The following is a 57,671-nucleotide window of genomic DNA, read 5'->3' as shown; positions in this document are numbered from 1 at the left end:
ATAAACGAGATATTTTTATAGGTGCTGCAATGAGCGGTATTTTATTATTATCTGCATGTGGTAATTCTGATAATCTTGTTACATCGAAATCAGGAAATTTGACACAAGAAGAATTTAATAAAAAGTTAAAAGAAACAGCAGGAAAACCTGTTTTACAACAAGTAATGTTAGACATGATATTATTAGATAAATATAAAGTTTCAGATGATGAAGCAAAGAAAAAAGTTGAAGAATTAAAAAAACAAATGGGCGATAATTTTAAATCCTATTTAACACAAGCTGGTGCTAAAGATGAAGATGATCTTAAAACAAAAATAAAAACGCAAATAGCCTTTGAAAAAGCTGTTAAAGCTTCAGTTACGGAAAAGGAAATGAAAGATTACTATAAACCAAAATTAAAGGCAAGTCATATTTTAGTAAAAGATGAAAAAACAGCGAAAGAAATAAAAGAAAAATTAAATAATGGAGAAGATTTTGCAGCATTAGCAAAACAATATTCAGAAGATCCTGGTTCAAAAGAAAAAGGTGGAGAATTACCTGAGTTTGGTCCAGGTGAAATGGATTCTAAATTTGAAGAAGCTGCTTATAAATTAGAAGCTGGACAAGTAAGTGATCCAATAAAATCTTCTTATGGTTACCATATTATTAAATTAACAGAGAAAAAAGAGTTAAAACCTTTTGATCAAGAAAAAGATAATATTCGTAAGGAACTAGAACAGAAGCGTTCACAAGATCAACAATGGCAACAACAATTCTTTAAAGAATTATTCAAGAAAGCAGATATAAAAATAACAGATAAGGATTTAAAAGATACTTTTAAAGAATTTGAAAAATAAAGCTATGTACAAAAAAATAACCCCTAAGGGTTATTTTTTTGTACATAGCTTTAAACTAATGAAATAAAATCTACTTACTTGCCTTAAAAATAAGTAGGGGTGTTCATTTCATTTTTATTATATCATCTTATATCTTAATTATTTCTTTTTATAAAAACTAACTATGTTATTGTCATATTTATGTTAAATAGAGATTCTTGCCAGATTACTATCAATCTAAAATTATGAAGTCCCCCCATTATGGGAATTTTATATTTTCGCCGCTAAAGGACAAATAAAAAAGGTCCTTAACAATTTATTAAGGACTGCGAAATAACACCGCAATTTGGGTGGGAACCCAATCAGTTTGTAGAAAATAAATCGCGATTATGATAGCAATTGTATTCCTAAAAGCAATGTTTTAAATGAATTTTAGCATATCTGTAACTATATTAGTATCAACAAAATGTGGATTGGATTACAAAAGAGCGGTTTTGAATATCGTTAGAATTTATAAATGTTAATATGAAAAATTTGTAATAATGCACCATTATTCTCTATTTACCTATACTTATATTTTTTATAATTTATTACAATATAGATATTGATTAAAAGTATTTTACACGAAATATATGATTGAGATTTTTAGAGGAAGAGTGGATCTTTATTTATTAATTCACATAATTTTCAAACATTAAAACCCTGGATATTAATATTTGTTATATAATAGAATCAAGCCGTAATCAATATGGTTTCCCCGTTATAAATAATGAGATAATTTGTGTGTTCCGTGTATTCGCTTTAAAGCAAAAAGAACTTGTAGTGATTTCTACCAGTTCTTTTTGCTTTTCTTATTGTATTAGAAAAAAGCCCTTTAAATATAGCAGAAACATTAATAAAGTATATATCTCTAATTTACTAACTAAAATTTTGTGATGCAATTAATGGAGTAGAAGCTATGAAGAAACATGATATTGAGTATCTTTCATTTTATAAACTTGCCAAACAGTATGAAGAAGTAAAAAAAGGGAAACCTAACATATAATTTATGATGATTCAGGGGGTACCAAATGGAGCATAGAACAAAAGTAACAATTGGGGATTATGTTCAATTTTTATATCGTAAAAATCCTAATTTACAATTAACCGGATATGTAGTGAGTGTTCTACAGAATACAATTGTTGTTGATATTACAGAGATAATGGGAAGTGAAATAGATGATTTTAGGCAAGTAGTAAAACATGGTTGCTATAATAAAGTGGTTCATAAGCAAATCAAAAATAATGTTTCATAAAAATTGCGCCTAGATATATCTAGGCGCAATTTTTATGGTGAGTAGTTCAATTATCTATATTGCTTTATATAAATGAATTTTCCAAGCGGATGTGTTTGATGTAAATATTTTTTCAAGAGATAAATTGTTTTCTGCTGCATTTTCAATTGGAACAGCAGAAAATATGTAACGACCATCCATTTTTTTGAAGTGTCCTATATTTAGTTCTGCATTTCTTAAGCGTTTGTTTGATTTTTTTGTAAACATATAGTGTTTTCCAAGTTCATCGGTGAAAATATAACAGCGGCCACCCCATTCGTCAAAATACGTACGAATCGTTTTATTCTTCGCTAGTTCCTTCTCGATTATTTTTCGAAATTCATATTTATATGATAGAGGATAAAAATTATTATATGTATCAAGTGTGTAGAATCCATTGTACTGAGCAATAGCAGGATGTAAACCAATACTAGCGACACGGTACTGTTCCAAAGGTAAATCGATATACTCTTTTATCTCCTGGAATTGTTCTTCTGCAAAAAATTCCTTTACTGAAGGTTTATTTTGAAAAATAAGTTCTTCATTAAAAAAGCTTAACAAAATAATTTGAGCTACCACAAAGCCTGTTACAGCGTGTCTCCATATTTTCCCTTGTAACCATAAAACTTTTAATCCAAGAGCGAATAAAACATAGATAACTAACGGGCGTAAAAAATGATAACGTGCAAAATTAAATGTATCTAAAATGTGAAAACGTTTTGTTAATGGAAGCCAACCTTTATAAAACCAAAAAGCATACCAAATTGACAACGCTATGTTAAACCAAAATAAAAAAACAAAGACTTTTTCTTGCTTCCATTGTTTCTTAGTAATGATAAAATACAACGCAATAAGTATGACAGGTAAAATAACAAATGTATGGACTGTCATGACATGGGTATGTCCGAAAAGGAAATTTTTCAATGTGAGGCGGAGAGACCGCCATAACGATAATCTTGCATGAAAATATTCATCTCTACTGTTAGGTGCAGTAGATAAAAAGAAGGAAGATACTAAGCGATATTCTACAATCATGTAAATGAGCGTCATATAAATAATTGAAAAAAGAAAACGAAAGTTCCATTCTTTTTTTATTACTAAGTCCACTAACCAAAGGACTCCCATTCCGCTTAAAAAAAAGAAAAAACCTAAAACAATACTCGAATATAGAGGAATAAGAGTGAGTACGAAATAGTTCTTCCACGACCTTTCTCCTTTTCGAATATTTAAAAATGCCCAAAGTGCAAGAGGCATTCCGAGAGTACTAAGCATTCCTGAAGGCCAGAAAGGAGTAAGAGCAAAAGCTAATGAAACTCCTACTGCAATGACCCTCCATTCCTCTCTAGGTAAAAAATGTTGTTTTAAAAGAACATACATCCCTATAAATGCAACCACTCTTGTAATCGTTTGACTCAATGCATACGCAACCATATTTGGAAAAAAAGCATACAACCAAACGATACCACTAAATTCCGTACTAAATGCGTTTCTTGACAATTGATTGTTTATCACCTGTGGAATTGTAGCATCAATCGGACCTATTATCTCTCCGCTCCTTGCCAAAACCTTATACCAGGACAAATTGGAATCAAGATTATCATGAACGCGAATATGCGCATTTTCTCCAAGAATAAATAAAGGAGACAAATAAAGAATGAGTATGATTGCTGCAAAAACAAGTAACTTTAGTTCTTTGTTATTCTGGTTTAAAAACATTGAATGCACCTCAAGAAATTTTAAAAAAGCTTATTTATAAAATTTCCCAAACGACAGAAATTATCCCAGGGTTAATAAGGGGTTGTGATTTTTTGTAACTAAGAAACTTTTTGTATAAACTTAAGTGTGAAAGAGGGGGGATAACGGATGTAAATGCTTTTATTTTTTAATTTTGATTAGTTTTATAAAAAAGAAAAGCTTTAACAGTTAAGTGGTTCAAAGACTAGATTACAGTCATTATTTAATCTAAATAAAGAAAAGAATTATGGCGGTGAAATGCACATGCTACAATTCTTTTTAGTATATCTAAGATCTATTTATTTTCTCCTTATTGTATAAAGCTATATCCTCTTCTATATTCACAGTCTCTTTTACAACATAAATTGGTCGATTTTTACTTTCGTCATAAATACGAGCGATATATTGACCGACAATACCAAGACCAAGCAGTTGCACACCACTGAAGAATGTGATAGCAACCATAAGAGAAGCCCATCCAGTTTGGATGTCTTGTCCAATAATTTTAACAATAACTGAGTATATTAAAACTACAATAGAAATTAATACAGAGATTAAACCTAAAGTCATAACCATTCTTAGTGGCTTTGTAGAAAATGCAATAATACCATCTGAGGCAAATTTCATCATTTTCTTTAATGGATACTTTGTTTCACCCGCAAAACGTTCATTTCTTGCATATTCAATATATGTTTGGCGGAATCCAATCCAAGACATCATTCCACGTACGAAACGATTTCGTTCAGTCATTTGTTTGAATACATTTGCTACTTTACAATCAATAAGACGGAAGTCACCTGTGTCTTTAGGAATATTAATATCAGACATGAAATTTAAGAAGCGGTAGAAATATTTAGCTGTTACAAGTTTAAACCAAGTTTCACCATCACGCCGTTTTCTTTTCGCGTAAACAACCTCATAACCTTCTTCCCATTTTGCGATAAGTTCTGGAATGACTTCAGGTGGATCCTGTAAATCAGCATCAATGATGACGATAGCATCACCTTTAGCAACATCAATTCCTGCTGTTACAGCTATTTGATGTCCAAAATTCCGAGCAAAGTTTATTATTTTAGCACGAGAATCTTCGGCTGAAATACCTTTTAAAATTTCCATCGTCCGATCGGTACTACCATCATTTACAAAGATAAATTCATAATTAATATTATTTTGTAGCATAACAGATTTTAAACAATTATAGCATTCTTGTGCTACTTCTTCTTCAAAATACATAGGAACGATAATTGAAATAAGTTTCTCCAAGCTTTTATCCTCCTTGTAGTAGGGATTGGTTGAATTATTGCAAATGATTTTGTTTGTTGAATGTCCAAAGTTTATGAAGAGAAAAATTCATTATCATGCCAACACTGATAGAAAAAAGTTGTGAGATAAACTTATTGATAAAAAGTTTATCAACTAATATGAATAAGATAATTGTGTTAAAAATTAATACAATTAAATTTACAGTTAGGAATTTCAAAAATAATGATATATCTTTATTTTTGAATTCAAAAACCCAATTTTTATTCCAATAATAACTGTTAATAACACCAATTAAATAAGCAAAGCAGTTAGCGGTAAGGTAATTTATACCAAATTTAGCCAAAGCTATGTAGCTAATAATTGTGATAAGTGTATTTAATATTCCTATCAAGATAAACTTTAAAAAATTCTTCATAATGTAGTATCCTCATTTTTATAAAAGATATAAAAATATAAAATGATAATTTGCAGTTTTTTGTATAAATCAATGATTACTTTAAGGATGTATTAGGGATTACCATTTCAAAAAAGAAGATTGTACGTTTAGACATAAATGAACCGGTTCCCTGTAAGATAAAGAACCGGCTATCTATTTACTGTTGTTTTGATGGGATTTTTGTCTTGTAATGGTGATGATTATTAGTTTGGTTACCATGTCTCTTTTGGTTGTTAGGTGTAATTTCATCAGCAAATTCCATATTTGCTAAGTTTACTTTGGATGGAATAAATGATCTGGTTTTATTTTGCAAACCTTGGAACATATGTTTTGCAGGTTTAATCATATTTGAATTACGTGTTGCTAATACCCCTAAAACTGTTCCTAATCCTAGTAAAGAAGCCCAAATCCATCCTTTATTGTTCTTCTTTTTATTTCCGAATAACTCAAGCATTTGTTGAATTATTTTTCCAGAATTCAATGATGACATCAAGAAGTTAAGAATATTCATTTTTGTCCCCCCTGTAAAAAATCGTAAAAAGAAACACTAGGTTCAATTCCACATAATTTATGATGCGATATTTTATAGAAATTTATGATGCCAACTTATACTAATAATTCTTTATTTTTAAACCGGCCCCACTAATGTTACCTAATTGTTTTTTATCAAAATATGCACAATGGTTCTATGAAAAATTCAAAAATGAAATGAAAAGCTATGTATTATTGGGTTGGGATTTTATACATTCTTTTTAATATCCGGTTATGTAATGTTGAAAGGGTGAGTAACGTAAGGATCGAACCTACTAAGGTAAGTGACATATCCCATTGTGCATCCCATATATCACCTTGCATACCTAAAAAGTCTTTTGCCCCTTTTCCTCCCTTTGCTATTTTAAAAGCTAACCATTCGATGATTTCGTATAATGCAGCAATAGCAAGTGAAATACTTATACTAATCGTAACTAACCAAGGGCCTTCAGTTAGTTGGGTTTTCCGTAATAAGATTTCTCTTATCACAATGGTAAACAAGCCTTTTATCAAATGTCCAAATCGATCGTAGTGATTTCGTTTTAAATCAAAAACATCTTGTATCCAATTAAAAAGAGGCACCTCTGAGTATGTGTAATGTCCACCGATAAACATTATAATGGATAATATTGTAATGATCATATAAGAGAGTGTGGTGAGACGAAACTTATTATACATTGCAATTATAATGAATAGACCGAAAATGGCAGGAATAGCCTCTGCTGCCCATGTTGAGTATTTTGCAGGATTAATAACAGACCATATACAAACGGCCATAACAACCAATAATAAGAATAAGTGAATCAATGGAAGTTTGTTTCTTATCACTTTTTTCACTCCTATTGAAAGTTTTTTACTTAAAGTATTTGAAAAAACACAATTCGTATACAGAGTACTTAGAATTGTTCACCTTAGTTTATACTTATAAACGGCTTTTTTAATGAGCAGAATAATAAGAAAGGACCTGCATACTACATATTTCTCTTTCGGGAGGGAATAACATGTATATAACATTTCAAAAATAAAGGAGAACATCTGCATGAATTACAAAATATTTAGGGCTATCAATCGTCTAGCGGGTCGTAATTCAACTTTGGATACATGTATGATATTTATTTCACAAAAGACTCGATTCTTGTACATTTTTTTATTAGCCTTAATGTGGTTTAGAGACAATTCCTACAAAAAAATTATTTTATTTGCTGGTGTATCAGTTGGGTTCTCATTATGTATAAACCGTTTCATCCAGCTGTTTTATTTTAAGCCTCGTCTGTTTGTTATACATCGTGTGCGTTTACTTATCCCATCAAAAAATAATTCTTCATTTCCTAGTAAACATACAGCCTTAGCATTTGCCTTATCGACCTCTGTCTTACTTCGCGAACGCTTATTTGGCTCAATTATGTGGTTTTTAGCAATTTTGACAGGTTTCTCACGTATTTGGCTAGGACATCATTATCCATTTGATATAATAGGAAGTGCTTTTATAGGAATCTTAATCAGTATGGCTATTGATAATACTACATATGTATTTAATTCATTTGTTACCTGGATTATAAGTGTATATAGAAAAACAATTTTTGTGAACTAGAGACACTCTGCTTACGACACCTTTGATAAATCATAGTACATAATCTTGCATATTTTTTACTAAAGCAACTTTTACTCGAGGTATGTTTTGCGGTAAACTACAGGCATTTAGTTAATCACTTGAAGAAAATATTTATTTGCTTTTATGTCTAATGTTTTATCTGTAGGTTTGTTATGTGGTTACAATGGAGTTGATGAAGATGAGCCAAATCCGACGGAAGAACCTTTCGAAGAAATTCGCGAAAACAATAATCACTAATAGCCTAATATAGGAGTTATCAGTAACATACTGTTATCAAACAGCTTAATTGGAGTAGAGCAATATGAAGAGTGATTAAATGGAATAGAACAAGCAAAAGACACCTCTTACTATCATATTTAATTAAATATGATAGTAAGAGGTGTTTTAGTTATAAATAGTAGTATTTCAAAACTCGTGTACTTTTTGTTCTTTCTAACGATCATCATTCTATCATGCTATTTGATAATAAGTGTCTTGATTGTACAACAAAAATTTTAATATAGAACGCTACATGTCTTTCATTGTTTAAAGATGCTTGTTCATAAGTAATTTCCTTAATTTTTATAATATTACTTGGACATTTCGATAATAGACGTGGAATGAAAGGATGATAAGCATGAAGTGGCTTATGATGGGGATCGAGATTCTGTTATTGATTATTTTATTTATATTGTTTTTGAAAATATCTTTAAAAGTATGGGAGAGATAGTAAAAAAGTTGTAAGAGACTCATTCTGTACTTAAAAAAATCTAAAAAAAGTGAAAATCAATCAATGGAGATGGCATTCACAAATTGGCACAGGGGACGCAGCTAGTACTGGAATTGTAACTGGTTTTGTGTAGTCAATAAAAGGAATGATTGTCGGCGTTGCTGGAGAATATATGCATATTATTGATATACCAGAGCTTGAAATTACACCTGTATTTCAAGGAAAGGTTTTACATCTAGGTGTGAATTAACAGCGTCATTTCATATTTATCGTTCAATAATAACTGTATTTATGTTACTTATATTCATGAAAAAACAACAATCTGTTAGAACAGAAGAATCAGTTCAAACATAATGAGTGACAATAAAAAAGTAAAAGTTACTTATTTCTTTCATCCTCAGCAACTTTTTAAATGTCTTTTACATTTAGTAATTATGAAAAGACTACATTTGAAAATGAAAGAGCGTTTTTCAAGGTGTTCTCTGCAAAAAATGAATATTGAAAAAGAATATCACATGAATATTTCGTATCTGCAATAAAAAGTGAACAAAAACGTTAGTTTGTACTTATTAAATGGTGGTGTTTATTTAAATAATAAAGCGGCTAGTTCAATGAACTAGCTGCTTTATTGTTCAACAAGAATGATACCCACAACACGTTGTAACTTAAAGTTACAGCTATAGTATGAGCAGAAACAAAAATGTTATACAAGAAAGTTAAATAAAAACTTTATTAAGCACAACAAAGCAGCTAGTTAATAAAACTAACTGCTCGTTGCACAAAAGAAACGCTGCGCTTACAGAAATAATTTGTAACTGATTGTTACAAAAATAGTGTATACGAGATTAAAAATGTTATGCAAGGTTATAACAAAAGCACATCTTACAAAATATTAAGTAAAGTATTAATTCGTGTACAAAAAGGAAATGAAAAATGAAGATTCTTTATTAGAGGGGGATTATATGAATTTTATATGGGAATCATTTATTTTAATTTTGAGTGGCATTCTTTTATTACGAGTAGCAGGTAGAAAGTCTATTTCTCAGATGACATTAGCACAAACTGTAGTGATGATTTCTATTGGTACAATTATTGTACAACCTATTGTAGAAAAAAGTGTATTAAAGGCTATTGTAAGTGCACTTATATTTGTCATTTCAGTAGTTATTATAGAATATCTCCAATTAAAATCTAATGCATTTGAGAAGTTTATTACTGGCAAATCTAAAATAGTGATTGAAAACGGTATTTTAAATGTTTCTAACTTGAAGAAAATACGTTTAACAGTAGATCAATTAGAAATGAGACTACGTAATCAAGGGATTTCAAGAATTGGAGATGTAAAAACAGCAACGTTAGAACCCAATGGTCAATTAGGATATGAATTAAAAGAAGATTCTAAGCCATTAACAGTAGGAGACTTAAAAAGATTAATTCAACCTCAATTTTTAAATCAAAATATACTATCGAATAATCCAACAGATTTACAAGCTAAAAATAATAATTCAAGTATATTTCAAGAAATTGATGTTCAACCTGATTTGAAACATCATGATTTGAAGTGAGAAATAAAAAAGAGCAGCTAGCGAAAGCTAACTGCTCTCAAAAACACTGTAACAAAGGACTACTTTTGGGAAAGAATACTGAACTTTATTCAAAGAAATGAAAAGTTGAACTACTTAATAAAGTTCATGTAAATACTAGTTCCAACTATTCCAATTAAAAAGGTAATCCCAATTATAAAGAAAAGAGTTTTAAGTATCGTAAAAGTTAATTTTATCTTATTCACTCCTGTTAAGAAATTTCTAAAATAGAGCAGTCAGCAAAAACGAATTAGGCTCACCATACATGCTCATCAAGCTAAGTTTGGCTTTTCTATGAAATTTTGTTTATATTCCCTATATGCTTGTAATTTTATTTATTTAAAAAATGATATCTACCTATAATATACCCATTTTAAAGGTAAATAGTGTATCAAGATTTTTTTAGTATGTGTGAACGAAAATTCAATTTGTTAAATATTTTATGTTTTATTATAAAAAACTCTTTGTCGAGGTGACACTTCATATGGATCATATTGGGCAAATTACCATAGAACTTGTGGTTGGCTTTTTTGTACTATTAATTGCTGCTAAATTATTAGGAAAAACACAAATTTCTCAACTTACCCGCTTTGATTTTATTTCTGCGATTGTTCTCGGTAGTCTTGTAGGAAATACTGTATACGATTCAAAAGTGAAGGTAGGTTCCATTCTATATGCAGTATTTGTGTGGGTCGTACTCATCTATACGATAGAAATGGTAACGCAAAAAAGGAGAAGAACGCGAAATGTTTTTGAAGGGAGACCTCCCATTATCATACGAAATGGATATATCGACAGAGAACAATTAAGAGCGAATCATTTGGATATAAACCAGCTACAACAAATGTTGCGACAGCAAAAAGATATTTTTTCTATTCGAGAAGTTGAGTATATGATATTAGAACCGAATGGAAAAATAGGTGTCCTAAAAAAACTAAGTTTACATCTCCTACAATAAAAGATTTAAGTTTAAAACCAAAAACTGTATACCTACCAATTTCATTAATCAGTGACGGGAAAGTTGTTAAGGATAATTTAAAACAAGCAGGATTTGATGAAAATTGGCCTCATCTATACCGATTTTTTCTTCATATACTTCTGTTTTCAAGCGTATTCGTATTTTAGATTCAACTGCATTTCAATTCCCTGATCCCTTTTCATTCGTTTATCCAGGTGCAGGAGGATGCAGCCATACAGAGGGGGTGAAGATTCAGCTTGAGTATGATCTATTAAGTGGAAAGTTCCTACATATTCATACAGGTCCAGGTAAACAACATGATCGAACCTACGGTTCTCTGTGTGTCCCAACTGTAACGGCAAATGATTTATGTATCCGAGATTTAGGGTATTTTCATTTGAAAGATTTTCAGCATATACAAGATAACAAGGCTTACTATATCTCTCATATCAAGTCGAATACACGTATTTATCAAAAAAATCCCACCCCTGATTATTTTCAAGATGGAAGAATCAAGAAAGGTACAGAATATATACAAGATAGATATGGAAGTCTTAATGAACTCTCTTCAGCCAGGACAAACATGTGAAATACCCGATGCTTATGTAGGAATGACTGATAAAGTGCCAACTCGTGTAATTGTTCATCGACTAACAAAAGCACAACAACAAAAACGATTACAAGATAAAACTGTAAGAGAAAAAAAGAAAGGAATGAAGTATTCTTCGTGTAGTAAACGACTCAGTGGTATCAATGTATATATGAAAAACACCTCTACAGATATTGTCCCGATGGGGCAAGTACATGATTGGTATTCTTTACGTTGGCAAATCGAAATTTTATTTAAAACGTGGAAATCATTCTTTCACATTCATCATTGTAAAAAGATAAAACGAGAACGATTGGAATGCCATTTGTATGGGCAACTGATTGCCATTCTACTCTGCTCTTCTACCATGTTTCAAATGCGGCAATTACTGCTTATGAAAAAGAAACGAGAACTGAGTGAATATAAGGCCATATATATGATTAAAGATTACTTTCTTCTTCTATTCCAAGCTATACAGAAAGACGCCCAAGAGCTATCAAAGATTCTAATCCGCCTGTTCAACCTTCTACAGCAAAACGGGCGGAAATCTCATCGATATGAGAAAAAAACAGTCTTTGATATATTAGGTGTCGTTTACAATTGTACCATGTCTGATAATCAAGCCGCTTAATTCAAAAAAGTGAAACCCGTCAGGGTTTATTTCGTATGCAAATCTTTAAGTTACCTACACTTACCCTTTAGAAAAAAGAAAAAATTTCGCCTAAAATTGACTTTGCATAAGCTTAGCTTGATAGCGATGGGTTCCTGCCAGCATTTCGGGAAAAATATGTCAAGAAAATAAGTAATAAAAAGCTAATTCTATTTTACTCATAAGACAGAATTAGCTTTTATATATAGTGCTTTACTATACTACGTTTAAAAAATGTATGTTTGATTACTAATCACACATTAATCTTAAATAGATCTATGTTCGCTCGCTAATTAAAAAACATAGAATTGAATCACTTTGTTAAATAAAGTTAATATCTTTTTTAGAAGAGTTTTCAATATTTCCGTAAGCAATTTATACTCTTTTACTTTCTGCCACTCAAAATCATTGCATTTCCTAATACTTTTTTATTCAATAAGAGCTTTGGTAATTCCATTTCTTTAGCAAGCTTGCAGCTATTCAATTTACAGATATCGAGATTCTCTAGGTCATTTAACAACTCTTCTGTATCCCCAAATATTTTTTCATCCATAAATAAATCTAAGAAGATAAATTCGCCACCAGGTTTTAATACCCTTAAAGCCTCTTTAGAGTATCTAATACAAGAGAAACATCCTGTGTCTTACCTATTTTATAACTTATAACTTCTAATTTCATTGTTAAACCATCTATAATATATATAAAATAAAGAGTCTTATTGCCGAACATCACATACGTGATATCCGTGAACCATTTTTCATTAGGCTTGGTAGCGATGTGTTGCTATCCCAATCTCTCATTTTTTCATAACCTATTCGTATATAGGAGAATTGGTAACACACTTCTACATAGACTAATATAGAGGTAAAAACTTTTTTCATCCAAGGAATGAGTGTATTTTGTTTGGAGGTAATAATATGTTCGATAAACCAAATGAGAAAAAGAAATGGCAGGGAATTCAGGCTGCCGCCTTTGAACCTAATCTCGTGGGGCCAACACTTGCATCTATTCCTCCCATTACTTTTCCAACAGGAGCAACTGGACCTAGGGGAACAACTGGACCAACAGGAGCAACTGGACCTAGGGGAACAACTGGACCTGCAGGAACAACTGGACCTACGGGAGCAACTGGACCTAGGGGAACAACTGGATCTACGGGAACAACTGGACCTACAGGAACAACTGGATCTACGGGAATGACTGGATCTACGGGAACGACTGGACTTACAGGAGCAACTGGACCTACAGGAACAACTGGATCTACGGGAACGACTGGACTTACAGGAGCAACTGGACCTAGGGGAACAACTGGACCTACGGGAGCAACTGGACCTAGGGGAACAACTGGATCTACGGGAACAACTGGACCTACAGGAACAACTGGATCTACGGGAACAACTGGATCTACGGGAACGACTGGATCTACGGGAACAACTGGACCTACGGGAGCAACTGGACTTACAGGAGCAACTGGACCTACGGGAGCAACTGGTATTACAGTTTTAACAGGAGTTGGAGTTCCAACATGCGACATTGGAGATTTGGGTGATATTTACATTGACCTATCCACGGGGAGCACGTATTATAAGCTCTCTCAGCCAGTTCCTCCGATGGTCAGAGCTATTCCAGCTCCTACCGGAAACACAATACTTGTTGGGGCAACGCAGATCTATACTACGATTGATGCAGCTTTAGCTGTGGCTAATAATGGTGATAGATTATTACTTGATGCCGAAACCTTTTTAATTACATCCACTATTGCTGTCAATAAATCAGTAACAATTGAGGGGCAAGGAATAGGGGCGACTACTGTTGTCACTGCCTTGAATACTGTAATCTCTATGTTTAATGTTACAGTATCTAATGTTGTTTTCCGAAATATGTCTATCGTCCAAGATTTCCCATCTGTTTTAGGAGTTGAGTCTGTTATTTCAATTAATAATTTGTCAGCAACAGGAATATATATTGATAGTTGTGAAATTTCAGTATGTGAACTTGGTATCGCTATTGTAGCAACTGAGTTTCAAATAACAAATTGCAACTTTACCTATGCGCCCGCTGCATCACCTAACAATGGATACTTCTATATCATTATTTCCTCTACTTCAGGACAAAGTATTATTGACAGTAATACTTTTGTGTCTGATTCAGGTGACACACGATGCAGATTTATTATTATCACTAATATAACTGTTAATTTTGGAACATTACAAGGGAACTTAATAGTAAGCAATAATAATCAAGATAATTCTTCTCCTTTTACATTGAGACATCTATTAGTAATTGAAGAATTTGTTGGTACAAATTTTGGGTTGTTTCTTCTAAGCAATACAACAGTTAATGAGGGAAATGTACCTGTCTTACTGTTTAATGCTAATTTTAATATTTTTAAGTTTATTGAAGTTATTGGAAATAGTGTTCAAAATACCGCTGGAAAAGGAATTGTCGGTATTGACTCGAGTTCTACGGGTCAAACACCTATTTTCAGTTCGAGTAATACAATTGCAAACCAATTTTTCACTGCAGGATGGGCCTCTGCAACCGTACCATTTAGCTTTATTGTGGGATATAATACAACAGTAATCTCAGAGGCACCTAATCTTCCGTTAACTAATTGTTATTGGCTTATGTTGATTTAATAACGTATAGATGTAATTTAGAAGTGTAATATGTTACTATGCCCCAAAACAAGAACACTCAAATATTTGAATAACATTGTAGAGCAAGACCATCACTTTATTAAGAAACGTGTACATTCTATATTAAGAATCAAGTTTTTTCACACAGCTATATCTTTGCAGAAGTAGGTGACATGTTTGGGTTTTTATAAAGTATAAGAAACCGTTAGAAGAAGTAGAGATTGAATAGGGATGTAATTTCTAAAAAATAATATCACTACCTCTGGGAACACAACTTTATTGGATTTTCTTGCAAAGTCTTTATGTATATATTAATAAAAAAAGAATGCACACAAATTAAAATGTGCATTCTTTTTTTTATAATAAAGCTTAGTTAATAACTAACTGTATTCTTATTGCTATAACTATAACTTTCTTCCATAGCTAATGCCTCTGCTTTAGTAACATGAACGGTACCAAATGGGTGATTTGGAGGAGCATATAACGAGTAAAGTTTTAACGGAATATTACCTGTATTAGTTACATTATGCCATGTTCCTGCAGGTATCATTATTGCAAAATCATCATAGGCATTTCTCTTAAAGTTTAAATTATCTTTACTCTTGCCTATTTGAACAATCCTCTGACCTTGTTCAATACGTAAAAATTGATCAACATTAGGATGTATTTCCAAACCGATCTCTTCGCCAACATTGATACTCATTAAGGTAACTTGTAAATGTTTACCTGTCCATAAAGCAGTACGATACTTATTGTTTTGTTGCTTCATTATCCATTAATTTTTTTAATAGTATTAAGTAATACTTAAATTAAAAAATTCATCTTATCGAAAAGGCGGTTATGAATTCAATATGTCTTCAAGAGGGGGATTAGTGTGTAAGTTAAAAGAATGGGTTCATTCTTATCAAAAGTTACCGACTGACAAAGAAATATTAAAAGATCCCAATATACCAGCGTTATCAACTTATATAAGACATTTATTTTGGAAGTTGAAATAAATCTTTAAAACAAGCAGGATTTCAACCAAGAAAAAAGGATAAGTGAAGAAATGAAAGCAAGCAGTTTCAATAAACTGCCTGCTTTGCCCACTTGTTATGAAAAGTTATCCATTTATATGAGCTTTTTAAAGGCTCAGGTGTAGTATAAACATACTAATGTATATTATGTGAAATAAAAGAAGCAATTTATTTGAGAAAAGGTTAGTTTTTGTAACATTATCAAGCTTTTTTAGAAACAAAATAAATTTAGGATGTATTAGATATTTTGCGTATGAAATCATTGTTAATTTCTAATAATAAGATTGAATCATGGCAACTAACAGTATAGCTAATGTGATGGAGAAAATAATTAGGGTTAATTACGGAATTAATTCCCACAACTACATTACCATCTGAATGAATTGGAATATTAAATAAAAAAAATTTAAGCTAATGATTCAAGTAAGAAGCATACAGAGTATTTCTGTACATAGTTTTACAAAAAGTTAAGATTGAAGGAGGCGTTATATCAATGAGAACTTTACAGCGAATTGCCTTAGCTTTAGTTATTATTGGCGCTATTAATTGGGGACTAATTGGTTTCTTTAAGTTTGATTTAGTAGGAGCCATATTTGGTGGACAAAATGCCTTTTTGGCAAGAGTAATCTTTGCTCTTGTTGGAATAAGTGGGCTAATGTGCTTAACGCAGTTGTTTCAACCAATGAAGAGTACTAATCAAGAGACGAATCGTAAAGAATATGGAAAACCTAATTATAGTACTGAATTTGGTGAGGAAACACATACAACAAATATAAATAAATCTTCTACGGACATTTATAAGAATAACCGCAATACATTAGATGAAGATTAATACAATTTTTTCAAAGTCATGTATCCTACATGGCTTTGAATTTTTTTATTTTGAATACTTACTTGGAATACCAGCTTTCGTATAACTAGGGAAAAGTAGTTTTTCTTATAGGATGATCCTAATTTTCTTCGTTATATTCTTTCATAATATTTTAAAACTTATTTTTCTTAATTCTAACATTTCTATAAACGTACCAGCATTTATTTCTTCGCCCACTCATTCTGGAATTCCCTCATCATATTCCAACATCTTGTGTAACTGGCGTTATTCATTTATTTATATTTTTACTAATTTATTATAATATCAGCATAGATTTAACATGGTTTATATAACATTGATAAGTTTGATTTTTAGGGATAAGTTTAATTTTGTGAATTCATAAAATTTTTAAAAATAGACTTCTGCATGTTAATATTTTTTTATATAATGGAATCAAGCCATATGTAAGATGGGTTACCTGTAAGAAGTAATGAGATAGTTTGGTTCACCTTTTATACATTATCTGAAAAGGAACTTGTATTGATTTCTACAAGTTCCTTTTGTTTTTCTTATTGTATTTAGAATGAAAATTTTAAAGATATAGAGGCGATGAAAAAATATGATATTAAGTGTTTTTCATTTCATAGACTTGCTAAATAGTATGAAGAGGTAAAAAAAGGGCAATCTAAAGGATAATTAATTATGATTTAGGGGGTACCAAATGGAGTATAAAACAAAGGTAACAATCGGGGATTACGTTCAATTTTAATATCGTAAAATTATAATTTTAGATTGAATGGATATGAGGTAAGTGTTCTACAGAATACAATTGTTGTAGATATTACAGATATGATGGGCATTGAAGTAGATGATGCTAGGCAAGTTATAAAACACGTTTAGTATAATAAAGTGGATTAAAGGCAAATGAAAAATAATGTTTCATAAAAAATGCTCCTAGATTAATCTAGGAGCATTTTTTATGATGAGTTTACTGGATTCCTTAAGATGAAAAATACTAGTTGTTAGGTACAACATAATCATTTAGAAAAAGCACCATCAAGATTCACCATATGATCCTTAGTTGCGTTTAATCCTGTTTAAACGTTCGATGTGGATCCTAATCACTACAACAGCCCTAATATAATTTCTTTATTGATTCGCTCAAAAATTTGAGTTGCTTTTTCATATTCTTTTTCTTCAAGATACATGACAAACTCTTTCATTAAACTAAGCATTTCCTCTTCGTATGGCTTACGCTTCATATATTTAAGTTCTACAGAACCTAAGAGTTTCTTTTCTTGTATATCCTGTATCACTTGCATAATTGTTTTGTTTTCAGCCGGAGATAATAATAATTCATGTACTTTCCATAAAACTTTATGAAATTCTTTTACATCCCCATTCTCTAAAGCCGTTGGTAGACTTATGAGACATTGTTTTAAATTAGCTATATCAAATCTTGTATCATTTTTAATCACTTTTTCAATGGATAGTTTAAAAAACAGTAAACGGATTTCCAAAAACTCAATAATGTTCTCGAATGAAGATATTGTTTTTGCTACAGTTATCCCACAATGACTTTGGTGGTTTAGAAATCCTTCTGATGTTAAACGAGAGAGGGCATTGCGAATTGGCGTTCTACTCATATTTAACTCTTTTTCTAATCTAGATTCTGTTAAGCGTAGTCCTTCTTCATATGTGCCATCTATAATTTTACTTTTGATTTTCATATATGCTATTTGTTCTCTTGTTTTTTTCATATATTTTTCCTTTCTTTTACTTACAATCGCTCTTATTACATGAAAAATACATAATGTATACAATAATTTAGTTTATCATATAATATATCTATTTATAAATGATTAACTATAAAAAGGATATAATGTAGTGTATTGGTTTCTAATCCATAATATTCTTTTTATATAATGTCACAAAGATGCTGAAATAAAAGTACAAATTGTATACAATTTTGATATAATGTTTTTTATCAAAAGGTTTTACCTATCGTTTTATTCTATATATTTTGAAAGATAATATAGGGTATACGTAACATAGGTACTGTGAAAATAAATAATCTTTTGTATACAATTACAAATATGCAGCAGGAGGTGAGAATACATCTGATTTTAAAATAGGAATCCTCATTTTTTTCATGACTATCATACTAAAAAGGATGGAAATCATATAATGATGAAAATAAAACAACCAAGGCCTAAAGGGGTATGGAAAAAAAGAATGTTTATATCTCTGCTTATTGTAGTTGGATTAATTGTTACAGGAGTTAGTTATTGGAACCTTTCCCCTACTCCAAAAGCATTTCTTATAAAAAAAGCGTTTGAAGGTGGAATGTTTGTTGAATCTGATAATTATAAAAATGCTCTGAAAGAAACAAATATATTAAAAGATATTAATTATAATTCTAAATTTCCTGATGGTACATTAGACATTGTTTATCCAAAAAATCATACTGAAAAATCACCTGTTATTTTTTGGGTGCATGGAGGTGGTTTTGTAGGTGGGGATAAATCCGATATCACTGGTTATGCAGTCGAATTAGCTGCTCGTGGTTATACAGTAATAAATATTAATTATGCTCTCGCACCTAAAAGGCAATACCCTACACCAGTTATTCAACTTGGAGAGGCTTACGAATATATAAAAGAAAATACAAAGAAGTATAATATAAAACTAGATCATATTTATTTTGCAGGTGATTCCGCCGGAGCACAAATATCTGGACAATTTGTTAATATCCAAACATCTCCCGATTATTCGAAATTAAGTGAAATTCCCTCCCTTGTTGATCCTTCAACAATTAAAGGAGTATTGTTATTTTGCGGTCCATATAATATGCCCGCATTAGCTAAAATGGAAACGACTAAAGAAGTGCAAGATTTTATGCGTACTACTGGTTGGGCTTACTTTGGGAAAAAGGATTTCGAAACATTACCGGAAATAGAAATTGCTTCAATCTTTAAACATGTTACAAAAAATTATCCACCAACCTTTATTACAGATGGAAATACTGCATCATTCGAAGATCAAGGTAAAGCATTAGCGTCTGCGTTACAGAGTAAAGGAGTATATGTAGATAAACTCTTTTTTGATAAAAATATTTCCGGTGAGTTAGCACATGAATTCCAATTTAAAATGAACACACCAGCAGGTCAAGAAGTTTTTAGCGAAGCACTTGAGTTTTTAAATACAACCAAATGATATCTCTTACAATGGTTTTACTGTCATTTAGTAAGCGATTATTAAAGTCAATATATTTGCATTTCATGATGATATATAATTTTCCATTGAATAGTTTTCTACACTACTAAACAAAGGCCGATTCCCTTGAAGTGCCCCCGAAAGTTAGACAGGTCGTTTCATTAGGCAGCCTCTAGGGTATAAGCCCGGTATTGTACCGGGCTCATACCTTTTAATTTTGCCTTAATTCTTTTATAATTATAGTATTCTATATACTTTGCTAATTCTTGTTTGAAATGTGTTATACTTTCAAATTCTTTTCGATACGTAAATTCCGATTTCATGTTACCGAAGAAATTTTCAATAACGGCATTGTCATAACAGTTTCCTTTGCGAGACATACTTTGAGTTATGCCACAATTCTTAAGAGAATGCCGGTATTGTTTCATTTGATAGTGCCAACCTTGATCAGAGTGAATGAGGAGTTTATCCGGATTGTTTGCACATACGTTCTAACTTATATAACATTTGTTACTTATATAGCAGTACTAGCATTTTTATAATTGCTTATCTCACTACTTTTTTACGTTTTATCTGTATAGGGGAATTGCCCAAACTTAGCAACTTAAGAATTTTATAACACCTCAAGCTGAAAAGTTTATGTATTTTTGACAGAAGACAGCTTATTTTTTCGTTTTGGGGTGGATTTTTATTTTTTAGGGTGCTACCTCTTAGAGGATACTTCATAACCTTAGCTTAATAGCGATGGGTACTGCTCCTTTATGAAGATTTTTGCAGTTATACATTAAATCATAACAATGGCCATTATACATTCGCTGAAAGATTATCAGTACATTTACTATTTTAGGTTAGTTGCATTCGAATGAATGTTCCAATCCTGTGAACTTTCAAGCTTGAATTAGTTAGATAATAGCTATTATCTAATTAATTCATTATTCCAAATGGAAATAAATCAACAATTATTATCTGAATTAGTTTCCCTCAAAGATTCAAACAAGATTGTGATTGCTGTCTGTTACAATTTTAACTTAGTTATCACGTATAATAACCAAGAATATTTTGATGGTAGTATGAATGCTGTTTGAGGAATAAACAGAAAAAACAATTATGAAGTGAAAGTAATTTGAGCATGTATATCATATGCATTTAGATCTGGGGTGTTGTTTAATAAAAGTATTTACGTCATCTTACGCATAAATATTAGAATATTTGTAAAGTTGAAAAAATGACGAATCCATATACACCATAATAATAAAACCCTAGGAGTTGGAGGATTTCGAAAAATTCCTAATATCATCATTAAAACTAAGAAACCTGAATTCTATATTTTTATAGATTCAGGTTATTTTATTTCTTTAGAAACCTTTGGTAGTTACATATTTGCGTATACATCGATAGTTATTAAGTCAGTGAAAGACACCCATTAGAGTGCATATGTTACAAAAAAATCTCCTTTATTTTACTGAGGACTCAATGTTTTTTTGAAATTAAGTTTCTGAATAAAATTAAAAATATTGAAATTAAGTTTCAATAATGCTATTCTATATTTGTAATTAAGAAAACGTTTTCTTGAAATGATATAAATAAAAAAGGGTGGTATATATGTTAGAAAATTTAACAACAGAAGCTCGTAATGATAAAACCATGAACTTAGATGAGATGTCGATAATAGAATTTCTTACAATCATGAATGAAGAGGATGCAAAAGTAGCTGACAGAGTGAAGTTGGAACTCCCACAAATTGCAACAGCAGTCAAAGCGATTGTAGAAGCAAAAAGAAAAGGGGGCCGCTTAATCTATCTTGGTGCTGGAACAAGTGGTCGCATTGGTTTGCTAGATGCAGTTGAATGTCCGCCAACTTTTGGAACAGGCCCTGAAGAAGTAGTTGGATTAATTGCTGGTGGTGAGAAAGCTTTTATCAAAGCGGTAGAAGGTGCAGAAGACAGCAAAGAATTAGGAATTCAGGATTTAAAGAACATTCATCTAAAAAATACAGATGTTGTAGTTGGAATTGCTGCTAGTGGACGTACTCCCTATGTAATTGGCGGTTTAGAATACGCGAACTCTATTGGGGCGCAAACAGTAGCTGTAAGTTGTAATAAAGATTCCTCAATTGGAAAAGAGGCAAAAATTAAGATTGAGGTTAATAATGGACCAGAGGTATTAACTGGGTCTACTCGATTGAAATCTGGTACTTCTCAAAAATTAATTTGTAACATGCTGTCAACAGCATCCATGGTTGGATTAGGGAAAGTATATGGGAATTTAATGGTGGATGTACAATTAACAAACGAAAAGCTCGTAGAACGTGCAAAACGTATTGTAATGGAAGCTACATCCTGTGACTATGAAACAGCGGAGTTGTATTTATCCAAGGCTGATAATAAGCCAAAGGTTGCAATTGTAATGATTTTAGCAGGTTTTACAAAAGAAGAGGCTATACAGCGATTAGAAGACACTCAGGGTTTTATTCGTCAAGCAGTTAAATAGTCGAAACAAGCGAGGTGTTTATCATGAGTAAATATAGTAATATAGCACTAGAAATATTAGAAGCCATTGGTGGAAGTAATAATGTATTATCTTATACAAATTGTATGACACGTCTTCGAATCACACCGGTAAATCGGGATCAAATTAATGAAGAAGCTGTAAAAAAAGTTAACGGAGTTCTTGGAGTTGTTGATGATGAGACCTATCAAATTATTCTTGGGCCAGGTGTTGTTACAAAAGTAGCAGAGCAATTCAGCGTTGTTGTAGCGCAAGGGAAGGAAAAGTCAATTAGTTCGACAACATCTTCTGCTGAAGATTTACAAGCAAAAGGTGCCAAAATGAAGGCTGAACAAAAGAAAAAGAATAATACACCTTTCAAATCTTTTCTAAGAAAAATCGGAAATATCTTTATTCCTTTAATTCCAGCTTTTGTTGGAGCAGGCTTAATTGCTGGTATTGCATCCATTTTATCAAATAATATTACGGCGGGCAATTTGGATAGTACCACATGGCAGCAGTATGTAACCATTTTTAATGTCATTAAAAATGCGATATTTAGTTACTTAGTTATTTATGTAGGAATTAATGCTGCAAAAGAATTTGGAGCAACTCCAGCTCTAGGTGGAGTCATTGGTGGGGTGACTCTTTTAACAGGAGTGACATCAAACCTTCCAATAAACAACATATTCAACGGTGAACCATTATCACCAGGGCAAGGTGGGGTACTTGGTGTTCTATTAGCTGTTTGGATATTATCAATTGTCGAAAAACAATTACGTAAATTTGTTCCAGATGCAGTAGACATTATTGTTACACCAACAATTGTATTGTTAATCGTGGGATTGATTACAATTTTCTTGATTATGCCACTTGCTGGTTTTATATCAAATAATTTAATTGGTGCAATTAATTGGGTATTGGTACATGGTAGTGTATTCTCAGGGTTTGTGCTTGGAGCGGCATTTTTACCACTTGTTATGTTAGGTCTACATCAAGTATTAATACCAATTCATATTGAAATGATTAATTCAACAGGTGCAACACAATTACTTCCCATTCTTTCAATGGCAGGTGCTGGACAAGTTGGGGCAGCGATTGCATTATGGGTTCGATGTAAAAAGAATACTGTATTAACAAATATGATAAAAGGTGCACTTCCAGTTGGCGTCCTTGGGATTGGTGAACCACTTATTTACGGTGTAACATTACCACTAGGACGTCCGTTTATTACCGCTTGTATTGGTGGAGGTATCGGAGGGGCAGTTATAGGTTTATTAGGGCAAGTTGGAGCAATTGCAATTGGACCATCTGGTATGGCCTTAGTTCCATTAATTGCAAACGGAGCATGGTTGAACTATGTTATTGGTCTATTCGCTGGGTATGCTGCTGGATTTATTCTCACATATTTCTTTGGTGTACCAAAAGAAGCAATGGTAGAACAAGAATAATAGTATGAGATTTATTGGAAGTACGACTACCCTTTTGGATAGTCGTACTTTTTTCTTTCTAAAACAGTAGACGCCTTCCTCATAAACGAGAAGGTGTGACATACCAACTTTAGATAGGTGATGAATGTCAATAGGCGTAAATGTAAGTTTTTTGTATACTATAGATATCTGATAAGATTTAAGTATAAAAATTTGTTCTCGTTACATTTACAAAAAATCATAAAATAGTAAGTAAATCAAGTGAGTGTAATAAGTGAATTTTTTATAGAAGAAATAAAATGATAGAATTAAATAAAAAATGGAAAGAAGTTGGAATGATTGACGGTAAATAGTATTCGAACACAAATAGAATTGGTTTTAGATGAACTCCCTGTCTCTGAGAAAAAGATAGCACAGTATATTCTTTCTCACACAAAAGAGGTAACTCAAATGACAATACATCAATTAGCAAAAGATGCAGAAGCAAGTAGTGCAGCTGTTGTTCGTTTTTGTCGGTCATTAGGGGTAACGGGTTTTCCAGACTTGAAAGCACGTTTATATGCTGAAGTAAAGCATATACATCATGTCGGATATTTTGATATTGAACCTAATGAAAAAGTACAATCGGTAATTGATAAAACATTATCTAACACAGTACAAACACTTCATGATACAGTGGGGCAATTAGAAACGAAATCTATTGAAAAAGCAGTCGCATTACTAAAGGATGCAGAAGTTATTTATATTTATGGAGTAGGTGCATCTTTTCTTATTGCAGAGGATGTAGCACAAAAATGGATTCGTTTAGGTAAAAAAGCTTATGCAATTTCCGATCGACATTTGTTAGCAGTCGCAATGGCTACTCAATCAGAAAATGCATTATTTTGGGGGATTTCTTATAGTGGGGAAACAAGTGATGTAATGGAACTAATGAAAGTAGCCAAAGGATTAGAATTAAAAACAATTAGTCTTTCTCGTTTAGGAACCAGTCCAATTTCTGAGTTAGCAGACGTATCTTTATTTACAGCTCGCGCACCTGAGGCGAAAATTCGCAGTGCAGCAACTAGTTCTCGATTTGCTCAACTATTAGTAATTGATGTTATTTTCTTTGCTTACTCATCATCTCAATATGAATTGACAGTAAAACAATTAGAAAAGACAAAACACACGATACAGCAACTAAATGAATAAAAGTATTTTTTGTAGGAAAGCCTGAAGTTAGACACGTAAGGAACGGAGAAAATTTTAAAATACAAATAAAGCAAAGGGAATCTAAAAGTTTATGGAAAAAATGTTTGTATTTCTTTTAATAGTTTTCGTATTAGTTCTCGCTGGAATTATCTATTGGAATATTTCTCCAATTCCAAAGGCGTTTTTAATCAAAAAAGCTTTTGAAGGTGGAATGTTTGAACCATCTACTAATTATGAAAATTCCCTAAAAGAAACAATAATTGTTAAGGATATAAATTATAATTCTAAATTTCCAGATGGAAATTTAGATCTTATCTATCCAAAAAATCATACAGAAGCAACTCCTGTGATTTTTTGGGTACATGGAGGTGGATTTGTCGGGGGGGATAAATCAGATATTACAGGCTATGCGGTAGAACTGGCAGCTCATGGTTATACAGTAGTAAATATAAATTATGCTCTTGCTCCTAAAAAACAATATCCTACACCAGTACTACAATTAGGTGAAGCTTATGAATATATAAAAGCAAATACCCAAAAATATGACTTGAAATTAAATCGTGTATATTTTGCAGGAGATTCTGCTGGAGCACAAATATCTGGTCAGTTTGTAAATGTTCAAACATCTATAGAATATGCGAAGTTAACTAAAATTACCCCTGTTGTTGAACTTACAACAATAAAGGGTGTATTGTTATTTTGTGGTCCATACAGTATGTCTGAATTAGCTAAAATAGAATCAACTAAAGAAATACAAGAATTTATGCGTACTGCTGGTTGGGCGTATTTAGGTGAAAAAAATTGGGAAGGTTTAAACGAAACGAAAATAGCCTCAATTTTAGATAATGTTACCAAAAATTATCCACCAACTTTTATAACAGATGGTAATACTGCATCATTTGAAAATCAAGGGAAAGCATTAGTTTCTGCTTTACAAAGTGAAGGCGTAGTAGTAGTAGAAAGTCTTTTCTTTGATAAAAATGTTTCTGGTGAGTTAGGACATGAATTTCAATTTAAAATGAATACTTCAGCAGGTGAAGATACTTTTAACAAGGTTCTTGGATTTTTAAGTAAAACTAACTAGTACATATATGATTAATATAAAGATAAAGCCCACTCTATTTTTAAAATAGAGTGGGCTTTTATTATAAATCATTCTTTGAGACTAATTGCATAGTCTTTCATTTTTGCTGTGCTACAAGTGAAAGTGCTACTTAAATACTTTAACTTGTAATTGTGCCTGTATCTATTATTTTAACATTTGTTCTAACATTTATTTCTGCCTTTGATAAAACATGTAACCAGTCTTTTTTTACCTTTTTCCATTCTTGATATTGGAAAGCTTTAGCATATAAAGCAAGACCTAACGGATCAATTTGGTTTTTTTGTATGTCCTTTAGCATGCTTTGTAATTTATTATCTAGCTCTTGTTTAATTTCTTGCTCTAGTTTAATTATGTTTTTCTTATCATCCAAGCGATTCGTAATTAGATTTTCATTGGTTTTTTCGATTAATGCTACATTCATGTTAACATGTATATTAAAGATAAACTTCCCTTTTTTAAAATTAACATTTATCTTTCTTTTTGCATCTTGTATAAGAATAGAGGCGTTAGGTTTTTGATTTGATTTTTTAGGAGAAAGAGTTAAGTGTAATATCATCCTACCAGTTTTTTTTGATTTATTTATAAGATTGAAGAACTTCACATCCTTTTTAGAAATTTTAGTTAAGTATCTTCCATACTGATCTAAAAATGCAATTCCTACAGTATCAATTTCATCATTCTTTTTCTTAATTATAGGCATTGATTGTGTTAGCCCCTCTTCATTTTTTTCTCGCATTAGTTGTTCAATTGTAGGAGAAACAGCTTGATTGTTTTGAACAGAAGAGTTTATTATTTTATGGATATAAGAGGGAAGAGCAGGTTTATCAATTCTTTTAACTTTAAAGAAATCTTCTGCTAATCCATCAATGAGTATTACCTTAGCATTAATGTTCGAATAAGGATCTCGATAAGAAGAATCGAGTTGCCTTATCCAATTTGCTTCTTGTGCCATATTTTTTCCAATTAAAATGATTTCAGCTTTAGATGACGTGACAAATCCTGTTAACTTTGTATCAATTTTACTTATTCCGTTATATACAGTTGATGCTTGAACCCAATGTTCTACAGTATCCTTTTGTTTATTAGGATGAAAGATAGGGATACTTGTACCTATCCGTATTTTCCCATTAGAGGTTTTATCTAAGGCAATTAAGAGAATTAAGGAGGCTTTTTCTAAGGGGACCCTCTCATTACAACCGATTAGATACACACAACAAATTGCAATAAATATGCTTTTCCGAATCATAACTCTTCCCTCCTATGAAACCAACTAAAAAGAATGCTGTAAAAGTAAAAGAAGATTGGTAACAGAACAAAGAAAATAAAATTAAAAATATCCATACAAAAATATATGGATTTTAGCTCAATTACACCAGGGTTAATAAGTATAAAAACAATAACTATTAGTAAGACACAACTAACAGGAAGCAATTTACTAGTTATTTTATGTGTTAAATTTTTTAAGGAGTGTAAGCTGAAAAATAAATACGGATAGATTGTGGTAGAAAACACTATTAAATAGTAGGCAATATATATAATCTCTAACCTTTCTAAGAAAGAAAACTGAATCCCTTTTAATAGATGAAATACAGGCCAAATGACTGTTTTTATACCTTCAGGACTAAAGTATATATAGGAAAGAATGGTAACATATAAATAAAAGAACATCGTTCCCGTATTAGCTATGATGATTCCTTTTATTGCCTTATGTTTTTGTTTTAAAAATGGATATATAAAGTAGGCAATTTCTAATCCAGCATAAGGAGTAATGGTTTCTTTTACGGCTTGTACAACTGGATATAGGCCGTCTTTTAAGATTGGTAAAAGGTGTAGCGGGTAAAAATTTTGTTTTAATGAAAAAATGAGAAATATTGGCATCCAAGCTGTAAAGAAATAAACCACCATAGAATAATTAACGACAGCTCTAATGCCACTTGTTACTAAAATAATAAAAGGAATCAGTAATAATATGACAATTTGATAAGATGGGGTAGAAGGAAAAATCCATACTTTTACAATTTCAGTTGCTTTTAATATAGTGTTAAATCCAGCAAAAAATAAATAAAAAATATATAGAAGAAAAAATATACTTCCGAACCATTTTCCAAAATACATTGTAAGAATCTGTAGAAAGTTCTTATCAGGGTTTTTTTGTAATACTAAAATAATGATTATCCCAATGATAGAAGTAATTATCCACCCTAAGATAATAGAAATCCACCCATCAGTGCCAGCGGTATTGGCAAGTGGACTGGGCATAATTAGCATACCTGATGCAAGTTGCAGTGAATGGATGAAAACAATATACTCAAATAGATTTAAGTTACGAAATTTTACATTTTCCATATGAACCACCTTCTTTTAATGTTATCTTTGCCGCTTTTTTTGTTTGGGTTGCCCTGTACTAGAGCGGTTAGTAAGCATAGAGTTGGGAAAGCGCACAAAAGAGTCTTTTAAATTTTGTAAACCAAAAGGTGCAATAGGCAGACCATATGGTGTACCATATGAAGTTATTGTAGAAAAATGAGCTAATAAAATCATTAACCCACTTACTATACCTACAATCCCATAACAGTAAGCAATTAACATCATGGGAAAACGAATAAGACGAATACAGCTTGATAATTCATAGTTAGAAACGATAAAAGATGCAATGGCAGTGATAGATACAATAATAACCATAACATTGCTGACAAGTCCTGCTTGAACAGCTGCCTGTCCAATTACAATCCCACCAACAATCCCAATAGTTTGTCCAATAGGTTGTGGAAGACGTATTCCAGCTTCTCGAAGCATTTCTAATGTGATCTCCATAATGAAAGCTTCTAATAAGGGCGGAAAAGGAACTTTAATTCTTGAAGATGCAATAGAAGTGTATAAATCTAAAGGAATAGTTTCAAAGTGAAATGAAACCATTGCTATATATAATGCCGGTAAAAATACAGCTATAATAAACCCTAAAAATCTTAATAAGCGAAAAAAAGATGCAATGAGCCAGTGCATATTATAATCATCAGGTGTTTGAAAGAAACCAATCAAATTCATTGGAACAATCATTACACTAGGAGATCTATCAATCAACACTGCTATTTTTCCATCAAGAATATGCTGAGAAATGGAATCAGGACGTTCACTTAAATATGATTGAGGAAAGGGAGTCCAATTTTGATCTTTTGTAAAGTTAGATAATTCTCCAATACTTATAATTGTATCAGTTTTAATTTTCGTAATCCGGTTTTCAACCTCTTGTACTACTTCTTCGTTGGCTACATCCTCTAAGTAAATTATGTATACAGAAGTAGTAGCACGCTCTCCAATTGTTAATTTATTAATTTTTAACTCAGTCGAAGGAATATATCTGCGAATTAAGCCTATATTTTTAGAGGCATTTTCAATAAATCCATCATGAGAGCCCTTAATTGTAACTTCTGAGACAGGTTCTTGAATTGATCTTTCTGCCCAGCCTTTTGTATTTATAAGGAGAGCTTTTTTTTCTCCCTCCATGAATAGTACACATTGTCCTTCAAGTATCCCCTTTTTAATTTCATTCCATGTATATACTGTTTTAGAATAGGTAGCAATTACATTAAAATTAAATACTTGTTTGTCATCAGTTATTTCTTGTAATAGTGGTGTAATAACATGTTCTTTCAATGCAATCCCGTCTGTAAGACCTTCAAAATAATAAAGTGAAACGCTGGTTTTAGTTTTTAAATGTAAAGGATGTTCAATTAAATCCGCACAAATATCAAAAATTTCTTCCATTGTATTCTTAACTTCTTGTAAGGTGTTTATTTTTATGGTTTCAACAATTTCATTTTTTTCATTTAAGGACATAATTCAAACCTTCTTTATTTATAGAAATAGGGTATCTTTATTATTCTTATATAATCACATTTTATTCATAACATTAGTTTATTTTCAGAAAGAGAAATAATTGATAATAAAACTAGTTTTTATAAACTTTATGAGCGTAACTGTAGTAAATATTAATATAGGATAATGGTTTTGGGAAATGAAGTAATTTGTATATTAATAATAGAGGTTAAGTGGTAAATATTTGAGAGGTGTCAATTTAAGTCCTTAATACATTTATTGATTATGATAAGAACATTTTGGGGATGTATTATGTTTAATGGAAAATCTTCAAAGGATTTCATAATGGATGAATATTTAAGTGGTGCTGGAGTAAATCCAAGTGTAATTGGCCCCACTTTACCACCAATTCCATCATTTACTTTACCAACAGGACCAACAGGACCAACAGGACCAACAGGGCCAACAGGACCAACAGGGTCAACAGGACCAACAGGACCAACAGGACCAACAGGACCAACAGGGCCAACAGGGCCAACAGGACCAACAGGACCAACAGGACCAACAGGACCAACAGGGCCAACAGGACCAACAGGGCCAACAGGACCAACAGGGTCAACAGGACCAACAGGGCCAACAGGACCAACAGGGTCAACAGGACCAACAGGACCAACAGGACCAACAGGGCCAACAGGGCCAACAGGACCAACAGGGCCAACAGGGCCAACAGGGCCAACAGGGCCAACAGGACCAACAGGGCCAACAGGGCCATTGGCCACTAATATTAATGCTTTTATAGTGAATTTTACTACTACAGCTCTTATCCCCCAAGGTACCGGAATACCATTAGATGCTAATTTAATATTGACATCAGGGATAACACATATACCAGGTTCTAGTGTTATAAATTTAGATGCTGGTACGTATTTGGTTGAATATAATACTGTGTCACAAGCTCCAACAGCTAATTTTGTATCTACTAGAGCTCTTCTTAATGGTTCTACTATTGCTGGGGCTAGTGTTGTTAGTCCACAAGTAGCTCCTGGGACATTTCAATCTTTAAGTACAGGATTTATTGTTATAGCACCTGATCCAGTTAATACTTTAGAAATTGCTGCTGATTCGCAAGGAGGAAATATCTATAATTCTCAGTTTGCAAGTATTCCAAATGTATCTGTAAGAATTGTAAAAATAAGTTAAGGATATTTAGGGTAAATCAAATTGAAGAAACGAAAGGCAAAATTCTATGTATTGAAAGAGAGTTTGGAATAGGTAATACATGGTTGGTAATGGCAGTACTGTCTATTGTGATTTTATTGCCGTTGCTTATTTTAGTTAATAAAGTTTTATTGAAAATAAAAAATGAACAGAGGATATAAAAATAGATTATTCATTCAAAAAAGAAGAGATGATCCCCCCTTGAATATGAATTTCTTTACACTTTTGAGTGAAATTTTACTTTGATTTAAAAAACATTTGTAATAAATTTCTCAATATAGATATACTTTTTAATTATGGTTTTAATATTAATAATTAAGGAAAAATAAATTATAATATAAATATGATGGTTATCCTTTTGTTTACTCCTTGTGCTAAAGATAAGATCTTGTTCCCTGATCTTATCTTTTTATTTTTTGATTTTAGATACAAAAAAGGAATCTTTAAGAGCTTAAAACTCCCCTGTCACTAGGAAAGAAAGAGGAAAAACTTCAAAATCCGGTCTCTACGCAGCAGATTAAAGTAGTAAAAATTGCTTGGAGTAAAACGTTTGGACCGGGATTAGAAGTACTAGAACATATAAAACAAAGAGAACTAAATGCGTTATTTATTAAGATACATGTGAAGCAATGTAAGATACAAAGAGGACGTAAGGAATTTTTTCGGGAATAATATAGTTATGAAAATATAAGCACTTGAAGGGAGCCCTTGTGTATCTAAAACATTGGCGAAACAAATAGGTGATGTTAGGATGTAGAAAACGCTCACTAAAAAAGGAGAAGTGATTATGCCAGAAGCTTTTTATATGAATATTGATGATTACGAGAGACCTGCAGATATATTGCGGATGCTTGGACATCCTCTGCGTTTGATGATAGTTCGAGAATTAATTTCGAAAGGTCCATTAAATGTATCCGAGTTACAGAAGTTACTACGTGTTCCACAATCTACAATGTCACAGCAATTAATAAAGTTAAAACAGTTTAATATGGTTTCCTATGAGCGAAAAGGAAATGAGATTTATTATATAGTAAGTGACGAAAAAGTGATTGAGAGTATGAAGGAATTAGAATGTTTGCAACAGTGGACGTAAGAAGACGTGAAAAATCTCTTTATTTCTATAGGTTGAGATTAAATTTTTATAGTATATATAGTTTTAAAATAACGAAAAGTAGATAATTTGGGACGAATTGTAATACCAAAAGAAACAAGAAAAAAATTCACAGGTGGATACAGTGGATGCGCTAGAAATTATTGTAGAAAAAGATTCGTTTATTCTACAAAAAGATACAGCTCATGGTACTTGTCCTATCACAGAAGAAATACTTCAAAGAATGTAAAACTAGTAGGTGGAAAGCTACCGCTAATTCAAAACGGCGCAAAATAACTGTTAGCTGAACTAGAACAATACAAAGTGACTGTATGAGAAGAATAGGGGGAGAACACAATGGAAAAGAAATTACAATCATTTCAAAAGGATAGAGGTAAGAACATACTATTTTCACAGGAACACTTATTACAAGAAGCGTTTCAAAAGAGTAAGGATATCACTTTAATTCTGATAAAAGGACTACATATAAAAGGAATAATAAGAGGATATGATACTTTTTCTATTTTAATAGAATATGAGGGGAAGCAACAGCTTGTATATAAACATGCAATCTCCACGATTCGATTCTAAAGCCCACGGACAGGGCGTTCACACATTTACAGGTACCTGACACCTTTAGAAAAATAACTAGGAATATAACTTTTATGTTATAATTTAATACTCATCCAATATTTATACTATGCAACGACGTCTAAAACAGTAACTGAAAACCCCATCCCTATTCTATATAGATATGGGTTTTTCTACTTCTGATTTATCAAATAAAACAAAACATGAAGCGGAGAGAATGGTACTATGTATCCTAAGTTTTTTGATAAAATGGCCTTTTCAAAAGAGCATAAAGATTTATTAATTCAGTTGTATAATAAAGAAATTACAAGAAATGAGTATAATCGTGTATTAAACAATTTATATGAGACAAAGCATAAGATAAATGAAAATAAGAACCGAGATAAAGTGCTGGGTTCTGTTACAAAGTGTTTTTAACAAATAAAAGGTTGATATAATTTAATCTGTACCTTTTGTAAAGGACATTTTAAAAAAGGTTAGGCCACATCAAGAAGATGATTTCTGTATCCTGGTCTTACCCCTGTCAAGTAGACAGTAATAGATTAGGTGTCTTTTCATTAAGCAGCCTTAGTTCCAAATTCAATAGGACTAAGGTTGTTTAATCTTTTTTGAAATCTTTTGTTATTGTAATAGCCCATATATCTTTTAGTAGCCTTAAAAACTTCTGCTTTTTCATGAAACGTATGTCTATAAAAGCATTCTGCCTTAAAATGACTAAAAAAACTCTCTATACATGCATTATCGTAACAATTTCCCTTCCTAGACATACTCACAGTTATTTTGTGCTTTTTAAGTAATTGGTTATATTTTTTTGACGTATACTGATAACCTCGGTCGCTATGTAATACTGTTTCGTGGACTTTTCTTTTTCTTAAGGCTTTATTGACTGTGTCTGTAACTAATTTTAAATTGTTGTATTCGCTCATTTGGTAGGCCACAACTTCGTTATTGTAAAGGTCTAGTATCACGGAAAGATATATGCGCTTATTGTTAAAGGTAAGATAGGTTATATCTGTAACCCATTTTTCATTTGGTCTTGTAGTTGAAAACTCTCTGTTTAACAGATTTTCCGACACGACGCATTGTTCTTTTAAACCAAAATGCCTCCACTTTTTCTTTCGAATCTTAGCTTGTATCCCCATTTTCCTCATTAAACGATATACTCTTTTGTGATTTACCTGTAAACCATAATACTTTTTGAGCCATATACAAATTCTTCGGTAACCATAGCTTCCATTTATATCTGGATCTCGTTCGCATTCTACTATTTTAGACATGATAAATTGATCCTCTTTCATCTTTTCAGAGGGATCGTTGATTCTTTTTTCCACTTATAATATCCACTTCTTGAAACACCTGCAATTTCACAAAGCAATACAATTGAAAAGTTCTGTTTTAAGGTATGAATGACTTCGTATTCTACTGATTTACTTTTGTTGACCTCATCTCCTTTTTCGTAGCTAATAGCTTTTTTAAGTATGCGTTTTCCGCTTCTAATCGTTGTATTCTAGCGTCTTGACTGACTTCATTTGTTTGTTTAGATCTTCCACGTTTTTCTTGTAGGCCCAGAATCCCCTCATTTTCATATTTTTTAATCCATCTATCTATAACTGAATATGTAACTCCCAATTCCTTTCCAATTAATTTGCTTCCAATTCCTCTATGTGAGTACAATTCAATAGCTTTCATTTTAAAATCAATTGAAAAAGTTCTTCTAATTTTCCCCATAAAAAATCCCCTCCATAATAAACAGTAAAGTAACTTTCTTTCAACTGTCTACTATAAGGGGATCATATCATCCAACAGGAGTCATCTTTTTTAAATTCCATTGATATCTATAGTGATTATAGTACATCAAATATTTCTTAATCTCTTGTTTTTATTCATTAAAGGACGCGCAAGGTTTTATATGAGCTTTATCTTTCAGATGACCAAAAAAACGATTCTTGTGGGGCGTTATCCCAACAGTTTCCTCTTCTTGACATGGATTGTCCAAGGTTTAGCTTTTTGATTAGCTTTTGATAGGTAGGGCTTGTGTCGTGGGTTCCTTGATCTGAATGAATATAAGCACCTTCAGTCAATCGAATCCGCGGATTCCTTTTTCATTTTCCTCAATAAAAATATGCTTAAATTTTTCTGTATAAGTGATACCTTTCTGACTTATAAATTTTACGTATAGGTTATTTGACAGAATCTGAATTTCTCTTTCGGTAAATAGCTTTTTTGTCATTTTCAACATTCTCCGATCCAAATTTTCCTTTAATTATACAAGAAATACCCAATAGAATAGACTTTTTTCAAGAGTATATTCTTATAATTTTTATAAATTATTATAGTGTAAATATTGATTTGAAGTTGATTAATTAAAATGGTGTGTCCACTGCTTTTTTATTTAACAAAAAAAGAATCTGTAAACCTGCAGATTCTCCTGATAAATATTTATATAATAAAATATTTTAATTTAAAAATGGGTTCAAGTAAATAAAAAGGACCCATTGGAGTTTGGGTCCTTTTAGAAGTGATGATGTTTTCTCGGCTTAGGAACTGAGAAAATACAAAAATATAATACATCGAGATTTAGAGAATTTCAATACCTAAATTAAAAATTACCGTGGGTGGATGAACATGGATAATGGCTATCGTGGAGAGGTTGGAATTTTGGTAGGTAACATTGAAAGACCAATAAGTTTAAATATGAAAGCTCATGTAATTGAAAAAGGTACATGCATCACTCAAGGCGTCATAGCGTCAGTCGTAACAGCACATTTTGTTGAGGTGAACGAGCTATTGGCTATTGAAGGAATTGTTGGTGGATTTGGATCTAGGGGGAACAAAGTAAGACAAAATTTGAATTTTATTAAAAAAAGACACTGCTTCCAGTGTCCCGACTTACTATGAGGAAACTTAAATAGGTGAATTTAAGTTTCTCTATAATATATGAAACTGCAATTAGAAAATCACTTATTTTTTAAAGGAGTTAATGGGTATTTGTACGTACTGAAGTCTTTATTAAAAATATCTTGTGCTAATTGGATAGTTTCATGATTATAAAAACTATCGTATGTTGGGAGGCGTGGGAATAAAGGGTCGGTAATACCGGCATCTGCAAAAGTACCTTTAAAAACCGCATTGTCCTTCTGATGATGCCATGATTTGGTTAGTATGTGTATGGGAGAAGTTTTTAGTTGATATATTTGTTCTAGGCGTACAATTTCGTTAGAGAAATTTTCAAGGTAGATATACTCTGTAACAAACTCCTCTTCACCTGGTACATATTGCTGTATTAAATGTGGATCTACTTGTTCTAAATCTGTCATTTGCTCTTTTAAATAATAGAGAAAGATTTTAAATGAAATAGGCTTATTACAATTATTAGTACCATAATAAAAGCTTTGAATAGGCTTCCATGCAGGGTTTTCTATGTAAGGAGGAGCGATGAGTGAAAAGAATGAACTTACAGCTCTTGTATATGGATTTCTAACTAGTTTATAAGTATCTTTTTTCTTTGTATATAAAGCCGCAGCAAGTTCAATAAAGTAGTCCGAGGAGTTTATATATATATCATTTTCGTAATGATGGATGAAAGAATTATATTTTATGGCCGGTTTAAATAAATTAATTTAATAAAAAAACCAATGTGCAAGGGAGGTGCAACCACTTTTTTGACTCCAAAATAAAATTAAAGGGCAGTTAGGATTATAGTGGGGAACGCGTCCATAATTAATAATATTTGAAATAGACATAGTTAGCCTCCATTTAGTTATGTCAATTATTTTAGTTTATGAATAAAGAGCTTGGCATATGAACAAGAGAAGTAGAATAGCTAGTTTAAAATAATAAAATTTTGAAATAAAAAGGTTATTTTATTATATTAATGCAAAAAGAGTACATATCGGATATGTACTCTTGAAAAGAGGAAGTGTTTATAAGTGGTGAAACACTATACTACAACATATGCTTGTCTCATTTAAAAGTGCAAGGAATATAACAAAATAGTTTATTAGATTAGTAAATAAAAAAAGCACCTGATTAGGGTGCTCCGCCAAAAATTATGAATAACAATCCATAAATAATATATGTGACTTTTGCCTAATGGTGATAATTTTTAAAGAAAAACTAAAAGTACTGCAAAGATATAATTATAAAAAGAATATAGCATACCAAAGAGGTATTAATATAATCCATCCAATAGTAAGAGCGGTGTATTTTAAGGTTTTTATGATTAGTCCTTTTAGATATAGAATGCACAAGGATGGGAATTTAATTGATTTTCCAACAAAAATCTTATTGTATGAGAAAAAATAAAAGAACCCATTTTTAATAAATGGATTCTTCCCTCAAGGTGTGCAAGAAATTCAAGGTAACTTGACCAGAGTAACCAGTGGAATTCCTTGTGGTAATACTGTATGCAAAGGAACCAATAATGTTAATGAATTTCAAACAAGATCATTATTTAATTAAAAAATCGTGTGCAAAAAATGTACACGATTATATAAAAACTATGTCTTGTATGCTCTTTGCATTTTATGTTTATTGTATGTAAAGAGTGATACATCTAAATAAATTAAAAGTGCTCTTTGACAAGAACTAATGTTGAAAAAGAATACCCAAGGTATTGTATGTATGTTTCTAGGTGGGTGTAATTAAAAATAAAATCTTTATTTTAAATAAAAAGAGCGCTAATCGTAAGCGCTCCTTATAACTTATTATAACGACAGTGACGAACTCACATTATATAGAAAGGCACTATTATTGTATGTCATAGTATGAGGTTAGTGAATGGATTTAGATAAAATCTTTATTTAAAAATTAAAGAGTGGTTTTTAAGGGGCTCTCTGGCTAAGAGTCATTTTAAGTTTTTATGGTGAAGTATTTACGCAATAATTTTGTTTAAGACCAAGATAATTTCTCATTAATAATACCGATTTGTTTCAGTAGACATGGCAATCGCTTTGGTTTCATGAACTGTACCATAGGGATGCTCTGGAGGTGCATAAATAGCGTAAATTTTAAGTGGTGTATTCCCCGTATTGATTACATTATGCCATTTTCCAGCAGGTATCATAATTGCATAATCATCATAGACCATTTCTTGAAAATCTAATTTATCTTTGTTATCCCCCATTTGAACGAGTCCTTGGCCCTCTTCAATACGTATGAATTGATCAGTTGTAGGGTGTACTTCTAAACCTATGTCATCTCCAACATTAATACTCATTAGAGTTACTTGTAAGTTTTTCCCTGTCCAGATAGCGGTGCGGTAAGTATTGTTTTGTTTAGTGGCTTGGTTAATATTCAATACAAATGGTCTAGCTCCATAATCGGTTAATCTAATATTTTCACAATAAGGATTCCGGTTGTAGTCCCAAGCAATATTGTTGTAACTGTAGTAATAAGGATTCCAAGCGTAAATCCAATTATTGTTATTCCAGATGCAATCCATTGGGCTTTGACTTTGATAATAACGTGGATTATATTGCATATTCAAGCTCCTCTCATAATTTTATCATTTTCTGTTTATCCTATGCTGTTGTCTATTTATAGGAATGCAGAATAAGAGGAAATAGGCAGTGATAAAGGATGTACTATTTGTATAAAATACTTAATGAAATTGTTAATTTAAATAAAAAAGAGCCGCGCGCGAAGAGTTGTAGGTTTTCGTAAGGTTGAGTTATGTCGTATTCAAAAGGGATTTTAAAATGAATATTTTTTAAACGTACTGGTAAATTTATCTGATTCATTTAGAACTGTTATTTTAAACAAAAACGTCATTTGGTATGTAAATAGAAGAGCACTTAGAAAAGCGCCTCTCTGTAACGACTATCCACTCTAAAAAGAAATGATGCAATATATCATATGAAATTATGTGGATGTAGTTGTGTGTATTTTGTATAAAAATTTCATTTTGTAGAAAAGGGGAATGAATATGAAACAAGAGGTACAGCGATTAGTAGATAAGGCATTAATGTACTTTCCTAAGTCATTTGTAGAGAGTTATAACGAGCTAATATTTGAACCTAAAAACAAAATGTATTTTCATTTAGAAGATGTCGAAAGCGAATTAGATTTTAAATGTAAATTGTTCACATGGTTATCAAGACCTATAAGTATGGGACTAAGTGCTATTGGTCAACGAAGATTTTAAAAAGCTTAGGGACAAGCTTCACTAAAGAAGAAATGAGATTGATTGATACGTATTTAGGAAATGGAACAAATAAATTGCTGTGTGTAGAATTCGTAAAATCAGATTACGACTTATTGTTGGTGATTCCAGAAAATAAAAGAGCAGATAGCAAAAGCTAACTGCTCATCCAAGGAAAACAGAGAAAGATAACCATGTCTCTACAGTATTGACGGAATTTTGAGTTTATCCAGGGATAGAGGGAAATGGATAGAGTATTTGTTCTTGAGTTACTTGAACAGGAAAATGAGAGTGGTATATACGGTGTATTCGTAAACGAAGAGGAAGCAATTGAGAAAGGCAAAGAGTTAATTGCATTAACAGAAAATGATTACTGGAGGTATACAGTGGAAAGTTATCCGTATTTCAAATAGGAAGGATGAACATAAATGGAGTTTTGGGTATTAGCGTATTTATACTAGAAGATGTTTAGAATAATTTTGCAGAAGAAGATACAACAATAGGATATACAGCTACTTGTTTTTTACCAACTGAAGAGATGACTCAAAGTATATCGATGAAAATAATGCATCTGATGAGTTGATTCCAGTAAAAGTAACCATTCATACATTAGAGGCTAGTTCTTGGATGTCATCAAGTGAAACAGTTGACCATTGGGGACTTTAAAACTCAACGAAATAATTATTTTAGTAGAAAGAGGTGAATACATATGGGACAAGGAAACCACGGAATGCCGTTTGAAAAACTTATTAATCTATCGAATGAAATGTATTAAAGAGGTAGAGTTGCACTTATAAACAATCGTCCGACTCCTGTTAAAGGCTAAAGAGTAAGGGGGGAGGTATTAACAGGATATTATGATCTAAAAACACTGTAGACTACGATGGTATATAAAGGACGAGCTATAGCATTTGATGCGAAATCTACAGAGAAAGATACGTGTTTTGATTTAAATTACATAAAGCAGCACCAGTTGGATTACCTGGAGAAATCGGAGAAGATGGGAGCAATATGCTTCTTTACAATACATTTAACTTATTAAGACTTAAAAATTATACAACAAAAGAGTGAAACGGTTTAGGATACTATTTTCACTTACCTCTTAATTTGATAATTGAGTTCTTCACCAAAATCATTTGTGATAATCCTTTTAACCGATGAATGTTGCAAGTAAGAACGGCCCATTCAATATTTTCTATTCAAATATGATAGAATGAAGATATATCCAAAACGGAGGGAAAACAAATGAACTCAAACACAAAACAGTTTATTTATGATATCGAGCAAAGAAAGAACAATTATATAGAGAATGTATTAATAGCAATACAACATCCTAAAAAAGAGCAATCTGAACAAGTCATTCAAAATATAGTAGAGAAGATGGATATGATGATTAGTTTAGTTACTACTTACATGGCTATTGAATCCGAATCTACAAAAGAATTAAAAGAGCTTCAGGAAGAACTCATTCATGCTCAAGCATATATTCAAAAACGGAAATTTGAAGAAACACAGAGATAAAATCCTGTGTTTTTACTTGGTGGACTATGACATTAATTTTTTATAAATTTGATTATTGCTTTGGCATAATCCATACAATTTGTTGAATGCGTACAATATATGGCGCCGTATCTTCAATGAGCAAATGATCTGGTTTCACATCTTTTAACTGTCCTCTTATATTACCTCTTACAGTTTCAATAACCACATATTTACCAATTACTGATTGTAATGTCTGATATACGTAGGGATTAGGCGTACTTACCATATGTTGTTCACTCAAGTCATTTCCTTCCGAATAACTCATTCTATAAGACTCCTTTCTAATTTGCATTCTTTCTCCAAATATATGATATAAATCTTATAAATATGCTAGAAGGATAACTCATTATAGGAACGGAAATAACATGTTAATAGGGTACGGTTTCTATTTCTACATTGCTAAAAATGATTTATATAAAATTCCTTTTACCAGTTAACAGGAGAGGATAAAGGGATATTTTGAATGTACATCTAGGTTGTTCCTTTTAGGATATGTATGATTTTTAAATACGCCCTTTATTAGAATAGTGCTCATACTTTTTTTGAGATTCTTTCGTAATACGTGCATTAAGTAAAATTGCTAACAATAAAAACACTCCATATTTTCCTCCTGTAGCTCCTATGATAATCACACTACTACAAACAAGTATAATTAATAGGATAAACGAAACTGAATAAATACGGTCATAATTCTTTGACATCTTTTCGTATTTTATGCGTTCTTTCCTTGCATTCATCTAAATTCCTCCTTTAAATTATCCATTTCACTATCAAAAAAATCTCACCCTTAAAAAGAAAACAATATATCGATATATAGATTAGTTTGTTTTTTTATCAATTAATTTATATATCGTAAAAAGAAATCCTACCAATATTAAGCTTTCCACCATGATGATCCCGTCCCTCTCCTTCCTTTTAACCCCAACACATCAAATAAAAGTTGCAGCAAACAAAAAGGATCCTCCTTTCTCTTAAAGGCAGATCCTTTTCCTCTTGCATGTAACTGTTTTTAGCTATTCTTGATTAATTAGAATAACAGCTGGTCCATCTATACGAATTCCACCAACTTCGATTTTTTCGTAAGGCTCTACAGTAATGGAAATGATTCCATCCCGCTTCATTAATTCATTACTTAATTCTTTTGTTAACATTTTTTTCATGTGTACGCTCCTTCTTATTGCTTAATTTATTATTGTTATGTAAATGAAATTTAAAATGGTTCCCTGGCCAGGAAACCATTTTTTTGTAGTTGACCATATGGTGTTCCAGTTTGTTTATCCATTTTACGTAAAGAAGAGAAACAATTCTTATTCACTGTCTCAGTAGATGTAAGAAACACTTAAAGATCGTGGTGAGATTGTTTTTTATTCTAGAAATAATGACTTAGATAGTATATTACCTAAAACAATGAAAGCCCTACCTCTCTTTTATCCTTACGGCTCCTTGTCCGTGCCAGTGTGAATCAGGATTGTAAAAATCAAGTGACTATTTAATCGAGTTATTTAATGAAACTTCGAACGTTTGTAAAAGAAATTTAAAAATAAAAATGGATTAGATTGAAGTAATAACAAAAGAGGTTCCTACTCTAAAAGTGAGTTGAAGAAATTGAATATCTTTGAAATAATTTGCTTTTAATACTCATCATATTCCCGAAAGGTTTAGAATGTTTTCAGAGGATATAATACAATTATTTATAATGAACCTTAACAGAAACTTTTTATTTGATTTTCAGTGATTCCTTTAATTAATTCTAGTTCACTGACCAAAAATCTATATGCATCATCCAACAATTTTTTTTCGCTTGTATTCAGTGCTTTTTCTTTCTTCATACGCATTAAATCCCGTACAACTTCAGCACCTTCTTGTATTTCACCCGTTTTTATTTTGTCCGTGTTCACTTTATGCCTTTGTTTCCACGGCAGTAATTTACAGGATTCTTCATGGTGAAAAATGTGTATAATGTGCTTTAATGCAAGTATATCAGTAACTGGCCGTATATTCGAATTCAATATTTTACCCGTAGGAATCATGACTTGCATATTACTGATCGACATTTTTATGACAAAATACTGTTGTTTTTTTCCTGAGAATTCTTTTTCTTCTATGGCTTCAATTATACCTGCTCCGTGCATTGGATAAACAATGTTATCGCCAATTTGAAACATATAATCCACCTCCATATATGGTAACTTTCTTAACCTTAACACATATGTGATTTTTTAACAAATATTTTATAATATCATAAAATCATTTTTATCGTCAACCATTTTTTAATAAAAATTAAATTAAGTAAAAAACACACCCAAAACAATAGGGAGTGTGTCAGATTCCCCATAAAGGGAAAGGGAATTTTCTCGCTTATAATCTGAAATCTCTACTCATTAACGTAGATCAGTTTTCCCTTGAAAACGACCAAATCGATCACGTATTTTTTTCAATCTTGTGTGGTATTCCAAAATCTCAATTCTTGCTTTTTCAGCTAAAGGTGCAATTGGTCGTAAGTCTTTTAACCCCCAATAATCAACCACTACATCAAGTACTTGATCAAAATATTGTAGTGGCCCATAATTCGCTTCTTTTGCAATCACAGCCATTCTATTTTCAAAATCAGGCATGACGGTACCTGGCATTTTAAAATTCTTAATCACATTGGCAATATGATAGCAATAATTAGGTTCTAATTCCAAATGTGTTCGAATGACGTCTCGATAAAAAGCATAATGAAGAGTCTCATCTTTGGCAAGACGACGTAATAATGTGGCAAGATCTGGATCATGCTTACTTGCAACCTTAGCTACATTATTGTAAAACACCATCGTTGCAAGTTCTTGTAGCGTCGTATACGTCATGGCTTCGATTGGTGTATGAAAATCAGGCTCAAATCCACCCTCAACGACTAACTTTCTTAATTCATGTATACGTTTAGGGTTCACACTTCGAGTGAGTAGTAAATATGTTTCCAATAAATTCGAATGTTGATCCTCTTCTGAGGTCCAAGTATGAATAAAGTCTGTAATAACAGAAAGGGACCCTTTAAAAGTCGCAGATAAATACGTTGTAAACCAAGGTAAATTTACTTCTGTTAATAAAGCTGTTTCAATGGCTGTAATTACACCAGAAGGAAGAGTAACTTGACCTTCATCCCAAGGAACTCTTTTAAAGTCCATTCCCTTATCCCATGGTAAAAATTCATGATAGCCCCAGTCTATCTTCTGCGCTCTTATTTTATGTTGTTCATACAGTTCTTTTAAACGTGGTTCTAATCGGAAATCTAAATCATTTGTTAGCATAAAAGTCCCCCCATTTCTTATCACAGATAGTCATTCTATCTTTACTCTTAAAATTTTCTACAAATAAATATTACGTTCCTTTTTTTAAGTCAAACATAATAAATTTGTAACAAAACCTTTTAAGAGCGCTATATTTTTATAGGATTTTTTTAGTAAAATGAGTACCGTTACATCTATTTTCTTTTTTATAAAATAGATACTGAGTCATACAATATGTTAGTTAGCCTAAATAAAGAAACTAACCTCAGTAAATACAGAATAACATTCATGGATGAAGATACTCGTCATGTTATAAATCTTCGTGAGTGTAAAAAGGTGCATGCTTATAAAGAATCGTTTTATAATAAAGATAGATAGTGCTTTATACACATTAACAACTTATTTAGATGTAAATCCAATATATTAGATTAAGCACTTGAAAACCAAATACAGTGGATGAGATCGTCTTAAACGACAAATCCCAACTAGAACAATGTACATTGACTATGTATGGTAAGTTAGACCAAATTTTGTTATAAAACAAAAAAGGGAAGAGGCGATAAACATGCAGTCAACGGAAACTCATATGAAGGAAAAACAACGTAGAGAAAAAATAGAAATTATATTTAGTCACAGGGTAAAAGGAGAGAGTTATTTTCACGGCTCTTCCTATCAATGGAAAAACATTGTATATCAAAATTATAATAGAATACAACAAAAAGAGTTGGAAGTTGAACAACTCATTTCAAAAATGGAAAAAGCAGGGGTTCGTTTTATGCAGCACCGTTCACTCATACACTATCCCGTCATTGATTTTGTAAAATATATAGCTAAGATTTATAAGGAACCCCTCGAAATACAATAATCATATTTAAAATAAACCTTTATAAAAGGTTTATTTTCGAGACTTTTTTAACTAAAACCTTAAAAAATCACTACAAAATTCTTTTTATTTTCAATACTCTTCGATTTTGTTATAATATCAACCATAACGTATTATATTCGTTTGTATATTTTCATATTTTGGGGATTTTATTACACAAAAAGACAACTCTTAATTGGAGTTGTCTTTTATTTTTTTGGATATACATAATACTACTCTGATACAAAAAATATCAAGATTCTTACAACCAAAGAAAAAGTAGGATTTCTAATAAGAGAGATCCTACTTTATTCCCTCAATTTTCCATTTATAATAAGTTTCTTCTATCATATGCAATTGTTGTTTGCTTAGGGTTGAAAGGTTCACCTGAGGACGTCCTAAATTAGCTACAGCAATCCCTTCTGCTCGTCGCTGATGGATTTTTTTACGCTCTTGATCTGCAACTTAGGAAAGCAAAAGTAAAAATTGATCTTCAATCAACTGACCCATGTCACACATTTCACGAAACTTACGGCTATCGAATAAAGTTTCATTTTCTAACAGGGGTATGTATAACAATGGAACAGGATAAAGCAACAAGCATTAGTGGACATCAAGTCATTCAAAATAGCTATTTTATGTCCACTAATATACGAAATAATCCTTAAAATGAATGTCCACTAGTGTTTGTTGTGTGATTTTGTTCCATTGCTACACACACAGACCATATACGTCAATGATTATCATAAAGAAATAGTGAGCTTAATGTCTTTTCTTCACCTTGACATTTATTACAAAAAATGTTATTATTAAAATGAATTATTTTTGTTCGGTGTAAAGGATTTGTAACTTTTCACCTTTATAATCACTGAGAGCAAGGATAGTATTACATTGTGTGTGTTTACACACTAGGAGGCAATACAAATGGAAAAAGGTAATGTAAAATGGTTTAATGGCGAAAAAGGCTTCGGATTCATCGAACGTGAAGGTGGAGACGATGTATTCGTTCATTTCTCAGCGATTCAAGGTGAAGGTTACAAAACTTTAGAAGAAGGTCAAGCAGTGACTTTTGATGTGGAGCAAGGTCAACGTGGACCTCAAGCTTCAAACGTACGTAAAGCTTCTTAATTTTACAAAGAAGGGAAGGCAGGCTCTTTTATGGGAGTCTGCTTTTCTTTTTTCTGTGAAACAAAGAACCCCCACTCGTAAAGGACATGAAAATAGTAAATCAAATGGTAAACCAAGTCTAGCATATACTTACGGATTATCCTAATTTAATTTTCGAGCTACTCAACTTGATAAGCCTTTTTTCTAGCATAAAAGTACCCCCTAAATGAAAATTCTCTTTCTCTACAGTTAGTTATTTTGAGAAGTCTTATATCGTTGGTTGGGCTTCCATTAATCCATACAGTAATCGATGCGCCTACCATGGAGAAATTATTAGTTTAATAGGGGCTGTTAAAAATACAATTGGAGCCGTTAAAGAAGCGGAACAAAAAGCAAAAAAATGCGTTCAAGCATTAATACCAAACTAGAAATGAAACAAGTATTGAAACGTTTATATGTATAATCCATCTAATCTCCAAAATAAGATTTATTAGGGATTTTTCTTTACAGGCGTTGTGTTTTTCCGGATTCATTTGATTTGACAGACAATTAACTGGCATAAATCTATAAAGTTTTGGCTTAGACTATACTGAATTTAATAATTTTGAAAAACGTTATCCTTTCTAATTTACATGTTTAGAAAGGATAACGTTTTTGTATTTAAGGATATTAATATTTCTTAAATTGAGAGGGGATAGGTAGTACTTTATATCTTAGTTATAAATAAAATAGTATTTGGAGTATATATCAAAAAAGTTATATTTATTATTTATTACCGTTATTTTCTATGAACTCATAGAAATTATGAAGAAACTTTAGGGTGAATTTCAATTCACCAGCATTTTATAGAACTTATAAGTATTGATTGTTATTTTTTAGTTTTTTGTTTTTTAACAATTTAAAATATATTTATTTAGATTAATTTTGAAAAAATGCGATTAGTACTATGATAATTGAATTAATAATTAGTCTTTTGATCAGGACAATCATATATTGTAATAGGACGAGCCCTTGAGTCCTTTGTAATACCTAGAAGAAATATCTAAATCAGATTGAGGGCATCCAGAAGCGTGGATGCTCTCTTTTTAATTGGTAAAGTGAAAATTTGAATAGGCTATCTAGTACTTGATTTGAAAAAATAGTATAGGAACCAAACGGCATGGTTTTGTTCATCCGCTGCTGCTCTACGGAATGTTTCTTTAATGGATGTATCGGTTGTATCATCTGAGATTTCTAGATAAAAATCAAATGTACGTTGCTCATCTTGTAATGCGAACTCTAATCCATTCAAATAAGTATCGGGACAAACTTCAGTTGTTTTTGGTAGAGGTTGTTGAACAGTTAAGCTGACATAAATTTGAACAAATTGTTGGAAATGCTTTATTTCATCTTGCCGGATTTCGAGAATTTGATTTCGTTCCCTTATGGGGCTAGATTAGCCAGTTTAGCATAACAATTAATGGCACTATATTCCCCATTAATAGATTTTTCAATGTTGCTAATTAATTTTGGATTTTGCCTATAGAATGTATTGTAGTTATTAAAATAGATATTCATGTTCAAACCTCCAATTCCATTCTTAAATACCTTATGTTGTAAATAAGGGGATAGTTCGAATCCTACAAGAGTGAATGAGGCTCTGATATGGGTGGTGTCTTGTTTGTTGTTAGGAAAGGGTAAACTACTCTAAAAGAACAAGCAAAGCCAATTGTTGAAAAAGTATCAGTTAATTAACTGATGCTTGTAATAGTTTAATAATGATATATAAGAAGTGGAATAATTAAGGATATATTTTCTAAACAGGTAGGATGTCGCTAGTTCTTGCCGATGTTAAAATTTCAGCATTTTCTGGAAGAAGAGTCCTTCTTCGAAAATGAGAAAGTTTGAAACATGAATTTTAGGTGGGAGATGGATGCGAATTGGCTTAAGAAATAGTTTTGTTGCAATTTTTTAAAATAAATGAGGAGGAATGTTAAGGGGATTTATGGTAATTATTGAAGCTCATTGTACGTCGGAAATATGAGGGATTTTAATATTGATTCATATATTTCAGGGAAATGCAATAAAGATAAAAATTATATAAAAAAGAAAGAGTTGATTACAATTGTATATCTGTCCAAAATGCTTAGAATGTTTCGCAGATCAATATGCACTTTTGGAACATTAATTAACACTTTAGGTGAATGGATACTCTGTTTATTTGGATATTTTAATATGTTTTATTTAAGGGGCATAGATATAAGTTATGCAAAGCAATGGAACTTAATCAAGTACTAAGAGTTATCTTATGGCAGACGTTCAAATAAACCTAATATTTTTATATTTAGAATGCCGTTGATGATTATTTTCTTGAAAATCACTTATATATGACAGTAACATACACTAGTTATAAAAATGATAGGTTCTATCTTGAAATGGAAGGTGCTTATAATAATGTATAAATTGAATCTCAACGGACTAACAGGGAAAGTTGTTACAAAATCACATTGTGAGTATGGAAAGGCGAGGCAAGAATGGAATCGCTCTGTACAAAAGTTTCCACTCATTATTGTTTATTGCTATACAAAGTATGATGTAAGCAATGCAATTATTTGGGCAAGGAAAAAACAAGTGGATATTCGCATACGTTCAGGTGGCCATCATTATGAGGGATATTCTGTGGGCAATAACGTTATTGTTATTGATATTAGTAAAATGGACCGTCTAGAATTTACTCCAAAAAAACAGACATTAAAAATACAGGGGGGGACCAGAAATGAACAAGTTTATGATTTTATCTCCTCTAAAGGGTATCCCTTTCCAGGAGGTACGTGCCCTACTGTGGGAGTATCAGGATACACATTAGGAGGCGGTTGGGGATATTCTTGTAGAAATTTTGGACTTGGATGTGACAGTTTAATAGAAATTGAGTTAGTAGACTATAAAGGCAGGTTAATTGTAGCGAATAAAAAATGTCATAGCAATCTATTTTGGGCTTGTAGAGGAGGTGGTGGTGGGAACTTTGGTGTTATTGTTTCAATGACATTTAAAATACCTCCAAAAGTCGATAAAATTACATTAATTGAAGTATATTGGCCCAAAGCATCACCAGAAATACAGCGAGCGTTCTTACAGAAATGGCAAAAATGGTTAGTGGACCTGGATTATAGGATTACACTTGGGGTTAGTTTATATAACTCTGCTAACGAAGGATTAGCCATATATGGACGAGGGATATTTTACGGAACTCCAGAAGAAGCAAGGGATATTTTGCAATCATTAGTTTGTATAGAGGGAGGAACAACTAACTTGGAGTATATTGGCTTTTTAGATGCAATGAAAAAAATTGAAGCATCTTATCCTAAATCAGAACAATTTAAATCTACAGGAAGATTTGTCCATAGATATTATAATGATCAGGAAATTGAAAATATAATCCATCTTATTCAGGAGAGACCAAGGGGCAGTATCTTTGCAGCAATAAGCCTCTATGCTCTTGGGGGCAAAGTAAATGATATAAATAAGAACGATACAGCATTTTTTTACCGGGATGCTCACTATATTTTGGGGATTCAATCTATATGGGAAGAGCCTATGTTTAAAAAAGATAATGTTAAATGGGTTGAACAGCGATTTAGCTATATAAAAACTATTACAAATGGTTCCTTTATAAATTTTCCCTATAGCGAATTAAAAGATTATATGTACGCTTACTATGGAGAAAACTCCGAACGTTTAAAGGAAATAAATAAAGAGTATGATCCGTGTAATATATTTACATTTCCTCAAGGGATCCAAAATTAAATAAATATGTAGATTCTTATAAAAATCAAGGTTTTAAAAAAATATAAAAACTAAAATTTCGTATTTTTTGTACAGAGTTAGAATATGGACAAACTTTATGAAAAACTACAATATTCTTAAAGTAATAAATGTATTTATTATGTGGTTAAATAAAAAAGTACGGAATATATTTTCGTTATACAGAGAATCGCTTAGTTCGGAAAACGGAGAAAGCAATTAACTTTGTATTTATATACTGCTCAGTTTTAATCTAGGTACAATTAAAAATATAGAAAAATAATAAATTATTTTTGTGAAATTATCTAATCTATCCAAACTGCAATGCATGTATAATGTTTAAACATTTGTATTATTTTTATTATAATTTTTTAAATGTTCACAAAAATGTGTATAAAAATATAAGTTTTTTGTTTTAGTTATTTTTCAGAATAATCTATATTGACAAATAAACATTTGCGATATAGAATTATTTTTGTTCACCGGTGAACATTATAAGTAGCTTTTTATTTAGTATTCATATTTAGTAACTTTTTCTATCTCTTAATATATGTAGTGCGATGTATTCTCAATCACTAATAATTAATAAAATAGTTTATATTGATAAAAAAATAAAGGGATGATTATATGACGAATGCTATAGCGTTAAGAAATGTACGAAAGTTTAGTTCTCAACCCTTATCTACTAATTGTGCTGAAATATTAAAACGTAGTAAGCATGCAATAATAGGTATTAGTCCGTTTAATAGTAGATTTTCTGATGAATATATTAATAGACTCATTGAATGGGCATTACATACTTTTGATGATGTTAGTGTTTTATTAGCTGGAAAAGAAGCTGCAAATTTACTTGAGGCTCTAGGAACACCAAAAGGTAAAGCGGAAAGAAAAGTTAGGAAAGAAGTATCTCGAAATAGAAGATCAGCTGAAAAGGCACTTAAAGAGCATGGTGGTAATGTAAACGCTATCCATACTTTTTCTGATTTTAATGACAACAATGCATATAGCTGCATGAGAGCAGAAGCAGAACATATTTTTTTAAGCGAAACTGATTTTCGAAATGCTTGCTTAGAAATGTCACATGCAGCCATCTTAGGTAGGGCAAGGGGTACCAATATAGATATTGATCAAATATCAAATGACATGCTAAATATTGCAGTAGAATATGTAATTGCAGAACTCCCATTTTTCATTGGCGGAGCTGAAATTTTAGGAGCTCAAGAAGCTGTACTTATTTATCATAAACCATGGGAGCTTGGTCAACAGATAGTTCGAAATGATTTTTCTATTAAGATGAAACCAAATCAAGGATATTTAATGGTTCAAGAATTGGAAGATTTATCTTAGCAAATAGTAAGTATCTAATACAAGGGGGAAGTAATATGTCAAATACTATGCAAACGGTAAATATATTAACAGAGGAATTTCAAGAAAATCCATATAAGTATTTTTCATACCTACGTCAGAATGACCCAGTACATTATGAACCTGAGATTGATAGTTATTTTATTAGTAGATATCAAGATGTCCGTAATATATTGAACGATACTGAAACATTTACAACAAAATCATTAGCTGAACGTGCTGAACCAGTAATGCGTGGACCAGTATTAGCACAAATGCGTGGAAAAGAGCATGTTGCGAAAAGAAAAATTGTTTTAAGAAGTTTTATGGGAGATGCTTTACAAAAATTAATGCCTTTAATTAAAAAGAATGCAGAAGATTTACTATTTCCACACCTTCCAAATGGAAAGATAGATTTAATTAATGATTTTGGCAGAACATTTGCTGTTTATGTAACAATGGATATGATTGGATTAGATAAGAAAGATCATAAGAAGATAGGAGAATGGCATAGCGGTGTAGCTGACTTTATTACCAGTATAAATCAACCACCAGAGGCAAAAAAACATTCTCTTTGGTGCAGTGAACAGTTAGCTAATTATTTAGAACCAATTATTAAAGAGCGAAGATTAAACCCACAGGAAGACTTAATTTCTAAATTATGCAGTGCAAAATATGAAGGAATAGCTATGACTGATACTGATATTCTAGCATTGATTTTAAATATATTATTAGCTGCAACAGAACCTGGTGATAAGACTCTTGCTTTATTAATTTATAATTTAATTAACCAACCGAAACAACTGGAAGATGTATTAAGTGATCGTTCATTAGTACCATTAGCTATTGCAGAAACTTTACGTTACAATCCACCAGTGCAATTGATCCCACGTCAATTGTCAAAAGATACGGAAATAAGTGGTATCCAACTATCCAAAGGAACTACAGTATTTTGTATGATTGGTGCAGCGAACCGTGACCCTAATGCATTTGAAAGACCTGATGAATTCAACATTTATCGTCCGGATCTTGATATTAAAAAGGCATTTAGTGGTGCTGCAAGACATCTTGCATTCGGATCAGGTATTCATAATTGCGTAGGGGCAGCGTTTGCGAAATCAGAAATTGAAATAGTTGTAAATGTAGTCTTAGATAATATGAGAAATATTAAATTAGAAGAAGATTTTCAATATGTTGAAAAAGGACTTTATACACGTGGACCTATTTCCATGCCTATTCTTTTTGATAAGTTAGTTTAAAAAAACATGGCTATTTTAGTTATTAATATAATTCAATTTTTACTAAGGGGCTAAAACCCCTTAGTTTTTCTATTTTTATGAGAAGATCAACATATATGCCTTCTAAGCTGATATAACAAAAAATTAAATACATTGTTTCCATGCTTCTAAAAATTTTGTTACAACTTGTAACTCGGAATCATTAAATTGTTGGAATAACTCACTGTAACGCTCATGTGCAATTTTGTGTAACTTTTTATGAACAATGGCTAACTGTATTCCCTTATCAGTTAAAGTATAAAAGATTTCCTTCTTATTATCTGTATTTTGATGCGTCAATAAAATTTTATTATCAATAAGAACGCGAATAGCTTTAGAGATGGTTGCTTTAGAAATATTAAGTTCCATAGATAATAGAGTGTTATTCATTTGTTGTTTACTCTCATGTATAACCGAAACAATATGTAGTTGCGTTAGAGTCCAATTTTTATTTATATTTTCATATTCACTAACTAATTCTTTTATCATCTCTTGAGATGCATATTTTTTCTTTTCTCTTGTTATGACAAAGTCTTCAATAGCTTTTAAGGTTTGTTCATGGACAAAATTTGTCATAATAATTTCCCCTATCTAGAATTATTGTTTACCGGTTAACAATATAAAGTTTACCAGTAAACAATAATTAGGTCAACAATTTAAAAAAAGACTTTTATGTATTGAAACTAACTCTTTAATATAATAGGGCTTTATTAGGGTAAATTATGAAAAACAGATACATTAAAGGTTCTTACATAATTAGTTAAATTCGAACTTGGCAATTGACAATTGCTAAATGAGGATATAAAATCAAAATAGTTTACCGGTAAACAAAAAACAAAATAGACAAAGAGGGGTAGAAACATTTAAATGAATAAGGGCATAAAACAGAAAATTTACGATAATTATCTACATTTGTTACATCTCAATGAACAAAAGGCAGATAAGGATATTGAGACTTTTTTTAAGCAAGCAAAAATGGAAGAAATAGAACATGTACCGACAAATATGACAAGTATACACGTAATTGCCTGTATTGGTGAGAATCAACCAATAAATAACATTACAATTGCAAGGAAAATGAATTTATCTAAAGCGAATATCACAAAAATTAACACCAAATTAATAAAAGAAAATTTAATCACTCGTTTTCAGTCAGTTGATAACAAAAAGGAGGTATATTATCAACTTACTCCGGCAGGACAATCACTTTGTGAATTACATCAGAAAATTCATGACCAGAAAGAAAATGAATTTTATCAGTTCGTTGATTCATTTTCTGAAATTGAACAAAACGCAATATTGAAGTTTTTACAAAATATAAACGATAAAATGTTGGGGAAATAAATTTATTATAACTTAAATAAATTAGCTAATTATTAATAATCTTTTAGGAGGGATAGCATGAACCGTGTTAAATCAAGTGCTTCTTTTCTTTTATATTTGTTGTGTATTAGTGCTTTTTTCGCTTCTTTAAATCAAAATATATATTCTCCAATAATCCCCATAATTCGGGATTCATTCCAAGTATCTATAACAATGGTTAACCTTTCCGTTTCCATATTTATTTTTATTACGGCAATTATGCAAATTGTTTTTGGTTCTATAATTGATTTTAAAGGTGCTAGGACTATTCTTATTCCGAGTATTATTTTAACAATTATAGCGAGTATTGGTTGTGCAATTACAAGTAACTTTACAGTATTTTTAATATGTAGAATTTTACAGGCTGTAGGGACAGCTGCAATACCACTTATTGCTGCGACTACAATTGGTACTGTATTTCAAGGAGAACAACGAGGAAGTGCAATGGGTACATATCAAACCATGTTATCCATTGCTCCTGCTGTTGCACCTGTGCTAGGAGGTTTTATTGGGGAAAAATATAATTACCCAGGTGTTTTCTGGCTACTTGTAGCAGTATCTGTAATTCTATTTATAACTAATTGGATATATTTCCCTAAGGATCGTGTAGGAAGTAAAAAAGAATTGAGTGGGAAAACACTTATATCTCACTATGCTTCTATATTTAAAAGCAAAGTGGGCAGTTCCATATTAATATTAAGTTTCTTTGCATTTTTTCTTTATTTCTCCTTCATTGTTTACTTACCAATTTTATTAACTGATCATTATCAATTAAGTTTACAGGTAGTGGGTTTACTTTACTTACCAATGGCTATTAGTTTAATAACTGGCAGCATGACTTTTAAAACAATTCAATCAAAAATTTCACAAAAAAAGCTTTTTATAACTGGAAATGTAGTCTTAGCTTTGAGCGTTATATTATTTGCTGTGACACACTCGAATACTTTAATTGGTGTAACAGTTGCTTTAATTCTCCACGGAATATCAATTGGTATCCTCACTCCTTTATTTGCTACTATGATTGCAAATGAATTTGAACATAATAGGGGAAGTGCAATGGGAATGTTTAACTTTATTAGATATATGGGAATGGCTGTCGGACCAATTGTTTCGGGATTATTATTAGCACATTTTAAGCCTACCGTTGTATTTGCTCTATTTGGCTGTTTTTTTATCTTTCTCTCTTTTGGCATGCTTATACGGATTAGTAAGAAATCTATTAAAATCGTGCCAAAACAAGAAAATCTAAAATAAGAAATGATTTATTAAAAAGAATTAATTGTATATAGACTGTATAGTTAAAATATTATGGTAAATTAAATGATAATCTTGTTCATAATAAAATGTGTAATATATTGTTTCTTTTTAATTTTGAATAAGGTAATTAGAAATTTAAATAAGAGAAATTAGATTTAGTTAAGTAATAAAAAAGTGTAGAAAGATTTTATTGTAAAAAGACAATCAAGTTATTTAATTTTAAAACCTAAAACAAGCATAACCCCGTTCTAAATTTAGAACGGGGTTAAAATATAGTTATTTAATTTTCGATATAAGATACTTCACTGTACTTAAAGATATAACAATAGAGTCGTTTAAAAATCAAGTTGTTTCATATTTTGAGCGAATCCGTATCCTAGATGCCACCGTATTTCAAGTGCCAAATGCTTTAGAGAATATATATCCAGGCTCTGGAAGATGGGCTTAAACAGCGGGTATCAATATGATTTACATAGTGGAAAATTTCTTGATTTTCAAGTGGGACCTGGCAAAAATAATGACAAAACATTTGGTACGGAGTGCTTAGATACCTTACGACCAGGAGAGTTATGTATTCGCGATTTGGGTTGCTTTTTATTGGAGAACTTAGATCAAATGGATCAACGAGGTACATACTATATTTCTCGCTTGAAATTAAACACGAATGTATATGTGAAAAATCCAAACCCAGAATACTTTAAAAACGGTACAATTAAGAAACAATCGGAACATATACAAATTGATGTGAAACAGATTTTGAAGCAACTACAGCCTGGAGAAACATTTGAATTTATTCAACATCGTTTTACAAAATCAGCTAAGAGAGTGATAAAAAAAACTATCCGATGACAAAATTTGAATTAGATTAAGAGAAAAGAAGATATAAATGGGGGGGGAATTGGAAAATACATTTATCAAAAGGAAGAAGAGGATATAAAAAAATATCTGTATTCATATATGAAACAGTTCTTTCCTAATGCAAAGCTAGAGTATTTTACATAAAAAGAAAAGAACAAAGTTTATTTCTTTTTCAATCTAAAAAATTACTCATTCAAAAAGTGAAATAATATGTTTAAATTGTTATGGTGTTTTCAATATAGTATCTTGATGGGCATATACAGGCGCTAGAAAAAATGAAAATTGATATTCATTGAAAGCAATAAATGATATTGGTTAACAATTCGCTACTAACTCATTTCAGAAACTTATACATGAAAGTTTTTTATGCTACTTAATTCCTGACATTTTTTATTAAATAAGGCTTAAAGCAATTTTTTATCAATTTTTAATTCAAAGCTAAACGGACCTCTATGTTTATAATTCAAAGGAGTGAACAACCAATTCACTCCTTACTCTTTTTTTCTTTAATCCACGTTTACTTGTTTATGTAATTTTGAAATAAGGTTTGATTAAAACTCATTTAGAAGTCTTGAATTGCAAATGACAGAGTATCGCACCTTTTATATAAATTTTGAAACCTTTATAGATTCAATAGGATATAGTACAATCTATTTTTTTTTGCATGAATAAATTATATAGAATTATATATTCTAATTTAGAAAGGGTGATTACAATAGGAAGCTATTATGATAGAAAATACAAATATTATAAAAGTTCATCTTGTGGTGAAGGCGATTACAAGTACTATAAAGGTTCATCTTGTCATAGCCATAATAAAGAATCTATTGAATTTGAATATGACGAAAGATTAATTACCACTCCTATACTTGTTCCTCCTGCTCCAGCGGCACCACTTACAATATTAACAGTAAATTTTGATAAAATAAATACAGGGGACCGTGTATGGCTGAGTGGTATCGTCAGTCTAAATAACAATAACAATGTATTTTCAACAGTTACATTAACTATTACAAGAACATCTCCATTATCAGGAACACCTCAGGTCATTTATACACAAGTATTTGAAATTGATAATGAGGGTGATGATGATCAAATCCAAACTCCTTTTTCACATGTAGATGTTCCAACAACTCAACTTTTTGATGTTAGATACCAAGTTCGAGTAACTGTAGGAAATCCTAATTTATTTGTACAAGGAGTAAATACTCTAACAGCTCTTAGATTTAGTCGATAATAATGAAATGTAGAGAAGCTATGTTGAAGAATCTTCAACATAGCTTCTTTTTTATAATCAATCATTGTGTTATATGGACGGTGGGTGCACTGATCCTAGTTGTGGCGAAACCTTCCGTTTTTATCGTTCCTATTGCATCATTAGCATTTGTAGAGATGGCGATAAAATGCTTATGTATTTCATATTTTATTTTTGGACTAGAATATAAGAAGTTAATAAGATGTAGCAAGCAAACTTATTAGAAACGGAAAAGAAACTAGGCGTATTGAATTTTCCTTATAGGAGGTGGGGTAGTGCTATGGCAGGAATGGAGATAGTGTACACCGCAAATGAGATAGATGGTTGGTTAGGACGTTAAGTGGCGGGTAGTTCACAGTCAGTGATTAGTATGAGGGAAGAGGAAAAGAAGATAGTAAAGAAGAGGAAGAGGTCTAAATTTGTAGTTGTAAATAAAGAGGTTGGATAAAAAAATCCTGTTTTTTGTGATGCTTTTAATAGTCGTAATAGGCGGATCTATATTAACTAAATCCTAACTTCTATGATTGATTTCCTTATTCTGTTACATGTTTAAAGGGTGAAGTGACTCAAGTTCAACCTAAATGTATGATTATGTAAAATTTTCACAAAGGATATTATAAAGAGCTGTTTGTGAACTACCCGCCACTTAACGTCCTAACGGACTGTTTGAAGTGGGGGCTTCTCGGTTAGTCGTTACTTTTGGTAGCTAACGAATTCGTCCTAAGACAGCCGAGCTAACTCCCTTGTTCCAAGGGTTATTTTATTGCTATCTATGCTAACGCCAATAGGCGTATTGCTTCATTTTTGATATTGA

At 31.5% G+C, this 57,671-nt stretch carries 46 protein-coding genes and 16 pseudogenes (1 of these 62 running past the window's edge); 37 read left to right on the top strand and 25 right to left on the bottom strand.

Annotation, left to right across the window (positions count from 1 at the left end; all coding sequences use genetic code 11):
* A protein-coding gene (locus tag ACTFR3_RS25010; RefSeq protein ID WP_440044912.1) for a peptidylprolyl isomerase crosses the window boundary here: on the top strand, nt 1-836 show its 3' portion. Its footprint begins 4 nt before the window's first position; 836 of the gene's 840 nt are visible here — the last part of the coding sequence; the start codon falls outside the window, past its left edge; the stop codon is at nt 834-836.
* A 1,049-nt stretch (nt 837-1,885) separates the two neighbouring features.
* A complete protein-coding gene (locus ACTFR3_RS25005; RefSeq protein WP_439963166.1) occupies nt 1,886-2,110 on the top strand; it encodes a DUF2187 family protein in 225 nt (74 codons plus the stop codon).
* 54 nt (nt 2,111-2,164) lie between these two features.
* Here ACTFR3_RS25005 and ACTFR3_RS25000 read toward each other — a convergent pair whose 3' ends face one another.
* The 5 genes from ACTFR3_RS25000 to ACTFR3_RS24980 form a co-directional block, all read right to left on the bottom strand.
* Nucleotides 2,165-3,844: a DUF6044 family protein gene (locus ACTFR3_RS25000; protein WP_440044911.1), complete on the bottom strand. Its 1,680-nt coding sequence runs from the start codon at nt 3,842-3,844 to the stop codon at nt 2,165-2,167.
* A 306-nt stretch (nt 3,845-4,150) separates the two neighbouring features.
* Nucleotides 4,151-5,125, bottom strand: coding sequence for a glycosyltransferase family 2 protein (locus ACTFR3_RS24995; protein WP_440044910.1), 975 nt, complete (start codon nt 5,123-5,125; stop codon nt 4,151-4,153).
* A 34-nt stretch (nt 5,126-5,159) separates the two neighbouring features.
* A complete protein-coding gene (locus ACTFR3_RS24990) occupies nt 5,160-5,540 on the bottom strand; it encodes a GtrA family protein (protein ID WP_440044909.1) in 381 nt (126 codons plus the stop codon).
* Between the two features lie 178 nt (nt 5,541-5,718).
* A complete protein-coding gene (locus ACTFR3_RS24985; RefSeq protein WP_439963170.1) occupies nt 5,719-6,072 on the bottom strand; it encodes a hypothetical protein in 354 nt (117 codons plus the stop codon).
* A 212-nt stretch (nt 6,073-6,284) separates the two neighbouring features.
* Entirely contained in the window at nt 6,285-6,920 is a 636-nt protein-coding gene (locus ACTFR3_RS24980; protein ID WP_439963171.1) for a DUF2238 domain-containing protein, read from the bottom strand.
* Nucleotides 6,921-7,131: 211 nt separating this feature from the next.
* Here ACTFR3_RS24980 and ACTFR3_RS24975 point away from each other — a divergent pair, with 211 nt between their 5' ends.
* The 5 genes and pseudogenes from ACTFR3_RS24975 to ACTFR3_RS24955 all read left to right on the top strand — a co-directional run.
* Entirely contained in the window at nt 7,132-7,683 is a 552-nt protein-coding gene (locus ACTFR3_RS24975; RefSeq protein WP_440044908.1) for an undecaprenyl-diphosphatase, read from the top strand.
* 714 nt (nt 7,684-8,397) lie between these two features.
* Nucleotides 8,398-8,767 (top strand): annotated as a pseudogene (locus tag ACTFR3_RS24970) (DUF2953 domain-containing protein); the annotation flags it as partial.
* A gap of 608 nt (nt 8,768-9,375) precedes the next feature.
* Nucleotides 9,376-9,978, top strand: a complete 603-nt coding sequence (locus ACTFR3_RS24965) for a DUF421 domain-containing protein (RefSeq protein ID WP_440044907.1) — start codon at nt 9,376-9,378, stop codon at nt 9,976-9,978.
* A 502-nt stretch (nt 9,979-10,480) separates the two neighbouring features.
* Nucleotides 10,481-11,121, top strand: a pseudogene (locus ACTFR3_RS24960) (DUF421 domain-containing protein).
* A pseudogene (locus ACTFR3_RS24955) lies at nt 11,055-12,174 on the top strand (IS4 family transposase); the annotation flags it as partial. The pseudogenes ACTFR3_RS24960 and ACTFR3_RS24955, both read left to right, overlap by 67 nt.
* 403 nt (nt 12,175-12,577) lie before the next feature.
* Here ACTFR3_RS24955 and ACTFR3_RS24950 read toward each other — a convergent pair.
* Nucleotides 12,578-12,802 (bottom strand): annotated as a pseudogene (locus tag ACTFR3_RS24950) (SAM-dependent methyltransferase); the annotation flags it as partial.
* 307 nt (nt 12,803-13,109) lie between these two features.
* Here ACTFR3_RS24950 and ACTFR3_RS24945 point away from each other — a divergent pair.
* Nucleotides 13,110-14,831, top strand: coding sequence for an exosporium leader peptide-containing protein (locus ACTFR3_RS24945; protein WP_440044906.1), 1,722 nt, complete (start codon nt 13,110-13,112; stop codon nt 14,829-14,831).
* A gap of 51 nt (nt 14,832-14,882) precedes the next feature.
* Nucleotides 14,883-14,999, top strand: a pseudogene (locus ACTFR3_RS24940) (IS6 family transposase); the annotation flags it as partial.
* A 205-nt stretch (nt 15,000-15,204) separates the two neighbouring features.
* Here the strand turns inward: ACTFR3_RS24940 and ACTFR3_RS24935 are convergent.
* Nucleotides 15,205-15,594: pseudogene (locus tag ACTFR3_RS24935) on the bottom strand (cupin domain-containing protein); the annotation flags it as partial.
* Nucleotides 15,595-15,703: 109 nt separating this feature from the next.
* On the opposite strand from ACTFR3_RS24935, the gene ACTFR3_RS24930 reads away from it, so the two are divergent.
* The 3 genes and pseudogenes from ACTFR3_RS24930 (at nt 15,704) to ACTFR3_RS24920 (ending at nt 17,558) form a co-directional block, all read left to right on the top strand.
* On the top strand, nt 15,704-15,829 hold the full coding sequence (locus tag ACTFR3_RS24930; protein ID WP_440044905.1) for a hypothetical protein: 126 nt from the start codon (nt 15,704-15,706) through the stop codon (nt 15,827-15,829).
* A 511-nt stretch (nt 15,830-16,340) separates the two neighbouring features.
* Nucleotides 16,341-16,679 carry a DUF378 domain-containing protein gene (locus tag ACTFR3_RS24925; protein WP_440044904.1) on the top strand — a complete coding sequence of 113 codons (339 nt, stop codon included), beginning with the start codon at nt 16,341-16,343 and terminating at the stop codon, nt 16,677-16,679.
* 700 nt (nt 16,680-17,379) lie between these two features.
* A pseudogene (locus ACTFR3_RS24920) lies at nt 17,380-17,558 on the top strand (DUF2187 domain-containing protein).
* A 224-nt stretch (nt 17,559-17,782) separates the two neighbouring features.
* On the opposite strand, the gene ACTFR3_RS24915 reads toward ACTFR3_RS24920, so the two are convergent.
* A complete protein-coding gene (locus tag ACTFR3_RS24915; protein WP_440044902.1) occupies nt 17,783-18,418 on the bottom strand; it encodes a GntR family transcriptional regulator in 636 nt (211 codons plus the stop codon).
* A gap of 430 nt (nt 18,419-18,848) precedes the next feature.
* On the opposite strand from ACTFR3_RS24915, the gene ACTFR3_RS24910 reads away from it, so the two are divergent.
* Complete coding sequence (locus ACTFR3_RS24910) at nt 18,849-19,874, top strand: alpha/beta hydrolase (protein ID WP_440044946.1); 1,026 nt, start codon at nt 18,849-18,851, stop codon at nt 19,872-19,874.
* 161 nt (nt 19,875-20,035) lie between these two features.
* Here the strand turns inward: ACTFR3_RS24910 and ACTFR3_RS24905 are convergent.
* Nucleotides 20,036-20,341: pseudogene (locus tag ACTFR3_RS24905) on the bottom strand (IS3 family transposase); the annotation flags it as partial.
* A 1,135-nt stretch (nt 20,342-21,476) separates the two neighbouring features.
* Between ACTFR3_RS24905 and murQ the strand changes: the two are divergent.
* From murQ to ACTFR3_RS24885, 4 genes are all read left to right on the top strand, one after another.
* A complete protein-coding gene (murQ, locus tag ACTFR3_RS24900; protein ID WP_440044901.1) occupies nt 21,477-22,364 on the top strand; it encodes an N-acetylmuramic acid 6-phosphate etherase in 888 nt (295 codons plus the stop codon).
* Nucleotides 22,365-22,387: 23 nt separating this feature from the next.
* Nucleotides 22,388-23,812 carry a PTS transporter subunit EIIC gene (locus tag ACTFR3_RS24895; RefSeq protein WP_440044899.1) on the top strand — a complete coding sequence of 475 codons (1,425 nt, stop codon included), beginning with the start codon at nt 22,388-22,390 and terminating at the stop codon, nt 23,810-23,812.
* Between the two features lie 318 nt (nt 23,813-24,130).
* Nucleotides 24,131-24,982, top strand: coding sequence for a MurR/RpiR family transcriptional regulator (locus ACTFR3_RS24890; RefSeq protein WP_098282249.1), 852 nt, complete (start codon nt 24,131-24,133; stop codon nt 24,980-24,982).
* A gap of 100 nt (nt 24,983-25,082) precedes the next feature.
* A complete protein-coding gene (locus ACTFR3_RS24885) occupies nt 25,083-26,066 on the top strand; it encodes an alpha/beta hydrolase (protein ID WP_440044945.1) in 984 nt (327 codons plus the stop codon).
* 139 nt (nt 26,067-26,205) lie between these two features.
* Here the strand turns inward: ACTFR3_RS24885 and ACTFR3_RS24880 are convergent, their stop codons facing one another.
* From ACTFR3_RS24880 to ACTFR3_RS24870, 3 genes are read right to left on the bottom strand one after another with little or no spacing between them, the layout of a single operon-like run.
* Nucleotides 26,206-27,333, bottom strand: coding sequence for a Ger(x)C family spore germination protein (locus ACTFR3_RS24880; protein ID WP_440044897.1), 1,128 nt, complete (start codon nt 27,331-27,333; stop codon nt 26,206-26,208).
* Entirely contained in the window at nt 27,330-28,433 is a 1,104-nt protein-coding gene (locus ACTFR3_RS24875; RefSeq protein WP_440044896.1) for a GerAB/ArcD/ProY family transporter, read from the bottom strand. Before ACTFR3_RS24875 ends, ACTFR3_RS24880 begins: the two co-directional genes overlap by 4 nt.
* A 21-nt stretch (nt 28,434-28,454) precedes the next feature.
* Entirely contained in the window at nt 28,455-29,924 is a 1,470-nt protein-coding gene (locus tag ACTFR3_RS24870; RefSeq protein WP_440044894.1) for a spore germination protein, read from the bottom strand.
* 291 nt (nt 29,925-30,215) lie between these two features.
* Between ACTFR3_RS24870 and ACTFR3_RS24865 the strand changes: the two genes are divergently transcribed.
* The 5 genes and pseudogenes from ACTFR3_RS24865 (at nt 30,216) to ACTFR3_RS24845 (ending at nt 33,219) form a co-directional block, all read left to right on the top strand.
* Nucleotides 30,216-31,103 (top strand): exosporium leader peptide-containing protein, encoded by an 888-nt coding sequence (locus ACTFR3_RS24865; RefSeq protein WP_440044892.1) that lies wholly within the window; start codon nt 30,216-30,218, stop codon nt 31,101-31,103.
* An 805-nt stretch (nt 31,104-31,908) separates the two neighbouring features.
* Complete coding sequence (locus ACTFR3_RS24860; protein ID WP_439963176.1) at nt 31,909-32,214, top strand: ArsR/SmtB family transcription factor; 306 nt, start codon at nt 31,909-31,911, stop codon at nt 32,212-32,214.
* A gap of 87 nt (nt 32,215-32,301) precedes the next feature.
* Nucleotides 32,302-32,508 (top strand): annotated as a pseudogene (locus ACTFR3_RS24855) (AbrB/MazE/SpoVT family DNA-binding domain-containing protein).
* A 60-nt stretch (nt 32,509-32,568) separates the two neighbouring features.
* Nucleotides 32,569-32,802, top strand: a complete 234-nt coding sequence (gene hfq / locus ACTFR3_RS24850) for an RNA chaperone Hfq (RefSeq protein ID WP_098853128.1) — start codon at nt 32,569-32,571, stop codon at nt 32,800-32,802.
* A 225-nt stretch (nt 32,803-33,027) separates the two neighbouring features.
* Nucleotides 33,028-33,219: a hypothetical protein gene (locus ACTFR3_RS24845; protein WP_151920305.1), complete on the top strand. Its 192-nt coding sequence runs from the start codon at nt 33,028-33,030 to the stop codon at nt 33,217-33,219.
* A gap of 140 nt (nt 33,220-33,359) precedes the next feature.
* Here the strand turns inward: ACTFR3_RS24845 and ACTFR3_RS24840 are convergent, their stop codons facing one another.
* From ACTFR3_RS24840 to ACTFR3_RS24830, 3 genes and pseudogenes are all read right to left on the bottom strand, one after another.
* Nucleotides 33,360-34,133, bottom strand: a complete 774-nt coding sequence (locus ACTFR3_RS24840) for an IS3 family transposase (protein ID WP_440044891.1) — start codon at nt 34,131-34,133, stop codon at nt 33,360-33,362.
* A gap of 88 nt (nt 34,134-34,221) precedes the next feature.
* Nucleotides 34,222-34,530, bottom strand: coding sequence for a helix-turn-helix domain-containing protein (locus ACTFR3_RS24835; RefSeq protein ID WP_000516502.1), 309 nt, complete (start codon nt 34,528-34,530; stop codon nt 34,222-34,224).
* A 67-nt stretch (nt 34,531-34,597) separates the two neighbouring features.
* Nucleotides 34,598-34,904: pseudogene (locus ACTFR3_RS24830) on the bottom strand (IS3 family transposase); the annotation flags it as partial.
* A gap of 523 nt (nt 34,905-35,427) precedes the next feature.
* Between ACTFR3_RS24830 and ACTFR3_RS24825 the strand changes: the two are divergent.
* A pseudogene (locus tag ACTFR3_RS24825) lies at nt 35,428-35,637 on the top strand (dUTP diphosphatase); the annotation flags it as partial.
* A gap of 122 nt (nt 35,638-35,759) precedes the next feature.
* Here the strand turns inward: ACTFR3_RS24825 and ACTFR3_RS24820 are convergent.
* Nucleotides 35,760-36,545, bottom strand: a pseudogene (locus ACTFR3_RS24820) (sulfotransferase family 2 domain-containing protein).
* 1,169 nt (nt 36,546-37,714) lie between these two features.
* On the bottom strand, nt 37,715-38,284 hold the full coding sequence (locus ACTFR3_RS24815; protein ID WP_409532437.1) for a cupin domain-containing protein: 570 nt from the start codon (nt 38,282-38,284) through the stop codon (nt 37,715-37,717).
* A 444-nt stretch (nt 38,285-38,728) separates the two neighbouring features.
* Here ACTFR3_RS24815 and ACTFR3_RS24810 point away from each other — a divergent pair, with 444 nt between their 5' ends.
* The 4 genes and pseudogenes from ACTFR3_RS24810 to ACTFR3_RS24795 all read left to right on the top strand — a co-directional run bounded on the left by ACTFR3_RS24810 (nt 38,729) and on the right by ACTFR3_RS24795 (nt 40,465).
* Nucleotides 38,729-38,947 carry a hypothetical protein gene (locus ACTFR3_RS24810; protein ID WP_257206319.1) on the top strand — a complete coding sequence of 73 codons (219 nt, stop codon included), beginning with the start codon at nt 38,729-38,731 and terminating at the stop codon, nt 38,945-38,947.
* Between the two features lie 242 nt (nt 38,948-39,189).
* The gene (locus tag ACTFR3_RS24805; RefSeq protein WP_176212496.1) at nt 39,190-39,357 is read left to right on the top strand and encodes a hypothetical protein; all 168 of its coding nucleotides are present in this window, start codon (nt 39,190-39,192) and stop codon (nt 39,355-39,357) included.
* A 296-nt stretch (nt 39,358-39,653) separates the two neighbouring features.
* Nucleotides 39,654-39,980, top strand: a pseudogene (locus ACTFR3_RS24800) (Holliday junction resolvase RecU); the annotation flags it as partial.
* A gap of 209 nt (nt 39,981-40,189) precedes the next feature.
* Nucleotides 40,190-40,465: a hypothetical protein gene (locus ACTFR3_RS24795; protein ID WP_134189266.1), complete on the top strand. Its 276-nt coding sequence runs from the start codon at nt 40,190-40,192 to the stop codon at nt 40,463-40,465.
* Nucleotides 40,466-40,517: 52 nt separating this feature from the next.
* Here the strand turns inward: ACTFR3_RS24795 and ACTFR3_RS24790 are convergent, their stop codons facing one another.
* From ACTFR3_RS24790 to ACTFR3_RS24770, 5 genes are all read right to left on the bottom strand, one after another.
* The gene (locus ACTFR3_RS24790) at nt 40,518-40,751 is read right to left on the bottom strand and encodes a YuzF family protein (protein WP_409532433.1); all 234 of its coding nucleotides are present in this window, start codon (nt 40,749-40,751) and stop codon (nt 40,518-40,520) included.
* A gap of 238 nt (nt 40,752-40,989) precedes the next feature.
* The gene (locus tag ACTFR3_RS24785; RefSeq protein WP_000993974.1) at nt 40,990-41,223 is read right to left on the bottom strand and encodes a hypothetical protein; all 234 of its coding nucleotides are present in this window, start codon (nt 41,221-41,223) and stop codon (nt 40,990-40,992) included.
* Between the two features lie 276 nt (nt 41,224-41,499).
* Nucleotides 41,500-41,646, bottom strand: coding sequence for a BC1881 family protein (locus tag ACTFR3_RS24780; RefSeq protein WP_440044889.1), 147 nt, complete (start codon nt 41,644-41,646; stop codon nt 41,500-41,502).
* A gap of 543 nt (nt 41,647-42,189) precedes the next feature.
* Nucleotides 42,190-42,651 (bottom strand): CarD family transcriptional regulator, encoded by a 462-nt coding sequence (locus ACTFR3_RS24775; RefSeq protein WP_000486307.1) that lies wholly within the window; start codon nt 42,649-42,651, stop codon nt 42,190-42,192.
* A gap of 216 nt (nt 42,652-42,867) precedes the next feature.
* Complete coding sequence (locus ACTFR3_RS24770) at nt 42,868-43,776, bottom strand: acyl-ACP desaturase (protein WP_098536550.1); 909 nt, start codon at nt 43,774-43,776, stop codon at nt 42,868-42,870.
* A gap of 544 nt (nt 43,777-44,320) precedes the next feature.
* On the opposite strand from ACTFR3_RS24770, the gene ACTFR3_RS24765 reads away from it, so the two are divergent.
* Nucleotides 44,321-44,620 (top strand): hypothetical protein, encoded by a 300-nt coding sequence (locus tag ACTFR3_RS24765; protein WP_098281721.1) that lies wholly within the window; start codon nt 44,321-44,323, stop codon nt 44,618-44,620.
* Nucleotides 44,621-44,938: 318 nt separating this feature from the next.
* Here ACTFR3_RS24765 and ACTFR3_RS24760 read toward each other — a convergent pair.
* Nucleotides 44,939-45,187 (bottom strand): annotated as a pseudogene (locus ACTFR3_RS24760) (recombinase family protein); the annotation flags it as partial.
* 354 nt (nt 45,188-45,541) lie between these two features.
* Between ACTFR3_RS24760 and ACTFR3_RS24755 the strand changes: the two are divergent.
* A complete protein-coding gene (locus ACTFR3_RS24755; protein WP_098536551.1) occupies nt 45,542-45,745 on the top strand; it encodes a cold-shock protein in 204 nt (67 codons plus the stop codon).
* A 1,093-nt stretch (nt 45,746-46,838) separates the two neighbouring features.
* Here the strand turns inward: ACTFR3_RS24755 and ACTFR3_RS24750 are convergent.
* Nucleotides 46,839-47,281: pseudogene (locus ACTFR3_RS24750) on the bottom strand (ferritin-like domain-containing protein).
* 876 nt (nt 47,282-48,157) lie between these two features.
* On the opposite strand from ACTFR3_RS24750, the gene ACTFR3_RS24745 reads away from it, so the two are divergent.
* From ACTFR3_RS24745 to ACTFR3_RS24735, 3 genes are all read left to right on the top strand, one after another.
* On the top strand, nt 48,158-49,507 hold the full coding sequence (locus ACTFR3_RS24745; protein ID WP_440044887.1) for an FAD-dependent oxidoreductase: 1,350 nt from the start codon (nt 48,158-48,160) through the stop codon (nt 49,505-49,507).
* Nucleotides 49,508-50,131: 624 nt separating this feature from the next.
* Nucleotides 50,132-50,851: a tRNA-dependent cyclodipeptide synthase gene (locus ACTFR3_RS24740; protein WP_409532428.1), complete on the top strand. Its 720-nt coding sequence runs from the start codon at nt 50,132-50,134 to the stop codon at nt 50,849-50,851.
* Nucleotides 50,852-50,886: 35 nt separating this feature from the next.
* On the top strand, nt 50,887-52,107 hold the full coding sequence (locus ACTFR3_RS24735; protein ID WP_440044885.1) for a cytochrome P450, cyclodipeptide synthase-associated: 1,221 nt from the start codon (nt 50,887-50,889) through the stop codon (nt 52,105-52,107).
* A 123-nt stretch (nt 52,108-52,230) separates the two neighbouring features.
* Here the strand turns inward: ACTFR3_RS24735 and ACTFR3_RS24730 are convergent, their stop codons facing one another.
* Nucleotides 52,231-52,701, bottom strand: a complete 471-nt coding sequence (locus ACTFR3_RS24730; protein WP_048530229.1) for a MarR family transcriptional regulator — start codon at nt 52,699-52,701, stop codon at nt 52,231-52,233.
* Between the two features lie 291 nt (nt 52,702-52,992).
* Here ACTFR3_RS24730 and ACTFR3_RS24725 point away from each other — a divergent pair, with 291 nt between their 5' ends.
* The 5 genes and pseudogenes from ACTFR3_RS24725 to ACTFR3_RS24705 all read left to right on the top strand — a co-directional run bounded on the left by ACTFR3_RS24725 (nt 52,993) and on the right by ACTFR3_RS24705 (nt 56,839).
* Complete coding sequence (locus ACTFR3_RS24725; RefSeq protein ID WP_044585258.1) at nt 52,993-53,469, top strand: MarR family transcriptional regulator; 477 nt, start codon at nt 52,993-52,995, stop codon at nt 53,467-53,469.
* A 57-nt stretch (nt 53,470-53,526) separates the two neighbouring features.
* Nucleotides 53,527-54,741 carry an MFS transporter gene (locus ACTFR3_RS24720; RefSeq protein ID WP_440044884.1) on the top strand — a complete coding sequence of 405 codons (1,215 nt, stop codon included), beginning with the start codon at nt 53,527-53,529 and terminating at the stop codon, nt 54,739-54,741.
* A gap of 343 nt (nt 54,742-55,084) precedes the next feature.
* Nucleotides 55,085-55,542, top strand: a pseudogene (locus ACTFR3_RS24715) (transposase); the annotation flags it as partial.
* 66 nt (nt 55,543-55,608) lie between these two features.
* The gene (locus ACTFR3_RS24710) at nt 55,609-55,746 is read left to right on the top strand and encodes a spore photoproduct lyase family protein (protein ID WP_440044944.1); all 138 of its coding nucleotides are present in this window, start codon (nt 55,609-55,611) and stop codon (nt 55,744-55,746) included.
* A 562-nt stretch (nt 55,747-56,308) separates the two neighbouring features.
* Nucleotides 56,309-56,839 (top strand): hypothetical protein, encoded by a 531-nt coding sequence (locus ACTFR3_RS24705; RefSeq protein WP_440044883.1) that lies wholly within the window; start codon nt 56,309-56,311, stop codon nt 56,837-56,839.
* The last annotated feature ends 832 nt before the right edge of the window (nt 56,840-57,671 follow it).

The organism is Bacillus cereus group sp. MYBK14-1, from assembly GCF_051916885.1.
GTDB classification, from domain to species: Bacteria; Bacillota; Bacilli; order Bacillales; family Bacillaceae_G; genus Bacillus_A; species Bacillus_A cereus.
This window is presented reverse-complemented; position numbering and strand designations above follow the sequence as displayed.

Excerpts from the sequence above, each read along its gene's own strand:
- ACTFR3_RS25005 (WP_439963166.1), top strand. The coding sequence starts at position 1,886 with ATGGAGCATAGAACAAAAGTAACAATTGGGGATTATGTTCAATTTTTA.
- ACTFR3_RS25000 (WP_440044911.1), bottom strand. The coding sequence starts at position 3,844 with ATGTTTTTAAACCAGAATAACAAAGAACTAAAGTTACTTGTTTTTGCA.
- ACTFR3_RS24990 (WP_440044909.1), bottom strand. The coding sequence starts at position 5,540 with ATGAAGAATTTTTTAAAGTTTATCTTGATAGGAATATTAAATACACTT.
- ACTFR3_RS24985 (WP_439963170.1), bottom strand. The coding sequence starts at position 6,072 with ATGAATATTCTTAACTTCTTGATGTCATCATTGAATTCTGGAAAAATA.
- ACTFR3_RS24975 (WP_440044908.1), top strand. The coding sequence starts at position 7,132 with ATGAATTACAAAATATTTAGGGCTATCAATCGTCTAGCGGGTCGTAAT.
- ACTFR3_RS24965 (WP_440044907.1), top strand. The coding sequence starts at position 9,376 with ATGAATTTTATATGGGAATCATTTATTTTAATTTTGAGTGGCATTCTT.
- ACTFR3_RS24945 (WP_440044906.1), top strand. The coding sequence starts at position 13,110 with ATGTTCGATAAACCAAATGAGAAAAAGAAATGGCAGGGAATTCAGGCT.
- ACTFR3_RS24925 (WP_440044904.1), top strand. The coding sequence starts at position 16,341 with ATGAGAACTTTACAGCGAATTGCCTTAGCTTTAGTTATTATTGGCGCT.
- ACTFR3_RS24915 (WP_440044902.1), bottom strand. The coding sequence starts at position 18,418 with ATGAAAAAAACAAGAGAACAAATAGCATATATGAAAATCAAAAGTAAA.
- ACTFR3_RS24910 (WP_440044946.1), top strand. The coding sequence starts at position 18,849 with ATGAAAATAAAACAACCAAGGCCTAAAGGGGTATGGAAAAAAAGAATG.
- murQ (WP_440044901.1), top strand. The coding sequence starts at position 21,477 with ATGTTAGAAAATTTAACAACAGAAGCTCGTAATGATAAAACCATGAAC.
- ACTFR3_RS24895 (WP_440044899.1), top strand. The coding sequence starts at position 22,388 with ATGAGTAAATATAGTAATATAGCACTAGAAATATTAGAAGCCATTGGT.
- ACTFR3_RS24885 (WP_440044945.1), top strand. The coding sequence starts at position 25,083 with ATGTTTGTATTTCTTTTAATAGTTTTCGTATTAGTTCTCGCTGGAATT.
- ACTFR3_RS24880 (WP_440044897.1), bottom strand. The coding sequence starts at position 27,333 with ATGATTCGGAAAAGCATATTTATTGCAATTTGTTGTGTGTATCTAATC.
- ACTFR3_RS24875 (WP_440044896.1), bottom strand. The coding sequence starts at position 28,433 with ATGGAAAATGTAAAATTTCGTAACTTAAATCTATTTGAGTATATTGTT.
- ACTFR3_RS24870 (WP_440044894.1), bottom strand. The coding sequence starts at position 29,924 with ATGTCCTTAAATGAAAAAAATGAAATTGTTGAAACCATAAAAATAAAC.
- ACTFR3_RS24865 (WP_440044892.1), top strand. The coding sequence starts at position 30,216 with ATGTTTAATGGAAAATCTTCAAAGGATTTCATAATGGATGAATATTTA.
- ACTFR3_RS24860 (WP_439963176.1), top strand. The coding sequence starts at position 31,909 with ATGCCAGAAGCTTTTTATATGAATATTGATGATTACGAGAGACCTGCA.
- hfq (WP_098853128.1), top strand. The coding sequence starts at position 32,569 with ATGGAAAAGAAATTACAATCATTTCAAAAGGATAGAGGTAAGAACATA.
- ACTFR3_RS24845 (WP_151920305.1), top strand. The coding sequence starts at position 33,028 with ATGTATCCTAAGTTTTTTGATAAAATGGCCTTTTCAAAAGAGCATAAA.
- ACTFR3_RS24835 (WP_000516502.1), bottom strand. The coding sequence starts at position 34,530 with ATGGGGAAAATTAGAAGAACTTTTTCAATTGATTTTAAAATGAAAGCT.
- ACTFR3_RS24815 (WP_409532437.1), bottom strand. The coding sequence starts at position 38,284 with ATGCAATATAATCCACGTTATTATCAAAGTCAAAGCCCAATGGATTGC.
- ACTFR3_RS24810 (WP_257206319.1), top strand. The coding sequence starts at position 38,729 with ATGAAACAAGAGGTACAGCGATTAGTAGATAAGGCATTAATGTACTTT.
- ACTFR3_RS24805 (WP_176212496.1), top strand. The coding sequence starts at position 39,190 with ATGGATAGAGTATTTGTTCTTGAGTTACTTGAACAGGAAAATGAGAGT.
- ACTFR3_RS24795 (WP_134189266.1), top strand. The coding sequence starts at position 40,190 with ATGAACTCAAACACAAAACAGTTTATTTATGATATCGAGCAAAGAAAG.
- ACTFR3_RS24790 (WP_409532433.1), bottom strand. The coding sequence starts at position 40,751 with ATGAGTTATTCGGAAGGAAATGACTTGAGTGAACAACATATGGTAAGT.
- ACTFR3_RS24785 (WP_000993974.1), bottom strand. The coding sequence starts at position 41,223 with ATGAATGCAAGGAAAGAACGCATAAAATACGAAAAGATGTCAAAGAAT.
- ACTFR3_RS24780 (WP_440044889.1), bottom strand. The coding sequence starts at position 41,646 with ATGAAAAAAATGTTAACAAAAGAATTAAGTAATGAATTAATGAAGCGG.
- ACTFR3_RS24775 (WP_000486307.1), bottom strand. The coding sequence starts at position 42,651 with ATGTTTCAAATTGGCGATAACATTGTTTATCCAATGCACGGAGCAGGT.
- ACTFR3_RS24770 (WP_098536550.1), bottom strand. The coding sequence starts at position 43,776 with ATGCTAACAAATGATTTAGATTTCCGATTAGAACCACGTTTAAAAGAA.
- ACTFR3_RS24765 (WP_098281721.1), top strand. The coding sequence starts at position 44,321 with ATGCAGTCAACGGAAACTCATATGAAGGAAAAACAACGTAGAGAAAAA.
- ACTFR3_RS24755 (WP_098536551.1), top strand. The coding sequence starts at position 45,542 with ATGGAAAAAGGTAATGTAAAATGGTTTAATGGCGAAAAAGGCTTCGGA.
- ACTFR3_RS24745 (WP_440044887.1), top strand. The coding sequence starts at position 48,158 with ATGTATAAATTGAATCTCAACGGACTAACAGGGAAAGTTGTTACAAAA.
- ACTFR3_RS24740 (WP_409532428.1), top strand. The coding sequence starts at position 50,132 with ATGACGAATGCTATAGCGTTAAGAAATGTACGAAAGTTTAGTTCTCAA.
- ACTFR3_RS24735 (WP_440044885.1), top strand. The coding sequence starts at position 50,887 with ATGTCAAATACTATGCAAACGGTAAATATATTAACAGAGGAATTTCAA.
- ACTFR3_RS24730 (WP_048530229.1), bottom strand. The coding sequence starts at position 52,701 with ATGACAAATTTTGTCCATGAACAAACCTTAAAAGCTATTGAAGACTTT.
- ACTFR3_RS24725 (WP_044585258.1), top strand. The coding sequence starts at position 52,993 with ATGAATAAGGGCATAAAACAGAAAATTTACGATAATTATCTACATTTG.
- ACTFR3_RS24720 (WP_440044884.1), top strand. The coding sequence starts at position 53,527 with ATGAACCGTGTTAAATCAAGTGCTTCTTTTCTTTTATATTTGTTGTGT.